The sequence below is a fragment of the Parabacteroides sp. AF39-10AC genome, assembly GCF_003635405.1.
In the GTDB taxonomy this organism is placed as follows: Bacteria; Bacteroidota; Bacteroidia; order Bacteroidales; family Tannerellaceae; genus Parabacteroides; species Parabacteroides distasonis.
In genome coordinates this window covers 1-57,671 of sequence record NZ_QTLP01000004.1, presented here as the reverse complement: position 1 = coordinate 57,671, position 57,671 = coordinate 1, and the positions used below count along the sequence as shown (strand labels likewise).

The 57,671-nt window shown below is 48.4% G+C and carries 50 protein-coding genes and 2 pseudogenes (1 of these 52 running past the window's edge); 33 read left to right on the top strand and 19 right to left on the bottom strand.

The genetic code is table 11. From position 1 onward, the window contains the following. Together lysA and DW033_RS04785 are read left to right on the top strand one after the other, a co-directional pair. On the top strand, positions 1 to 1,126 hold the 3' portion of the coding sequence (gene lysA / locus DW033_RS04790; protein WP_005864472.1) for a diaminopimelate decarboxylase. 35 nt of this gene lie to the left of the window's left edge; only the last 1,126 of its 1,161 coding nucleotides appear in the window; its start codon lies off the left edge, out of view; the stop codon is at positions 1,124 to 1,126. Between the two features lie 126 nt (positions 1,127 to 1,252). Continuing rightward, complete coding sequence (locus DW033_RS04785) at positions 1,253 to 2,416, top strand: glycosyltransferase (protein ID WP_048927595.1); 1,164 nt, start codon at positions 1,253 to 1,255, stop codon at positions 2,414 to 2,416. Here DW033_RS04785 and DW033_RS04780 read toward each other — a convergent pair. The 9 genes from DW033_RS04780 to DW033_RS04730 all read right to left on the bottom strand — a co-directional run bounded on the left by DW033_RS04780 (position 2,413) and on the right by DW033_RS04730 (position 11,434). Further along, positions 2,413 to 2,946: a very short patch repair endonuclease gene (locus tag DW033_RS04780; protein ID WP_008780092.1), complete on the bottom strand. Its 534-nt coding sequence runs from the start codon at positions 2,944 to 2,946 to the stop codon at positions 2,413 to 2,415. The two genes, DW033_RS04785 and DW033_RS04780, sit on opposite strands and share 4 nt — an antisense overlap. 42 nt (positions 2,947 to 2,988) lie before the next feature. After that, positions 2,989 to 4,233, bottom strand: coding sequence for an ABC transporter permease (locus DW033_RS04775; protein ID WP_122382502.1), 1,245 nt, complete (start codon positions 4,231 to 4,233; stop codon positions 2,989 to 2,991). Continuing rightward, entirely contained in the window at positions 4,234 to 5,433 is a 1,200-nt protein-coding gene (locus DW033_RS04770; RefSeq protein WP_005854538.1) for a pyridoxal phosphate-dependent aminotransferase, read from the bottom strand. Between the two features lie 51 nt (positions 5,434 to 5,484). Continuing rightward, the gene (locus tag DW033_RS04765; RefSeq protein WP_005864449.1) at positions 5,485 to 6,384 is read right to left on the bottom strand and encodes a YitT family protein; all 900 of its coding nucleotides are present in this window, start codon (positions 6,382 to 6,384) and stop codon (positions 5,485 to 5,487) included. A gap of 142 nt (positions 6,385 to 6,526) precedes the next feature. Beyond that, positions 6,527 to 6,919, bottom strand: a complete 393-nt coding sequence (locus DW033_RS04760; protein WP_005854532.1) for a hypothetical protein — start codon at positions 6,917 to 6,919, stop codon at positions 6,527 to 6,529. A 74-nt stretch (positions 6,920 to 6,993) separates the two neighbouring features. Beyond that, positions 6,994 to 7,377, bottom strand: a complete 384-nt coding sequence (locus tag DW033_RS04755) for a hypothetical protein (protein WP_005854530.1) — start codon at positions 7,375 to 7,377, stop codon at positions 6,994 to 6,996. A gap of 456 nt (positions 7,378 to 7,833) precedes the next feature. Then, positions 7,834 to 8,217: a hypothetical protein gene (locus DW033_RS04740; protein WP_008773491.1), complete on the bottom strand. Its 384-nt coding sequence runs from the start codon at positions 8,215 to 8,217 to the stop codon at positions 7,834 to 7,836. A 144-nt stretch (positions 8,218 to 8,361) separates the two neighbouring features. After that, complete coding sequence (locus DW033_RS04735; protein WP_121961227.1) at positions 8,362 to 9,537, bottom strand: MFS transporter; 1,176 nt, start codon at positions 9,535 to 9,537, stop codon at positions 8,362 to 8,364. Between the two features lie 13 nt (positions 9,538 to 9,550). After that, complete coding sequence (locus tag DW033_RS04730) at positions 9,551 to 11,434, bottom strand: ABC-F family ATP-binding cassette domain-containing protein (RefSeq protein WP_036631026.1); 1,884 nt, start codon at positions 11,432 to 11,434, stop codon at positions 9,551 to 9,553. Between the two features lie 99 nt (positions 11,435 to 11,533). Between DW033_RS04730 and ung the strand changes: the two genes are divergently transcribed. From ung to DW033_RS04715, 3 genes are read left to right on the top strand one after another with little or no spacing between them, the layout of a single operon-like run. Then, positions 11,534 to 12,196, top strand: coding sequence for a uracil-DNA glycosylase (gene ung / locus DW033_RS04725; protein WP_057326941.1), 663 nt, complete (start codon positions 11,534 to 11,536; stop codon positions 12,194 to 12,196). 27 nt (positions 12,197 to 12,223) lie between these two features. Beyond that, complete coding sequence (locus tag DW033_RS04720) at positions 12,224 to 12,937, top strand: DUF169 domain-containing protein (RefSeq protein ID WP_122368794.1); 714 nt, start codon at positions 12,224 to 12,226, stop codon at positions 12,935 to 12,937. Continuing rightward, positions 12,927 to 13,238, top strand: coding sequence for an MGMT family protein (locus DW033_RS04715; RefSeq protein ID WP_005864435.1), 312 nt, complete (start codon positions 12,927 to 12,929; stop codon positions 13,236 to 13,238). Before DW033_RS04720 ends, DW033_RS04715 begins: the two co-directional genes overlap by 11 nt. A gap of 52 nt (positions 13,239 to 13,290) precedes the next feature. Here DW033_RS04715 and DW033_RS04710 read toward each other — a convergent pair whose 3' ends face one another. The 5 genes from DW033_RS04710 to DW033_RS04690 form a co-directional block, all read right to left on the bottom strand. Beyond that, positions 13,291 to 14,349: an alpha/beta fold hydrolase gene (locus DW033_RS04710; RefSeq protein WP_005864433.1), complete on the bottom strand. Its 1,059-nt coding sequence runs from the start codon at positions 14,347 to 14,349 to the stop codon at positions 13,291 to 13,293. 11 nt (positions 14,350 to 14,360) lie between these two features. Then, entirely contained in the window at positions 14,361 to 15,512 is a 1,152-nt protein-coding gene (locus tag DW033_RS04705; protein ID WP_008780082.1) for a carboxymuconolactone decarboxylase family protein, read from the bottom strand. Between the two features lie 12 nt (positions 15,513 to 15,524). Then, complete coding sequence (locus DW033_RS04700) at positions 15,525 to 15,977, bottom strand: nuclear transport factor 2 family protein (protein WP_070104343.1); 453 nt, start codon at positions 15,975 to 15,977, stop codon at positions 15,525 to 15,527. 180 nt (positions 15,978 to 16,157) lie between these two features. Continuing rightward, positions 16,158 to 16,967, bottom strand: a complete 810-nt coding sequence (locus tag DW033_RS04695) for an AraC family transcriptional regulator (RefSeq protein ID WP_048927590.1) — start codon at positions 16,965 to 16,967, stop codon at positions 16,158 to 16,160. A gap of 36 nt (positions 16,968 to 17,003) precedes the next feature. Continuing rightward, entirely contained in the window at positions 17,004 to 18,038 is a 1,035-nt protein-coding gene (locus DW033_RS04690; protein ID WP_048927589.1) for an alpha/beta hydrolase, read from the bottom strand. Between the two features lie 180 nt (positions 18,039 to 18,218). Between DW033_RS04690 and DW033_RS04685 the strand changes: the two genes are divergently transcribed. The 6 genes from DW033_RS04685 (at position 18,219) to DW033_RS04660 (ending at position 24,156) form a co-directional block, all read left to right on the top strand. After that, on the top strand, positions 18,219 to 19,217 hold the full coding sequence (locus DW033_RS04685) for an aldo/keto reductase (protein WP_122382501.1): 999 nt from the start codon (positions 18,219 to 18,221) through the stop codon (positions 19,215 to 19,217). A 93-nt stretch (positions 19,218 to 19,310) separates the two neighbouring features. After that, the gene (gene msrB, locus DW033_RS04680) at positions 19,311 to 20,402 is read left to right on the top strand and encodes a peptide-methionine (R)-S-oxide reductase MsrB (RefSeq protein WP_048927587.1); all 1,092 of its coding nucleotides are present in this window, start codon (positions 19,311 to 19,313) and stop codon (positions 20,400 to 20,402) included. A 36-nt stretch (positions 20,403 to 20,438) separates the two neighbouring features. Further along, positions 20,439 to 21,248 (top strand): helix-turn-helix domain-containing protein, encoded by an 810-nt coding sequence (locus DW033_RS04675; RefSeq protein ID WP_122382500.1) that lies wholly within the window; start codon positions 20,439 to 20,441, stop codon positions 21,246 to 21,248. 110 nt (positions 21,249 to 21,358) lie between these two features. Continuing rightward, positions 21,359 to 22,381: a GyrI-like domain-containing protein gene (locus DW033_RS25295; RefSeq protein WP_370453715.1), complete on the top strand. Its 1,023-nt coding sequence runs from the start codon at positions 21,359 to 21,361 to the stop codon at positions 22,379 to 22,381. A 164-nt stretch (positions 22,382 to 22,545) separates the two neighbouring features. Continuing rightward, entirely contained in the window at positions 22,546 to 23,781 is a 1,236-nt protein-coding gene (locus DW033_RS04665) for a site-specific integrase (RefSeq protein ID WP_004308432.1), read from the top strand. Between the two features lie 12 nt (positions 23,782 to 23,793). Then, positions 23,794 to 24,156: a hypothetical protein gene (locus DW033_RS04660; RefSeq protein WP_004308431.1), complete on the top strand. Its 363-nt coding sequence runs from the start codon at positions 23,794 to 23,796 to the stop codon at positions 24,154 to 24,156. Between the two features lie 79 nt (positions 24,157 to 24,235). On the opposite strand, the gene DW033_RS04655 is transcribed toward DW033_RS04660, so the two are convergent. Further along, positions 24,236 to 24,541: a helix-turn-helix domain-containing protein gene (locus tag DW033_RS04655; RefSeq protein WP_048927460.1), complete on the bottom strand. Its 306-nt coding sequence runs from the start codon at positions 24,539 to 24,541 to the stop codon at positions 24,236 to 24,238. Between the two features lie 32 nt (positions 24,542 to 24,573). Further along, positions 24,574 to 24,867 (bottom strand): helix-turn-helix domain-containing protein, encoded by a 294-nt coding sequence (locus DW033_RS04650; RefSeq protein WP_008645715.1) that lies wholly within the window; start codon positions 24,865 to 24,867, stop codon positions 24,574 to 24,576. 210 nt (positions 24,868 to 25,077) lie between these two features. On the opposite strand from DW033_RS04650, the gene DW033_RS04640 reads away from it, so the two are divergent. The 22 genes and pseudogenes from DW033_RS04640 to DW033_RS04540 all read left to right on the top strand — a co-directional run bounded on the left by DW033_RS04640 (position 25,078) and on the right by DW033_RS04540 (position 53,494). After that, the gene (locus DW033_RS04640) at positions 25,078 to 25,437 is read left to right on the top strand and encodes a helix-turn-helix domain-containing protein (protein WP_005830221.1); all 360 of its coding nucleotides are present in this window, start codon (positions 25,078 to 25,080) and stop codon (positions 25,435 to 25,437) included. A gap of 3 nt (positions 25,438 to 25,440) precedes the next feature. Then, positions 25,441 to 25,791, top strand: a complete 351-nt coding sequence (locus DW033_RS04635; RefSeq protein WP_004308425.1) for a helix-turn-helix domain-containing protein — start codon at positions 25,441 to 25,443, stop codon at positions 25,789 to 25,791. A 20-nt stretch (positions 25,792 to 25,811) separates the two neighbouring features. Continuing rightward, entirely contained in the window at positions 25,812 to 27,401 is a 1,590-nt protein-coding gene (locus DW033_RS04630) for a DUF3945 domain-containing protein (RefSeq protein WP_025868223.1), read from the top strand. A gap of 59 nt (positions 27,402 to 27,460) precedes the next feature. Continuing rightward, positions 27,461 to 29,572, top strand: a complete 2,112-nt coding sequence (gene topB, locus DW033_RS04625) for a type IA DNA topoisomerase (RefSeq protein WP_122382499.1) — start codon at positions 27,461 to 27,463, stop codon at positions 29,570 to 29,572. Positions 29,573 to 29,671: 99 nt separating this feature from the next. Next, entirely contained in the window at positions 29,672 to 30,193 is a 522-nt protein-coding gene (locus tag DW033_RS04620; RefSeq protein ID WP_004308417.1) for a DUF1896 domain-containing protein, read from the top strand. Beyond that, positions 30,183 to 31,848, top strand: a pseudogene (locus DW033_RS25290) (N-6 DNA methylase); the annotation flags it as partial. The gene DW033_RS04620 and the pseudogene DW033_RS25290, both read left to right, overlap by 11 nt. A gap of 116 nt (positions 31,849 to 31,964) precedes the next feature. After that, positions 31,965 to 35,963 (top strand): annotated as a pseudogene (locus DW033_RS04615) (helicase-related protein); the annotation flags it as partial. A gap of 217 nt (positions 35,964 to 36,180) precedes the next feature. After that, positions 36,181 to 37,263 (top strand): AraC family transcriptional regulator, encoded by a 1,083-nt coding sequence (locus DW033_RS04610; protein ID WP_122382527.1) that lies wholly within the window; start codon positions 36,181 to 36,183, stop codon positions 37,261 to 37,263. 258 nt (positions 37,264 to 37,521) lie between these two features. Continuing rightward, positions 37,522 to 38,622 carry a DUF3575 domain-containing protein gene (locus DW033_RS04605; protein WP_122382497.1) on the top strand — a complete coding sequence of 367 codons (1,101 nt, stop codon included), beginning with the start codon at positions 37,522 to 37,524 and terminating at the stop codon, positions 38,620 to 38,622. A 16-nt stretch (positions 38,623 to 38,638) separates the two neighbouring features. Further along, the gene (locus tag DW033_RS04600; RefSeq protein WP_025868319.1) at positions 38,639 to 39,526 is read left to right on the top strand and encodes a FimB/Mfa2 family fimbrial subunit; all 888 of its coding nucleotides are present in this window, start codon (positions 38,639 to 38,641) and stop codon (positions 39,524 to 39,526) included. Between the two features lie 99 nt (positions 39,527 to 39,625). Further along, on the top strand, positions 39,626 to 40,513 hold the full coding sequence (locus tag DW033_RS04595; RefSeq protein WP_122382496.1) for a fimbrillin family protein: 888 nt from the start codon (positions 39,626 to 39,628) through the stop codon (positions 40,511 to 40,513). Positions 40,514 to 40,547: 34 nt separating this feature from the next. Next, positions 40,548 to 42,341, top strand: coding sequence for a fimbrillin family protein (locus DW033_RS04590; protein WP_122382495.1), 1,794 nt, complete (start codon positions 40,548 to 40,550; stop codon positions 42,339 to 42,341). 63 nt (positions 42,342 to 42,404) lie between these two features. After that, positions 42,405 to 44,084, top strand: coding sequence for a fimbrillin family protein (locus tag DW033_RS04585; protein WP_122382494.1), 1,680 nt, complete (start codon positions 42,405 to 42,407; stop codon positions 44,082 to 44,084). Between the two features lie 227 nt (positions 44,085 to 44,311). Continuing rightward, on the top strand, positions 44,312 to 44,809 hold the full coding sequence (locus tag DW033_RS04580; RefSeq protein WP_005827365.1) for a DUF2589 domain-containing protein: 498 nt from the start codon (positions 44,312 to 44,314) through the stop codon (positions 44,807 to 44,809). Between the two features lie 21 nt (positions 44,810 to 44,830). Beyond that, complete coding sequence (locus DW033_RS04575; RefSeq protein WP_122382493.1) at positions 44,831 to 45,517, top strand: DUF2589 domain-containing protein; 687 nt, start codon at positions 44,831 to 44,833, stop codon at positions 45,515 to 45,517. A 4-nt stretch (positions 45,518 to 45,521) separates the two neighbouring features. After that, positions 45,522 to 46,115 carry a hypothetical protein gene (locus DW033_RS04570; RefSeq protein WP_122382492.1) on the top strand — a complete coding sequence of 198 codons (594 nt, stop codon included), beginning with the start codon at positions 45,522 to 45,524 and terminating at the stop codon, positions 46,113 to 46,115. A gap of 179 nt (positions 46,116 to 46,294) precedes the next feature. After that, complete coding sequence (locus tag DW033_RS04565) at positions 46,295 to 48,640, top strand: ATP-binding protein (RefSeq protein WP_008616536.1); 2,346 nt, start codon at positions 46,295 to 46,297, stop codon at positions 48,638 to 48,640. Next, complete coding sequence (locus tag DW033_RS04560) at positions 48,621 to 49,928, top strand: sigma-54 dependent transcriptional regulator (RefSeq protein WP_122382491.1); 1,308 nt, start codon at positions 48,621 to 48,623, stop codon at positions 49,926 to 49,928. Before DW033_RS04565 ends, DW033_RS04560 begins: the two co-directional genes overlap by 20 nt. A 292-nt stretch (positions 49,929 to 50,220) precedes the next feature. Then, positions 50,221 to 50,634 (top strand): hypothetical protein, encoded by a 414-nt coding sequence (locus tag DW033_RS04555; RefSeq protein ID WP_004315319.1) that lies wholly within the window; start codon positions 50,221 to 50,223, stop codon positions 50,632 to 50,634. Between the two features lie 246 nt (positions 50,635 to 50,880). Next, the gene (locus DW033_RS04550; protein WP_004315320.1) at positions 50,881 to 51,492 is read left to right on the top strand and encodes an RteC domain-containing protein; all 612 of its coding nucleotides are present in this window, start codon (positions 50,881 to 50,883) and stop codon (positions 51,490 to 51,492) included. 128 nt (positions 51,493 to 51,620) lie between these two features. After that, the gene (locus DW033_RS04545; RefSeq protein WP_122382490.1) at positions 51,621 to 53,075 is read left to right on the top strand and encodes an ATP-binding protein; all 1,455 of its coding nucleotides are present in this window, start codon (positions 51,621 to 51,623) and stop codon (positions 53,073 to 53,075) included. 5 nt (positions 53,076 to 53,080) lie between these two features. Then, positions 53,081 to 53,494 carry a hypothetical protein gene (locus DW033_RS04540; RefSeq protein WP_120173078.1) on the top strand — a complete coding sequence of 138 codons (414 nt, stop codon included), beginning with the start codon at positions 53,081 to 53,083 and terminating at the stop codon, positions 53,492 to 53,494. 94 nt (positions 53,495 to 53,588) lie between these two features. Here DW033_RS04540 and mobC read toward each other — a convergent pair whose 3' ends face one another. The 3 genes from mobC to mobA are packed head-to-tail and all read right to left on the bottom strand — an operon-like array spanning position 53,589 to position 57,297. After that, positions 53,589 to 55,598: a conjugal transfer protein MobC gene (gene mobC / locus DW033_RS04535; protein ID WP_122382489.1), complete on the bottom strand. Its 2,010-nt coding sequence runs from the start codon at positions 55,596 to 55,598 to the stop codon at positions 53,589 to 53,591. Positions 55,599 to 55,639: 41 nt separating this feature from the next. Then, positions 55,640 to 56,890, bottom strand: coding sequence for a conjugal transfer protein MobB (gene mobB / locus DW033_RS04530; protein ID WP_053397345.1), 1,251 nt, complete (start codon positions 56,888 to 56,890; stop codon positions 55,640 to 55,642). Next, complete coding sequence (gene mobA, locus DW033_RS04525; RefSeq protein WP_053397344.1) at positions 56,869 to 57,297, bottom strand: conjugal transfer protein MobA; 429 nt, start codon at positions 57,295 to 57,297, stop codon at positions 56,869 to 56,871. Before mobA ends, mobB begins: the two co-directional genes overlap by 22 nt. Positions 57,298 to 57,671: the final 374 nt, after the last annotated feature.

Genomic DNA, 57,671 nt, shown 5'->3' with positions numbered 1-57,671 from the left:
GCAGCTTTCTACGCCTTTTTATTATTATGATGTCAAGCTATTGCAAGACACATTAGACGTAGTAAAAACCGAATCCGGGAAATATGGTTACCACGTGCATTATGCCGTGAAAGCTAATGCCAATCCCCGTATCCTTTCCATCATAGCGGCAAACGGCCTTGGCGCAGACTGCGTAAGTGGCGGCGAGGTACAGGCAGCTTTAGATGCCGGTTTTCCTGCCGATAAGATTGTCTTTGCTGGTGTTGGCAAAGCGGATTGGGAGATCAACCTAGGACTGGACAATGATATTTTCTGCTTTAACGTGGAATCTGCCGTTGAGCTGGAAATTATCAATGAGCTGGCGGCCACCAAGAATAAAGTAGCCTCTATCGCCCTTCGTATCAACCCGGAAGTGGATGCCCATACACATGCCAAGATCACGACGGGTATGAAGGAAAATAAATTCGGTATCAACCTTAGCCAATTAGGAGGCGTACTGGATAAATTAAAGGAGATGAAGAATGTGAAGTTGATCGGTATCCATAGCCATATCGGTTCACAGATCACGGATATGTCTAGCTTCCGCAATTTGGTAATTCGTTTCAACGAGATACAGGAAGAACTGGAAGCTCACGGGGTTACGGTGGAGAACCTGAACTTCGGAGGTGGATTAGGTATCGATTACTATCACCCGAATCATTTATCGATCCCGGCTTTCGATAACTATTTCGCGGCCATTCATAAACTGCTTCAAGTACGTCCGGGTCAACAGGTACATTTTGAGCCGGGACGTTCGATCGTCGCTCAATGCGGAACATTAATCTCTAAGGTATTATATGTCAAGGAAGGAGAGACGAAGAAATTCGCTATCCTTGACGCAGGTTTCACGGAATTGATCCGCCCGGCGATGTACGACGCTTATCACCGTATCGAGAACATCAGCAGCGATGAGGCAGTAGAGACTTACGATGTAGTGGGCCCGATCTGTGAGTCATCGGATGTATTCGGCAAGGATGTAGAGTTGAATAAGGCTCATCGTGGCGACTTGATCGCCCTTCGTTCCGCCGGCGCTTATGGCGAGGTCATGGCCTCCCAATACAACTGCCGTCATTTACCTAAAGCCTATTATTCCGATACGATAAAATAATGAGCCAATTGATCAATGTGCCAATGTAAATACCTTGAGTAGCTTATTGGCACATTGGCGTATTAATCATATTGGCTCATTAATGATATTGACACATTGGCATATTAATCACATTGGCACATTATTATGTTTCTACTCAATAATACAGAGCTTTTCCTATTGGGAATCTCCTTAATAGGGTTCGTTATCTTATCTCTTTATTATCTGATCGCTTATGCCCGCCCTTTACGTGCGTCAAGACGAACGGATGATACCTTAGAGGAAGGTAATAAACTCCCCGTATCCATCATCATATACGCTAAAAATGATTCTGAGAACCTCAAGAAACACCTTCCTGCGTTACTTACACAAGATTACCCTGAATATCAGGTAGTCGTTATCAACGATGGCTCGAGAGACGATACCGACGATACGCTAAAGTTCTTTCAAAATGAGTATAAACATTTGTATCATACTTACGTCCCCTCGGACGCTCGTTACCTAAGCCGCCGTAAACTGGCGTTTACCCTAGGCGTGAAAGCGGCCAAATACGATATTCTTCTATTCACGGAGGCGAATTGCCAACCGCTCAACGATCAATGGTTATCCGCCATGGTTGGTGGATACACACCCGAGACCAGTATTGTCTTGGGCTACTGCAAATACAGCAACTACAAGGGATTCTTTCATAAGTTGATCGCCTATGATAACTTATTGACGGGTTTACGTTATCTATCTTCCGCCCTCTCCCATCACCCATATACCGGAAACGGACGAAATTTATCTTATCGGAAAGACTTATTCTTCAAGCATAAAGGTTACTACCAATCCTTGAACTTGCATGCGGGAGACGATGACTTATTCATCAACGAAGCCTCGACCAAGGAGAATACGAAAGTAATTTATACCCCGGACAGCCTAACGGAAATGGATCAAATCGAACGTTTTGGAATCTGGAAAGAGATGAAGGTTTCCCGTGCTGCCACTCAACGGTATTACAAAGGAAGCGCCTTGACATTCTATCATCTCGAATCCACTTGTTTCTACCTTTTCCAAGCATCGGTTATCGCTACGGTAGTGATCGGATTACAGGGCAATTGGCTAATCTCCTTGATCGCCGTATTATTATATTTGACACGTTTTATAATCAAGGCAATCGTTTTCGGCAAATCGGCTCGAATGCTCCAACAAAACCCCACTACCGGTTGGTTATTCCTGTTGGAGTTTATTCAACCCATATTCAATGGATATGTCCGTATTTACCGGCTTTTCAGAAGTAGGAAGGATTATACGTTCCGGTTGGAGAATTAATAATGATGAGCACTCTCATAGGATATCTCTTCTTCCGCCACTTTGGGAAGTTCTTCCTCCTCTAATAGCGGGTAGGCTGGGGTAAACTTCGCATGATAGGTAGATTCCACATACGTCTTTTCCAATAAACGGACGACATTTTCTAAAGTAGCTTGCCGTTCTTTGGGTTTAAGCTGGCATTCCCAGATCACCATCGTATTCCAGCCCATCGCTCGTAATTCCTCACGTACACGGGCATCCCGGGCTTTATTCCGGTTTAGTTTCTCGGTCCACCACTCTACCCGGGTACGGGGAGGACGAAATTCAGGGCAACCCTCGTGCCCATGCCAGAAACAGCCGTTCACGAAGATAGCGGTCTTATATTTACGCAATACGATATCAGGGGTACCGGGAAGGCGCTTTACATTCACACGAAAGCGAAAGCCACAATGGAACAGGTATTTACGGACTATAATCTCGGGCTTTGTATTCTTACCCTTAATCATAGACATGATATAGCTACGCTTTTCTTTAGAGATAAGATCTGTCATATCAATCCGGCAAAACTAGAACGTATGCCAAAGATACGGCTTTTATTCAAAACGGATACTCTTGGCCGGATCAATCTTCGTAATCAAATAGGAAGGTCCTAACATCATCAACATGGAGGCGGCCAATGTCCCTATATTCAAAAGGAACAGTGAAAATAGGCTCAGATCGATAGGCACGGCATCCAAATAATAAATAGAAGGATCTAATTGGATAATGTGGAAATGAGATTGAAGCAAACAAAGAGAGATACCGATGATATTCCCCCACAACATTCCTTTGCCGATCAAGAAGAAAGAGACATACAAGAAGATCTTGCGAATACTGTTATTATTTTGTCCCAAGGCTTTTAGGATTCCGATCATATTGGTACGCTCTAAGATTATGATCAATAATCCGGAGATCATGGTAAACCCTGCGACGGAAAGCATCAGCGCCAAGATAACCACCACATTGATGTCCAGCACATCCAGCCAATTAAAGATCATCGGGTTCAACTCCTTGATCGAGCGGGCGTAGAACGTATTGCCATTTCGGTCTTGCCGTTCCGTCAGATCGAAATAAATATCCTCGGCCACTTGGTCCAAACGATCATAGTCATCCACTTGCAACTCCAGTCCGCTTACTTGATCTTTATCCCAACCGTTCAAGCGACGTATCTGCTTAATATCAGCGATTACGAACATCTTGTCATAATCAAGGAAACCCGTCTCATAAATCCCCGTGATCGTGAACTTACGGGCACGCACGTCATCTTGCACAAAATAAGTCAGGAAAGAATCCCCGACCTTTAGTCCTAGCAGATCAGACAAATACTTCGAAATAATAACATCCGTAGAGTTCTTATCCGGCTGGATCGTAAAAATCTCGCCCTCTTTTAAATTTTCCTTGAAGAAAGTCCAGTCATAATCCGTATCCACCCCTTTCAAGACAATACCTTGAAAATCTTGGTCAGTCTTCAAGATGCCTAGCTTCGTCGCAAATTTCTCGACATGGCGAATACCGGGGAATGCATCGAGCGCATTCAATAAAGTATCGCTAACCGCTATCGGCTGCGACTCATAGGAAGAATTACTATCGAAATTCGTGATCTGGATATGCGAGCCGAAACCGATCACCTTGTTCCGGACCTCTTTCTTAAAGCCTATCACGATCGCCACCGAAAGGATCATCACCGCCAATCCCAAAGCGATCCCGATCATGGCAATACGAACAGCGGGAGGAGTAACCTCACGATCCCCCTCCTTGCTGAAATGTATCTTTTTGGCGATAAATAGCTCTAAATTCATTTATAACATTCTTCCCGGATAAGCTTCCAGCGCCTTTGATAACACCGTCAAAGCTTTCGCCAAATCTTCCTTTTTCAAGACATAGGCCATACGAACCTCATTCTTACCAAGTCCCGGTGTCGTGTAAAAACCCGACGCCGGTGCCATCATGACCGTCTGACCCTCGTATTCAAACTCTTCCAGACACCAAGCGCAGAACTTATCGGCATCATCCACCGGAAGTTTAGCCACCGTATAGAAAGCGCCCATCGGTATGGGAGAATAAACGCCGGGAATACGGTTCAAGCCATCGATCAAGCATTTACGCCGTTCCACATACTCGTCATAAGTCTCACGGGCATACTCCTCGGAAGCATCCAAAGAGGCCTCGGCTGCGATCTGTCCGATCAAAGGCGGGCTTAAACGAGCTTGGCAGAACTTCATGACGGCACTACGCACTTCGGCATTTTTCGTAATCAACGCACCGATACGGATACCGCATTCCGAATAGCGTTTGGAGACAGAATCGATCAATACCACGTTCTGCTCGATACCTTCCAGATGACAAGCCGAGATATACGGGGAACCGGTATAGATAAACTCCCGGTATACCTCATCCGAGAAAAGATAAAGATCATATTTCTTTACGATATCCCGGATTTGATTCATCTCACGACGCGTATACAAATAACCCGTAGGATTGTTCGGGTTACAGATCAGGATCGCTTTGGTACGCTCATTGATCAACTCCTCGAATTTCTCTACTTTCGGAAGAGAAAATCCTTCCTCTATCGTAGTCGTCACTGTCCGGATCACGGCTCCTGCCGAGATAGCGAATGCCATATAATTAGCATAAGCAGGTTCCGGTACGATAATCTCATCACCCGGATTCAAGCAGCTCAAGAAGGCAAACAAAACAGCCTCCGAACCACCGGTAGTGATGATAATATCGTCAGCCGTAAGATTAATATCATACTTTTTATAATATCCAACCAACTTCTCGCGATAACTGCGATATCCCTGACTAGGGCTATATTCCAACACCGTACGATCGACATTACGGATCGCGTCGAGTGCCGCTCGCGGAGTGGGAAGGTCGGGCTGACCGATATTCAGGTGATACACATGAACTCCTCTCTGTTTGGCAGCATCGGCCAATGGAGCCAGCTTCCGGATCGGGGAAGCGGGCATTTCGACTCCTCTTTGTGAGATGTTGGGCATTACTATCTTATATTTATTCGTTTTGAGGGGCAAAGATAGTAAAATTATTAATCAAATACCCGGTCTTGGCGAATCTTTGCTAGCGTGCATCGTAGATACAAAAGCATTCGGATCGATCTCTTTTACCTCATCTTTCAAGCGGGGCATGTCCTTACGCTCGGCAATCGTAAAGATAATCTCGGTCTCATGTCCCTCGTACATGCCTTTACCATGGATAAATGTTCCTCTCATACCCATTTTATCGACAATCAAATCACGCATTTCCTTTGTCTTTCGGGAAACGATAAAGACAGCACGGTTCGGGTTCTCCGTCTGGAACATCTCCACGATTTTTCCATATACGAAAATAGTAAACCAAGAATACAAAGGTACCGCCCAATCCTTAAACACGATCAAGCCCAACAATACGACCGCGGAATCCAATACGATGATCATATTGCTGACCTTCAAGTTGGAGTCATTAGCGATCACACGTGCCAATACATCCGTACCGGCACTCGTACTTTGCGCCCGGAAAATACAAGTCACACCCAATCCTAAAATAGCTCCACCGTAAAAGGCGGCGATAAAGGCATCGTTCTCCACCAATGGATCGGTAAGGAAATAAGATAATGAGTCGGTAAATATAGAGATCAGCAAGAAAGTAACGATCGTCTTCGGGCCGGAAGACAATCCGATCTTTTTCATCGCCAAAATCATCAACGGGATATTGAAGCAAAGCGCCGTCGCACCCATCGGCAAACCATCCGGGAAGAACGGGAACAAATCTTTCGTCACATAGTGGATTACGATAGAGATACCATACACACCTCCCGGTACGATTTTGTAAGGCGCTAGGAAAAGCACGTAACTAAGTGCCTGCAAAAATGAACCTACCACGATTAAGGAGTAGTCCATTACATTTCTCTTCAAAGTAGCATTAGAAGGGACTAAAAGTTGTTGTGTTGTCATGACTCGAATTAAGCGTTATTTGTAAAACGCCGCAAACTTACACAATCTTCTCCGATTTATACGCAAGCCTTAAAAAAAAGTATCCCCACTATTTACCTTTTGACAGGAAATAGTGGGGGGACACACTCTTATATAGTATAAATTACTTACTTGCGTTATCCGCTAAGTACACTTCCGGGAACGTATTAACACCCAGCGTACGGTTGTTATTGTTCGTGATATTCAATAAAGTAACATACTTACGATATTGATCCGGGCTCAAAGCCTTCTTCATCAACTTCAAGTTACCGTAAACCGCCTGATACATCTTCTTGTCCTGCAATTTAGCGCTAGCTTTTACACTTGCGTTCTGCATCTCGATGAAATATTCGTTGATGTTAGCTACCTCGTCCAACTGACTCGGAGTCAATTGCAAATAGTTCGCTAACTTCTCTGTACTTACCACAAACGGTTCTCTACTCAAACTCGGTTTCTGAGCGAAGCTCATTGTCGCACACATCAATAAGGCTGCGACTGCCATTCCAAAACGTTTCATAATACCTAAAAACCTTAAATTGTTAAACCTAAACAAAAACCTTAAAAACACATAGCCCAATCACATTGGCTTAATTACTTCTCAGCCAAATAACTGTCCAAAAGCGGATTAGAAACCTTATCTTCCTGATTAGCGCGAGTCACATTAATCAACGCTACATATTTACGATATTGATCTTTAGTCAATGCACGTTTCATCAGTTTCAAATTACACAACAATGCGTTGCGAGTTTCTTCCGGTCTTGCGTTATTGCAAAGCGCTTCCGCAGACAGGGGTTGACCTAATTGATTCTCGAAGTAAGTATTAATCTCTGACACCTCAGCGATCTGGTTTGCGTCAAGCTGCAAATATCTGCTTAGCTTATCGAAACTCATACTCTTTGAATCACTAACCTTTTGAGCAAAGCTCATTGTCGCTACCATCATTAAAGCGACTACCATCATACCTAAACGTCTCATAATACCTAAAATTTAAACCTAAACTAAGACCTTAACTAATAAATGCGGCGTTTCCGCATCTTCTATCTTTCTCTTTTTGTTACTGCAAATATAACAGTATGTTTTATAACATTGTTCTTCAATACGGTTAATTTTTGCAAACAATTGACGTTATTGATATATATCAAGGCATATAGCAATCATTTTGTAATACATATTACGATAAACACTATCTATTTCATCATAGACACCGTTTATAAACAAGCAAAAGCCTAGATATATTCTTATACAAGCCTAGCTGTATTCTTATACGATACCATATCTATTCTATAATCTCCGTCGTGGATTATACAAACCACAGCGTGATCTATAAAAACCACGACATGATCTATACAGACCACGACGTGGTTTATAGAATAGATACAGTCACAAGATACTTTTTATGCAATAGCTTGATACTTTACATCTATCCTTTACTTATTTATCGGCTAGATAAACATCGGGGAAGGAAAGCCCGCTCGTCATCCGGTTATTATTGTTCGTTACGTTGATCAAAGCCACGTATTTCCGATATTGATCGGTGCTTAACGCCTTTTTCATCAACTTTAAGTTGCCAAATACGGCTTGCCGCATCCGTTTATCCCGCATTTTATGACTTCCCCTCAAGCCCTCGCTTTGCTTTTCCCTAAAATAATCGTTGATCATCGCTACCTCATTAATCTGGCTGGGACGTAATTCCAGATAGCTTACCAATTGGCCCACATTGACTACAAACGGTTCTTTATGTAAGCTCGATTCCTGCGCGAAACTCATTGTCACACTTACCAACAAGGCTGACATAGCCATTACTAAACGTTTCATACTACCTATTCCTTTCATTTGTTAAACCTTAAAAACCTATTTCTCTGTGATCTTTGATACAAATATAGGGTGAGGTTTCCCGCTAGAAAAGGAAGAATCGACGAAGTACGCCGTAGGTTTAGACGAAACCGGGAATCAAGCGGATCAAGAAATCAGCTTATTCCTCTCGTACGAGGCTTTTACCAAGCGGATATAGACGAATAAGGAAAGAAGGCAACAAACCGCCCCGACTCCGTAGGCGGTAGCCAGATTGGCACGGGTAGCGATAAAGCCGGCGGATAACATCCCGATCCCCATCCCGAAATCGAAAGAGGTCAAGTAGGTGGAGGTAGCCGTACCGCGCATATGGTGCGGAGCGACATTCACGAAAAGACATTGAAAAGCCGGTACGCTCACGCCAAAACCGATACCGATCGCCAAGGCGCAAGCGAAAAAGATAAACGATGTATGTACGGTAGCGAACACGGAAAACGAGATCGCTAAAGAGACCAAGGATACGATGGACACGACATGGATCTTGCCATGGTCCACCAACCGTCCGGAAATCAAACGGGCCGTCCCTACACCGATCGCCATAAATATAAAGAAGTAGCCGGGGTCCGGCACCTCGATCTCTTTACCATATAATACCACGAACGAGAGCAACATCCCATAAGGTATAGCGACCAGCAAATAGGCCAAGGCCGCAGGAAGCGCTTTCACCAAGATAAAACGATCCAACGAGAAGGCCGGACGAGGCACTTTCTCCCGTTTCGGATAACGGATCAGCCCGACGGAGCCGATCCCGACCAACGCGATCACCAAAGCGCCCCCTATGATCCAGAAGAAACCATGCCGATCGTACAGCCCGACCGCCACCAAAGGAGCCAAAGACATGGCGAGATTGATCGTCAATCCGTAAAAGCCCATGCCTTCTCCCCTTCGCTTGGAAGGGATTACGTCTATCGTAATCGTATTGCCGGAAACAGAGGTCAGTCCCATGAACCCGCCTTGGATGAAACGAACCGCCATGATCGTATAGACCGTCATGGCAAACCAATAACCGGCGAACAGACAGGCGAATATCGTGAAGGCGAATACATATAACGGTTTGCGGGAGAAACAATCTACCAGATACCCCGAGAACGGGCGCACGCACAGCAAGCCGATCGTATAGCTAGACAAGACCATCCCCACCTCGGACGTGCTGATGCCCAACTCTTCCACCAGATAGACCGGCATAGTAGGCATCAACATATAAAAGGCGAAATTCATCAAGAAGTAAGAGATACAACATTGGACGAAATTCCGGTTCCAAAGTACAGGTTTAGTCTCGCTCATTCCTCTTTATTACTTATGCCAGCTCGCTCAACTCCAGCCAGCGCATCGTTTTCTCGTCGATCTCTTCCATGACTTGGGTGATCCGTTGAGATTTAGCCATAAGCTCGTCCGTAGACAAAGTACCACTGCTCATAGCGGTCTCCAACTCCGCTTTCTCCGCCTCTAAAGCCGGTATCTCCTCCTCTAGGGCCTCGAACTCTTTCCGCTCCTTGAAAGTGAGTTTTTTCTTTTGCTCATTGACAGGACGAGACGGTTTCTCCGGAGCCGGGTTTTGTCTCGCTTGCAAAGCAGCCTCCGCCTCTTTTTCCAGTTGGTCTTGCACGTCTTTCCAATCCCGGTACTGCGTATAGTTGCCGGGGAAATCCTTGATATCGGCGTTACCCCGGAAAACCAGCAGGTGATCTACCACCTTATCCATAAAGTAACGGTCGTGGGAAACGACGATAGCGCACCCCTTGAAGTTACGAAGGTATTCCTCCAATACGTTCAAGGTCACGATATCCAGATCATTGGTCGGCTCATCGAGCACCAAGAAGTTCGGGCTACGCATCAATACCGTACATAAATACAAACGACGTTTCTCCCCACCGCTCAATTTATAAACGTAACTATGCTGTTTCTCCGGCGTGAACAGGAAATAGTTCAGGAACTGGGAGACACCCATCTTCTGTCCGTTACCCAAATCCACGTATTCGGCGATCGCCTGCACCACGTCGATCACTTTCATTTGCTCATCGAACTTCAAGCCATCTTGACTGTAATAACCGAAACGAACGGTCTCGCCGACATCGAAATGGCCGCTATCGGGAGCCACCTCCCCCATCAGCATCTTGATAAAGGTAGATTTGCCCGTACCGTTATTCCCGACAATACCCATCTTCTCGTAACGGGCGAAAATATAGTTGAAATCCTCCGTAATCTTCAAATCACCGAAACGTTTGCTTACATTCACCGCCTCGAAAATCTTCGAACCAATGTAAGAAGCCTTCACGTCCAAGTTCACCTTTCCGGTATCCCGTTGTTGCTTCGCTTTCTTTTCCAGCTCATAAAAGGCATCGATACGGTACTTCGCTTTCGTGCCCCGTGCCTGCGGCTGGCGGCGCATCCAATCCAGTTCCGTACGGAGAAGATTTTTCGCGCGCTCCACGTCGGCGTTCATCGCCTCGACACGCTCTTGGCGTTTCTCCAGATAATAACTATAATTACCTTTATACGAATAGATTTGCTTATTATCGATCTCTATGATCTCGCTACATACACGATCTAAGAAGTAACGATCGTGCGTCACCATCAAGATACTGATATTGGCCCGGTTCAGATAATCTTCCAGCCATTCGGTCATTTCCAGATCCAAATGGTTCGTCGGCTCATCCAAGATAATCAATTCCGGGTCCGTGATCAAGACATTCGCCAAGGCAACCCGTTTCAACTGTCCTCCGGACAATTCCCCGATCTTCTGATTGAAGTTATGAATCTTCAACTGCCCGAGGATTTGTTTCGCCTTTTGCTCATAATCCCACGCCTTGAAGCTATCCATACGGGTAAGGATGTCCTCCAGATTCGAATGATCCTCTTTCGCCATCGCCTCCTCGTACTCAGCAATCAACCGGACAGTCTCGTTCTTCGAGTGGAAGCAAGCCTGTAGCACGGTCAGTTCTTCCGGATAAGAAGGTGATTGCTCCAAATACCCGACCCGCAGGTCTTTCCGGAAAACCACCTCACCCGAGTCGTAATCCTCCTTACCACCGATAATATTCAATAAGGTAGTCTTACCCGTCCCGTTTTTAGCGATCAACCCGATCTTCTGTCCTTGCGCGACTCCGAACGTTATATCCTCGAAAAGAACCAAATCACCGAAGCTCTTGGTCAGCTTATCTATCTGAAGGTAACTTATCATGTTTTCTTATTTAAATTCAAATCGGAAGGCAAACTTACACAAAATCCTCGAATTTTAAGCTTTTCTCCGTACCTTTGGTGGAAGAATAAGAAAAACACCATGAATGTTAGAATAGATGAAAGTTGGAGAAAACGTCTGCAAGAAGAATTTGACAAGCCTTATTTCGAGCAATTGGTGACATTTGTCAAAAACGAATATAAGCAAGCGCACGTACTTCCTCCCGGGTCCCAGATATTCCATATATTTAACGCATGCCCGTTTGAGAAGGTAAAAGTCGTTATCTTGGGACAAGACCCCTATCCAAATCCGGGGCAATACTACGGGGTCTGCTTCTCGGTACCCGATGGCGTGGCGATTCCCGGCTCCTTGATGAATATATTCAAAGAGATCTACGATGATCTTGGGAAACCGATCCCTTCCTCCGGGAATTTGGATCGTTGGGTAAGCCAAGGCGTATTTCCGATGAATTCCGTCCTCACGGTCCGTGCCCACCAAACAGGTTCGCACCGGAACAGGGGATGGGAAACATTCACGGACGCCGTTATCAAGAAATTAAGCGACGAACGGGAAAATCTAGTATTCATGTTATGGGGTAGTTACGCAAAAGCCAAGATTTCCCTTATCGATACGAGCCAGCATTTGGTCCTAACGACCGTACATCCATCTCCCCGCTCCGCCGAATATGGTTTCTTCGGTTGTAAGCATTTCAGTAAGGCTAATGATTTCCTACGGGGTAAAGGCATCCCGGAAATCGATTGGTAAGTATAAATCAACCTAAATCAATCGCATATGGATATTCAAACTTTCATCAACAATTATTACGAGGCATTTTCTCTAAAGGCGGAATTGCCGATCGCTTTCTGGTATTCCGATTCTCTGCTTGGAGAATTAAAGCAGACACAAGGCTGTTTATTCAAGGCCCTTCCCGCTATCAGGCAAGGCGAGATTATCAGTATGAACGGAGATAGCGTTGGCTGCGGAGGTGGAAAGTTTTATACAGGATTCACCCCTATGCCAGAACATGTCCCCAATTTTGTCTCTTTAAAAGAGAGATATAAGCAAACTCCGGAAATGGTAGTCGAGGGTATAAAAGGCATGAACGTACAAAGGTCCTCCCTCCCATACCTCCATTTCGCAAGGATCGATCGATTAACCTCGTTTGAAAAAGTAGAGGGGCTTTTGTTCCTCGCAACCCCGGATATCTTGTCAGGGTTAATTACTTGGACCTTTTTCGACAACAATAATCCGGATGCCGTCTCCACACCATTTGGTTCCGGTTGCAGCTCCACCATCACGCTCACTGTCAACGAAAATAGACAAGGAGGTCACCGCACGTTCCTTGGTTTCTTCGATCCCTCGGTCCGACCATATGTGGAAAGCAACTTATTAAGTCTCACGATCCCGATGTCACGTTTCAAGACGATGTATCAGATAATGCGTAACTCCTCCCTATACGAAACACACGCATGGGCGAAAATAAAAACCAGAATCAATGAAGGCTGATTTTTATACGGAAGTTTATAACATCGTCAGAGAGATACCGGAAGGATGTGTGGTTACCTACGGGCAGCTAGCCAAGCTCGCCCGAAGGCCACAATGTTCCCGTATGGTAGGGCAGGCAATGTTCAACGTCCCGAAAGAACTGAACCTGCCTTGCCACCGGGTGGTAAACAGCCAAGGCAGATTAGCTCCCAACTGGGCGGAACAACGGGGATTATTGGAGAAAGAAGGCATTACCTTCAAGAAGAATGGCTGCGTTGACTTGAAGAAACATATTTGGGAGGATATATTACCGATTATCTAATCCGATAACAAAATGTAAAATCAGCAAGTTCTTAAAAGAACCATTCCCAATGCTATTTGCCAAGATCATTCTTTTCCAACCATTCGCCCAGCAGATCCGCTAGTTGGCCATTATTCAAATCCTGCATCAAGAAATGGGTATTACCATAAATACCGATCTTGGGCAACTCAACTAAGGTCGCGTTTCCCCCATGCCTATTTATGGCCTCCACGAATTTACGTCCCATTTGCAGACGTACACGCCAATTCTCGCCACCAAGATTCTCTGATGGAGTCTCCGGAATATAATCACCGAAATACATTACGATTGGAATCCGAGTAAGTCGCAAGAACTGTTCCATAGGAATAGCTACTCCAGTCGCCCCACCGGTAAGTCCGGCGATCGGATCGGGCACCTCCCCCTCGGGAAACACATAGCCACCCGGCTCATATGAAACGACAGCCTTGACATTCGGATTTTGTATAGCGGCCATCCATCCCGGGAAACCTCCCGCCGAATGTGTTACAAGGATATTGTCCCCTATTTTTTCCGTCAAGGCATTGATTGCCGGTACATCTTGTTTGTGATCACTGATATCGGGCGTCATCTCCCGGAAAAACTGCGATAGATAGGCTGAATCAGACGGAAACTGCACACCTTTGTTATATTCCGGCCAAATCCCGATACGCCAGATGTCAAACCAGAACATCTCATCGGCCAGCGGCTTGACCGTAGTCGTAGCAGATGTCCTTCCGGCACGGCCACGACCGGGAAGATCCATCACGTAACTGCTATATCCCCGGCGTAACATGAGAGTAGCGAAACCATCCCGCCCATCGGGTGTCATTTGCCAACATACCCCAGAGCCACCATAACCATGAACATAAACCAAAGGCAATTTTTTCGCATGGGCCGGAACTTGGAAATCCACGAAAGCATGATCCGCACGATAGCTCTGCCCGGTCTCGACTTGGGTAGCCCAACCGACAAACTTACTGTTGTCATACGTACCCGGACGCTGTATGGTTTGTCCTCCTACTGAGAAATGCCCTTGTTTAGCGATCACTAAATCCTGGGCATCTGCCATTCCAAACACGGGTATTAATAATGCTAATAATAAAATCTTCTTCATATTCTTCTGATTCATTTTTTATCCGTTAATTGTCCGAGCACATCACGTAATGGATCTGAACTCTTTTTCCCTAGGTTTATCTCTACGATATTTAGCAAAGCCGTAAGTTGCTCTGGCGTAATACCCAGATGCAAGCAAATTGACATATGGCCGTAAGCCATAGGTTCAACACCGCCAACGCCTGCCAATACAGACACGGTCGCCAATTCACGCTCCCTATATGTCAATAAGTCGCGCTCAAAAAGGTCCGCGAACAGATGTTCCTTGAGGAAACGTTCGATCGTCGGGGCAAATACCGCATATCCGGTTTTAGGGACAGAAGCAGACGTACCCGATATTTCCGCCAGAATATCCCGTCCCCGCTCATATCGACTCCCACCATCCTCGATAGCAGAGGCTTCACGACCCTCTACATCTTTAATTCCCATGCTTTTTCTCTCTTCAATGACTTGCATAAATGTCTGTATGGCTCTTAAGCTGCGAGGAAATCCACAATAAGCATAGGCATGTATTAGTACTTCGTTTACTTCATTAACGGTCATACCGGATTCAAGTCCTTTCACAAGCGCCTGTCTCAGATGCGCCAAGTCTCCCTTGCCCGTGTACGCCGCGATAGAGACAATGGCTTGTTCCCTGGCTTCCAATACCCGGTTTGCTTCGGCATACACATTCTCCGCTTGGCTTGTCGCTTCTTGATATTCCTTCTCTCCCACCGGACTGAGCCACACCGCCTCATTCGTTTGAGGATTGCAACTTACGGCAACGTGAGCAAACCAGCTATCCGGAGCCGCCCCATGCCAGTGAATCACGTCAGGCGCAATTTCCACGATATCCCCCGGATACAATCTTCTGGCCGGTTTCCCCTTTTCCTGATAGTAGCCTATGCCTGCTGACGCGACAAGTATCTGCCCCCCTTTATGATAATGCCAGTTATTCCGGCAACGAGGCTCAAAAGTGACATTAGACATTGGGACATTCAGCTCCCTATTAACCGTAATCGGAGCGATATACGCCTGACCAATGAAGTTCTTCGCGGACGCTTCCGGCAACTTAGTACCCAAGGGGTACGGTTGTCTGAAATTATCCATATTTTGCGCCATGGTGAAAACCGGGAACAAACATAGGCAGAAAAGCCGGATTAGAAAGTTCTGTCTCATATTCATATGTATTTATCATTATTCTCCTACCGTACGAGTAAATGCTAAGGTAGCAAGTTTCCATTGTCCGTCTTCCTTCACGTACGTCTCAGTCACGATGAAAGGGAACCTGACCTCCCTACCACCAACTACCGAATTAAGATGAATACGGCTATATACGATTCCGGCGCAACCGGCGAATTTAACATCTACATCATGTATCTCCGCATGCTTGTAATGTATGTTTCCCGTACGGATCACATCAAGCTCCGGCTGCTTACCCCACGAACCACCCATATGTACAAACATAGAGTTCTCGTGGAAGAGGGCGTCGAGCTTATCCACATCTTTTTCTGACATCCATTTCCATTTCGCATTAGACAAATCTATCATCTCCTGCTGCTTCGGAGTAAATGTCTTTTTTGTTTCCTGCGCATAGGCACCCATTCCCATCGATACCAACAACAATGTCGCGATAAATAATGATCTCATAATTTTTTGCATGGCTTTATTAATTTGATTATACATTATATATAAATAGTTTTCCATCATCTATTTATACCTATTCTTCGTTGCGAAGTTACGACCAAAGGAGTTTTGAGACAATACAAAAAAGTCGGTGTCAACTACAAATTTTACCGAAAAGGAAAGGAGTGAAGCTAGCTTACAAGGTCACTCCCTATAATCTGAGGACTTTATACCTAAATTATGCTGCACATAACGGCTGAAATAAGAGGGAGAAGAGAAACCAAACAAATCGGAAATATAAACGAAAGATAATGACTTATCACGCAAAAGCCGTGATATATCCAATATCGTATAACGGTTAATCCAATAATTTGCCGCATAGCCACTCACCTTTTTCGTCACTTCCGATAAATACTTCGGCGTCACGCATAATTCCGAGGCATAGTATGTAACGTCTCTATGCTGGCGATAAACCCCATCTTCCAGCATTTGCAGGAACTTACTCATAATGGAGGCATATTGGGCCGAGATCTTCTCCTCCCCATAAATATGTGAGTGAAAATCGAAGAAATCCAGAATCATTGTCTGGATCACATTAATCATTATGTCACGATAAAAATTATGGTTTTCATTGTTAAACCTATACTCTATATTCTCGAAATCTTTCTTACAGATATCCTGTTGCTTGCGATCCAGACGCATCACAGGATTCAGGAACAAAGATAACTGGCCTTTCATTCCATAATTATTCTGGGGAGTACAAAGCTCAATGAATTGGGGAGTGACATAAATGACTTTAACCTTAAAATCCGCAGATGGGGTGATCTTCTCAACCAGTTTTCCTTTACGCACAATCATACAATCCCCTTCACGTAACTCGAATGGATTTCCATTGAACTCGAATTTACATGCTCCACCCAAACACAAGGCATGAGACAGATACTCTTTATAAATATCTGTCCCAAGCCCATTCAGACTATCAGAGATAATAACACTATCTTTGCCATATTTCATGATACCCCCATTTTAGATCGTACAAATTTAATCAAATTACAATTTCATCCCGAAGAAATCTTTCATTTTATTTACCGCTAGATTCACATATTCCGGGACAAAATAAGTTTTGATATGCTCCGCTCCTGGAATAAGATACATCTCTTTATCTTTTGTTCCGGTAGCCTTTTCAAAAGCTTCGTCAGACATATATTTTGTATCGGCATCACTTCCGGCGATCAATAGCAAAGGCTGGTCGATCAAGTCGATATGATCCGTAGCATCCCAAGTCATAAGATCCAATAAACTGCTCATGGTATAGCGAAATGTCGAATTCGGATGAGCATGGGTTTTAAAGTAATACTCATAACCATCACGATATAGGGCAAACGGTAGTTTCGCCGCCTCCTCATCGGAGACATTCATCTCACCCGTGTATAGAACTTTGCCTTTGGCCTCTTCATTTCTAGCCTCAGCCGCTTGGGTTAAACGTTGTTGTATGGTATTTATCTGGGAATCCTGAAAACCATTACGACGTACACGCCCCGAATTAAACATGCTGAGTGTAGCGACCGCCTTTATCCGTTTATCACCCTGTGCAGCCCCAAGCGTGTAACCTCCACCGCCACAAATACCAAGCGCACCTATACGACTGGCATCTACACCCGGATATTGAGATATGAAATCCACCATACCATGAATATCTTCTATCCGGTTGGCCGGACGATCTGTATTCCGAGGCTCACCACCACTTGCTCCTTGATAACGCGCATCGGCAGCGATAGTTATATATCCAAGCTCTGCCAGCCGTTGCGCATAGAGACCCGCAACTTGTTCTTTCACGCCCCCATTAGGATGAGCAACAACAATAGCTACATACTCTTTTGAGGAATCATAATTCGCAGGAGTATAGATATTCGCCACTACCCCTATACCTCCAACCTCATACGAGACAGGATGTATATTTACTTTTCCAACCACATTTTCACTTACCGCATCGCGATATACCAATCCATACTGATTCTGATTTTGTGCGGAAGCACTTATTACCATGTTCATAATTAATAAAGCTACAATAATTTTACTCTTCATATTCTATTATTTTTTGACCGCTAAGATACATTTACCCAATCATACAGAATGAATACAGATTACGGATTGTATCACCATTTTTACAGAAAACCGAAATAATTGTATTTATATCCGCAATTGTTGTTACACCGGTGGAGATACTTCTTCCCAACTTTGCGCTCAGATAAAATATAAATAAATATGGAATACAGAGTTTTGGGATTAAGCGGACTTAGGGTCTCAACTATAGGATTGGGTTGCATGGGTATGAGCCATGCTTATGGCGCACCTGCCGACAGAAAAGAGATGACGGAATTATTTGCCCTCGCCGTTGATATGGGATATACCTTCTTCGATACGGCCGAAGTATATGGTACAAACACGAATCCTCATGACAATGAGGAGCTTTTAGGCGATGCCTTAAAGCCATTTCGTGATAAAATCGTGATCGCTACTAAGTTTGGACTCACTTTTGATAAGTCTAGCGAATGTGGCCCTTATCCCCTTATCCCGAATTCTAAACCGAAGTCGATTCGTTTAGCCGTGGAAGGCTCTTTAGCGAGACTTAAGACAGACCATCTTGACCTTTACTATCAGCATCGCATAGATCCCCAAGTAGAACCAGAAGAGGTAGCTGACACGATGGCCTACTTGATCAAGGAAGGCAAAGTATTACATTGGGGTATATCAGAGGCGGGCGAGGACTATATTCGCCGTGCGCATAAGGTCTGTCCTATAACCGCCATACAAAATCGTTATTCCATGATGGCACGTTGGCATGAAAACCTTTTCCCCTCTCTAGAGGAATTAAGCATTGGCTTCGTTGCTTTCTCGCCATTGGCAAACGGTTTACTTTCCGCTTGCTATGATGTCAAAAGCGTATTCAACCCTCAAAATGATTACCGGGCAACTATGCCGCAATTCAAAAAAGAAAGTTTCGAGAAGAACAAGCCTCTTCTAGATCTCATAAACCATCTGGCCGATGAGCATCATGCTACTCCCGCACAAATATCCCTAGCTTGGATGCTACAAAAAAAGCCGTGGATCGTTCCTATTCCCGGAACTCGTCATCTCTGCCGGCTAAAAGAGAATGCGGGGGCTGTGGATATAAAGATAAATCCCGCCGAGATCAATCAGATAGACACGGCTCTTGACCATATGGATATGAGCGAGGTATTCGGTGGGACAAAAATCAAATAATAGCCAAGCATATAATCCTCCGCATGAAGGCATACGACTTTTAGTTGAAACCATTTTCTTAATATTTTGGTTATATAATAATATATATATAAGATGAAACATGTAATTTTGACTATCGTTTTGCTATTGGCAAGCGGTTTAGTAATCGCACAAACAAAAATGAGTGATCAACTATCTAAAACAACTAAAATGAATGCACAAAGTAAAATCTATTTCGCCGGAGGATGTTTCTGGGGAACAGAACATTTCATGAAACAAATCAATGGTGTTACTAGTACCCAAGTGGGTTATGCCAACGGTAAAACAAGCATCAAAAATCCAACCTACGAACAGGTATGTAACGACAATACCGGATTTGCCGAGACAGTAGAAGTAAGCTACGATCCTCAACAAGCCGATTTAAAACTATTGTTAGAACTATACTTCAAGACCATAGACCCTACAAGTCTCAATCGGCAAGGTAATGACAGAGGATCGCAATACCGTACCGGCATTTATTACACCAACGCCGCCGATCTGCCTATCATCAAAGAGGCTATAGAGACATTGGCTAAAAAGTACTCCAAGCCCATCGTTGTCGAGGTGGAGCCATTAGTTAATTTCTATCCGGCAGAAGAATATCATCAAGATTACTTAGGCAAACATCCGGACGGTTATTGCCATATAAGTCCGGAACTATTCGATTTCGCACGTAAAGCAAATAAGGAGAAAACGACCGGCAAGCCCCTTTCTGAAAAGAAATTCCAGAAACAGGATGATACGACACTACGCTCCAAACTGACGGCCGAGCAATATGCGGTAACACAAGAAAATGCCACGGAAAGAGCATTTAAAAATGAATATTGGAACGAAAAGCGTGAAGGTATTTACGTAGATATCACCACAGGAGAGCCTTTGTTCATATCGACTGATAAGTTCGACTCCGGTTGTGGGTGGCCTAGCTTCTCAAAACCGATAGATAAAGACCTTGTTATGGAAAATACCGATAATTCTCATGACATGAAACGGATAGAGGTGCGCAGTAAAACAGGAGACGCACATCTGGGACACGTATTTAATGATGGTCCGACAGATAAGGGCGGATTACGATACTGCATCAACAGCGCATCCCTGAGATTTATTCCCAAAGCAAAAATGAAAGAAGAAGGTTATGGCGATTATATGTATCTTTTGGAAAAGAAATAAAACAAATCATAGGATCTACTATTTGAATAAAATCGTATGTATCGAGAATTTACCCCATGCGCCCTTTTAGCACCCTTCATCGATAAGTTTTGGGTGTTTAAAGGTTATGCGGAAATAGGAACACGCTTTAAGATTTTAGCGGACGGCTGCACGGATTTCATCTTTTCCATCGGGAATATGACAATTCCCGCGGATGAGCATCAAATGATCATGCAGCCTTATCGTTCCTTTTTTGTCGGTCCCATGAGGTCTTATTCCAATCTTACCGCTACGACAGATTCCCTACATATGCTAGGAGTTCGTTTCCAACCCTGTGGGCTGGCAGCTTTCACGAATGAGCCTTTGGGACAGTTTGCCGATCTTCGCATCCAGTCTTCAGATATTAACCTTTTATTCGATAATTCCTTTGCCGAGATGCTTTGCGAACAGCCGGACGATTCCGTCCGTATCCGCATTATCGAAGGCTATCTTATACGCCTTCTCACCCAATCCATTCAAGTAGACAGACAAATTATATACGCCACCTCATTTATAAAACAGTCCTGCGGACAGCTACCCGTACAAAACTTGATCGACAAGATTTGCATTTGCCAGCGGCATTTCCAACGTAAGTTCAAGGATGCCACCGGATATACTCCCAAAGAATTCAGCCGGATCATAAAATTCCAATATGCCATAGAAGTACTGAGGAACGCCCCACACACGGACTTAAGCAGCATCGCCTTAGATTGCGGCTACTATGACCATTCCCACTTTATCAAAGAATTCAAGCGTTTAGCGGGAGACGTTCCCTCTTACTTCCTGACTTTACCAAATCCTACGGATGAACCGCTTACTTATATTTGATTAAAAATAAAATCGCAAGAATCTATCACATAAAAAGTCGTTTTTTTACAACCAGAAAGAATAGTCATTCCGTATGTTTGCACTATTGAACTTTTACAAATAAGAATCTTATGAATTACACTTTTGAACTAAAAGAACTACAAGCTACACACATCGTGTATCTTCATCATCAAGGAGATATGAGCTTGATCCCAAGCTCTATCAGAAAGCTTATGCAATGGGCAGGGCCAAAAGGACTTATAAACGGTCCGGCAAATAAACTTATATCAGTTTACCAACACGAAGGAAAGGAGTTGAGTGTGGATATCGGTTTAACAGTGCCTCAAGAGGTAGAGGGAGAAAGTGAGATCTCAAAAGGATTATTATCCGGAGGACTTTACGCAATCGGGCATTTTGAGATAGGAACGGATGAAATACCCGCCGCATGGAGCTTGATGTACACGCTTACATCCAAACACCAATGCAAGCCTTGTGCGGGCAAATCATTCGAGATCTATCAAAGCATCCCCCTCGATCAACATCCACAAGATAAATGTATGATCGATTTATGTATACCCGTCCAGATGATAGACCTCAAGCTAATCGAGGAAAAAGCAATTTCCATATTAACGGAATGTGACACTGCTATGCTTGCGTCTGTTACGGAAGATGGTTATCCCCGTCCGGTTCCTATGGGAAAAATAAAAGCGGATGGTATTTCCCAAATATGGTTCTCTACAGGCACGTTCTCTGATAAGACGATACAATTCCAACTCAACCCGAAAGCCGGAGTTTGCTTTATGAAAGGAGGAGACAGTATCGTGTTAACAGGTAAGGTCGAGATCGTTTCCGATATGGAAATCAAGAAAGCCCTTTGGTCTGACTGGATGTTCGCTCATTTCCCTGGAGGAGTAATAGATCCGAGCTATTGTATATTGAAATTCACTTCCGAAGAAGCGACTTATTGGATCGATAATGAATTTGTCATTGCAAAGTTACTACAAAAAAGTGAAATGCGGAAGAATATGGTAATGGATTTGATTTACAGGGGTTTCATTAACGCTGCCAATTATTCTGAGAGCCATTACAATCCACGCCGAAGCCAAATCAAGACGGAGCTACGTTACTTGTTCGTAACCACGCCCAATAGGTGACGAAATGGACACGAATAACGAAACAAGGCCTTAAAGATTAGTGAGTTACTGACAACTCACGCAAAAAATCCGGTAACAAAAAAAGATTGCGCCGTTCTTCCGCGATTTGCGTATCAGAGGAGGGCTCTTCACCAACTAATTTTGAACAAAAAAAATTAAGGACGATGAAGAGTACATTTTCAGTTATTTACTACCTCAAACGTCAGGTAGTGAAAAAAGACGGGACGGTTCCCGTCATGGGACGCATCACGGTGGACGGCAGCCAGACGCAATTCAGTTGCAAACTGACCATCGATCCCAAGTTGTGGGACACCAAAGGGGGACGTGTCACGGGCAGAAGCACGGCGGCACTCGAAACGAACCGCATGCTTGACAAGATGCGGGTGCGCATCAACAAGCACTATCAGGAAATCATGGAGCGTGACAACTTCGTCACGGCAGAGAAGGTGAAGAACGCCTTTCTCGGACTGGAACACCGCTATCACACGCTGATGCAGGTGTTCCAGCAACACAACGAGGACTATGCCAAGCAGGTGGAAGCAGGCATGAAAGCCAAAGGCACACTCTTGAAGTACAAGACCGTTTACAAGCACCTGCAAGAGTTTCTCAACATCCGTTACCACGTGAAGGACATCGCGTTGAAAGAGCTTACCCCCGCTTTCATTTCCGACTTCGAGATGTTTCTGCGCACGGACAAACACTGCTGCACCAATACCGTGTGGCTGTATGTATGCCCACTTCGGACGATGGTGTTCATCGCCATCAACAACGAATGGCTCACACGCGACCCGTTCAGGGAGTATGAAATCAAGAAGGAGGAAACGACACGCAGTTTCCTGACCAAAGACGAAATCCGCCTGCTGATGGAAGGTAAACTGAAGAACGCCAAACAGGAACTATACCGCGACCTCTACCTGTTCTGCGCCTTCACGGGCTTGTCATTCGCCGATATGCGCAATTTGACGGAAGAGAACATCCGCACCTACTTCGATGAACACGAGTGGATAAACATCAACCGCCAGAAGACGGGCGTGGTGTCTAACATCCGCCTGCTTGACATTGCGAAACAAATCATCGACAAATACCGCGGGCTGTGCGAAAACGGCAGGATTTTCCCTGTTCCCCACTACAACACGTGCCTCGCCGGGATCCGTGCCGTCGCCAAGCGTTGCGGCATCACCAAGCATATCACGTGGCATCAGAGCCGCCATACGGCAGCCACGACGGTGTTCCTCTCCAACGGTGTACCCATCGAAACAGTCAGTTCCATGCTGGGACACAAGAGTATAAAGACAACGCAGATATACGCGAAGATAACCAAAGAGAAGCTCAACCAAGACATGGAGAACCTTGCCGCAAGATTGAACCAAATCGAGGAATTTGCAGGATGTACCATCTAAAACAGAGACGCAATGAAACGTGACATAATCATTATAGAGGACAAGACGGTCAGCGTAACCGGTAACGAGGTATGGATGACCGCCGGGGAAATCGCCGAAGAGTTCCATGCCACCGTCCCGGCAGTGAACGCCGCCATCAAAGCCGTCCGCAAGTCGGACGTGCTGAACGACTACGAGGTATGCCGCTACATACAGCTTGAAAACGGCCTGTACGCGGATGTTTACTCGCTTGAAATCATCATTCCAGTAGCCTTCCGGCTGAACACCTACTATACACACGTGTTCCGCATGTGGCTGGTGGAGAAGGCACTCTCAAAGGAAAAGAGGCAGGCATACGTGATGTTCATACAGAACGGGAAAACCGGATATTGCTGAACACGCATACAGACAACGAAAAAGGAAACGGACAACACCATCGGGTGCTGTCCGTTTCCTTTTTTTTCATGCAACCGCCTTATTCCAGCGGCTTGAGGTAATTCGCCTCCAACAGTTCACGCAGTCCCGATTCGGGATAAAGCACCTTACCTGCCAGAAGGATAAAGGGCAGCATCCTGTTGTTGCGATACTCCTGCAAGGTGCGGCGGCTTACCCGGAGCATTTCCGCCACCTCCTTGTCCGTCAAGTAATGTTCCCCGTCCAGTGGCGGACGGTAACTTTCCAAAAATGCGGAGAGCCATTTGGAGCCTTTGAGCATATTCTGTATCGCGGTGGCAACCGGCTCGTCCTCCATTGAGAAAACCTCGTTGTTCTCGTTCATCATAACATCGGATTAAGTGGTTAATAAAAACAGAGTCATTTTCCATCGGGATAGATCGTGCCGATAAGCGGAATAAGCCGCCTGACCTCCTCCGGCCTGTAATAGAACCTGCGGTTCATCTGCGAGTAGCCGATAAGCCGCCTGTCACGCAATGACTGCAACGTGCGCGGGCTGATTCTCAACTGCCCGCAGACCTCCTCGCCCGTGAGCCACCTTTCCAGCCGCCCGCCGTCGCTTTTGCGCCTGAGGGCGGCGACTTTCTCCGAGAGGGCGTTGAATGACGCCAGCATCATCTCGAAGGTCTTTTTCTCGATAGATACGATTTCCATATACCAAAACATTTAATGATTTACCGCAAAGGTAACGCAGCCGCCTTGAATGCGTGCCGTTTTCCGCTATACGGCAGCTTGTTGCGCCGGTTGTCCGGGTTACGGAGTCACTTTCAAAGAAAATCTTACGTGAGTCACGTAATGAGTTGTTAAAGCCCCTTTTGTTTATTGCCGAATTTTGCCGCAGAGAAACAAAAGAAAGGACAAAATATGAAAGTGATAACGATTGAAAGTTCCGCCTTCACCGCCCTGACGGAACAGATAGCCGAGATAGCGGTCTATGTGCGTGCCGTTTCCGGTGAGAGGAAGGGAGAGTCTTCCGACATGCTGCTCACCACCCGCGAGGCGGCGCACCTGCTGAACGTGAGTACCCGTACCCTCCAACGTATGCGCAGCGAACAGCGCATCGGCTATATCGTGCTGCGCGGCAAATGCCGCTACCGCCGGTCGGAAATAGACCGCCTGCTCGCAGATTGCACCGTGGCAGAAGATGCAGCGACACTGACGGAACTGAAACGCAACCACACGCTGCGCACGGGCGGCGGCAAACCCAAAGGAAGGAGGACATAAGATATGGAACTGCTTACACGAAACAATTTTGAGGACTGGATGCAGAAGCTGATGGAACGGCTCGACCGTCAGGACGAGCTGCTGCTCTCCCTGCGACCGTCCGGCAAAGCCCCAAACCCGATGGAAAGTATCAGGATGTTCGACAACCAAGACCTCTGCATGCTGCTCCAGATAAGCAAGCGTACCCTGCAGCGCTACCGCAGCATCGGTGCATTGCCGTACAAGACGCTCGGCAAAAAGACCTATTACAGCGAGGAGGACGTACTGACATTCCTCTCCGAACACGTAAAGGATTTCCGCAAGGAAGATATAGCCTTCTACAAGGCGCGTATCCATAATTTCTTTAATAAATAACCCATTAAAACATTTTTCAAATGGCAAAGAAAACAACAGAAAAAGACGTGCTGATAGTCCGCGACGAGAAGACGGGCGAGATTAGCGTGGTAGCCGGGCTTAACGCCGACGGCTCACCCAAGCGTACCCCCGCAAAGGCGGAGAACGCGCAGAGTTTCCTGCAATTCGACAGGCACGGAGACGTGCTGGACAACTTCTTTAAAAACTTCTTCCGGCAGTGCAAGGAACCCAGCCGCTTCGGTTTCTACCGTGTCGCGGCGGACCAAGCCGACAAGCTGCTGGAAGTTATCAAGGACTTGCTGAAAGACCCCGAGGGCAACAAGGAGATGCTTGCGCCCCACAAGGTGGACACCTCCGGCTACGAAAAGAAAGTACAGGAGGAGCAGTCCGCCGAAAAGCAGGAACAACCGGGACAGAAACAAGATGACGAACCTAAAAAACAGGAAGAAATGGAACAGAAAAACGAACAGAATCAGGAAAACCCGCAGCAGGCGCAGAGCAACCGGGGCTACCAACCCATCGACGAGAGCAAGATCAACTGGAAGGAGTTGGAGGAGAAATGGGGCGTGAAGCGCGACGACCTTGAAAAGTCGGGCGACCTTGACAGGATGCTCAACTACGGCAAGTCCGACTTGGTGAGGGTGTCGCCCAATTTCGGCGGAGAAGCTTTCGAGCTGGATGCCCGCCTCTCCTTCAAGAAGGACGGCGAGGGCAACGTCAGCCTTGTGCCGCACTTCATCCGCAAGGAGCAGAAACTCGACGAGTACAAGGAACACAAGTTCTCCGACGACGACCGGAAGAACCTGCGCGAAACGGGCAACCTCGGCAGGGTTGTGGACCTCGTGGACAGGGAAACGGGCGAGATCATCCCCTCGTTCGTCAGCATCGACCGCAAGACGAACGAAATCACGGATGTCCCGGCAAACAAGGTGCGCATACCGGAGCGCATCGGCAAGACGGAAATCACCAAGCAGGAGCAGGACATGCTGCGTGCCGGGCTGCCTGTGCGCGACAAACTCATCGAACGCAAGGACGGCAGGAAGTTCGTCACCACCCTGCAAGTGAACGTGGAGCAGCGCGGCGTGGAGTTCGTGCCGGGAACCGGCAGGTCGCCACGTGCCGCACAAGCACAGGAAGCCAAGAACAACCCCGCACAGGGACAGGCGCAGGGTACGGAAAATACAGCCAACACGAACAAGGAGCAACGCCGCAACACGTGGACGAACGCCGACGGCAGCATCCGCCCCATCAGCAAATGGAGCGGCGTGGACTTCACCGAGCAGCAGAAAGCCGACTACGTGGCTGGCAAAGCCGTGAAACTGGAGAACGTGACCGACAAGCAGGGCTTCCACGCCACGATGTACATCAGGTTCAACCCGGAGAAGGGACGCCCGTACCGCTACGACACCAACCCCGACAACGCGCAGAAGATCGCGCCTTCCAACGAGAGCCGCACGCAGGTGGCGGTGAACAGCGAGGGCAAGACCAACGAGGCTACCAAGAACCTGAAGGAGCCGTTGCGGAAGGGACAGACCGCCCCGAAGGACACCGCACAGCAACAGCAGCAGGAGAAGCCGCAAAAGAAAAACAATAAGGGCATGAAGATGTAATCCGGTGTCCGCCACTAAATCCGAAGTAACATTTGTAAAATTCAAAACGACAGAAAAATATGAAGACAATCATTGCAGAAAAGCCGTCTGTGGCACGTGAGATCGCCCGTATCGTGGGCGCGACAAAGAGAGAGGAAGGATATTTCGAGGGAGGCGGCTACGCCGTGACATGGGCATTCGGGCACCTCGTCCAGCTTGCCATGCCCGACGGTTACGGCATACGCGGCTTTGTCCGTGACAACCTGCCCGTCATCCCCGACTCCTTCACGCTCATACCCCGTCAGGTAAAGGCTGAGAAGGGCTACAAACCCGACAGCGGCGTAGTGGCACAAATAAAAACCATAACCCGCCTGTTCAATGACAGTGAGCAAATCATCGTGGCGACCGATGCCGGTCGCGAGGGCGAACTTATCTTCCGATACCTCTACCATTACATAGGATGCGCCACCCCTTTCGTGCGCCTCTGGATAAGCTCGCTTACCGACAAGGCCATCCGCGATGGACTGCGCAACCTCGAAGCGGGGAGCAAGTATGACAACCTCTACCTCGCCGCCAAAGCGCGGAGCGAATCCGACTGGCTCGTGGGCATCAATGGCACGCAGGCTCTCTCCATCGCCGCCGGACACGGCACGTATTCCGTCGGGCGGGTGCAGACACCCACGTTGGCGATGGTGTGCGCACGCTATTGGGAGAACCGCCGCTTTACCCCCGAAGCCTTCTGGCAGCTCCATATCGCAACGGACGGCTGCGATGAAGGAACGGTGAAGTTTTCCTCTTCCGAAAAATGGAAAGAGAAAGAGTCCGCGACGGAACTGTATAATAAGGTGAAGTCGGCAGGCACAGCCACCGTCACGAAAGCCGAACGCAAGGAGAAGACGGAGGAAACACCGCTCCTGTACGACCTGACCACGCTCCAGAAGGAAGCCAACGCCAAGCATGGCTTCACGGCGGAACAGACGCTTGAAATCGCGCAGAAGCTCTACGAGAAGAAGCTCATCACCTATCCGCGAACCGGAAGCCGCTACATTCCCGAAGACGTGTTCGCGGAAATCCCCAAGCTGCTTGCCTTCATCGGCAGCCTGCCCGAATGGAAGGGCAAGTTGCAGCCGAAAGCCGTGCCGACACGCCGCAGCCTGGACGGCGGCAAGGTGACAGACCACCATGCCCTGCTCGTCACGGGCGAGAAGCCGCTGTTCCTCTCCAAAGAGGACAGCACCGTCTATAACATGATAGCCGGGCGCATGCTTGAGGCTTTCTCCGAAAAATGCGTCAAGGACACTGCCACCGTCACGGCAGAGTGTGCCGGAGTGGAGTTCGTGGCAAAAGGCAGCATCATCAGGCAAGCCGGATGGCGTGCCGTCTATGGCAAGGAGAATGGAGAAGAGAACAACAGCCAAGAGGAAACCGCCGCCATTCCCTGTTGGCAGGAAGGCGACACGCTGGCACTGAAAGCCGCCTCCATCACGGAGGGAAAGACCAAACCCAAGCCGCTGCATACCGAAGCCACCCTGCTGTCCGCGATGGAAACGACTGGCAAGGAGATAGAGGACGACGCATTGCGGCAGGCTATGAAGGATTGCGGCATCGGCACGCCCGCCACCCGTGCGTCCATCATCGAAACGCTTTTCAAGCGCGGCTATATGGAACGCTGCAAGAAGTCGCTTGTCCCCACCGAAAAAGGGCTTGCCCTCTACTCGGTCGTGAAGGCGATGCGTATTGCCGATGTCGCCATGACGGGCGAATGGGAAAAGGAATTGGCACGCATCGAGCGTGGGGAACTGCCCGCCGATGACTTCCGCAGGAAGATTGAGGCATATACACGGGAAATTACCTCCGAACTGCTGTCGTGCGACAAGCTGTTCGCCCGCAGGGATTCCGGCTGCAAGTGTCCCAAGTGCGGAGCGGGGACGATGCAGTTTTACGGCAAGGTCGTCCGCTGCGACAACGCGGAGTGCGGTCTGCCCGTGTTCCGCCTGAAAGCAAACCGCACCCTCTCTGATGATGAAATCAAAAACCTGCTCACCGACGGACACACGAAACTGCTCAAAGGATTCAAGAGCAAGCAGGGCAAGAGTTTTGATGCCGTAGTCGCCTTTGACGGGGACTATAACACGGTTTTCGTGTTCCCAGAAAGGAAAAGTAAAGCGACCTCTGCGAAAAGAAGAAAATAAATGTTTAACTTTGCCACTGGTTCAGAGTAATGAATTGTTCTTCGATACCGGATTACACTCATACTTTGGATTTAGTGGTGGCACTCGGAGGGATACCGGGTGCCTTTTTCTTCTCGTTTTCCAACGATTATCCCTATCATCATTATCAATCCACTAAATTCCAAAGAAATGAACAACAAGAAGAAAAACGAGGGTCGGACCGACTTTTCCTATTACGGTCTGTACCTGCTGGACTACCTCACCACGAACAAGTTCGAACAGGCAGCCGATGAAGCCTTCATCCGAGAAAGAACCGACCGTGCCGCCGAAGCGTATGAACGGGCAAGGCTCGAAGGCTATCCTGCCGACGGGGCGCAGGAACTGGCGATGAAGGTGCTGACGGAGGGCCTTCGCTACTCCAGGCACGCCATCCTGCGCGAAGTCGTGGAGAACGAATTTGCGGGTGAAGTACCGGGAGAAAAATGTGAAGCCTTTACCCAGAAGCTGCTACCGCTTGTCGGAAACGTATTCTCCATCTATGACCTCTCGGACGACAATTTCGCCCTGTCGCCCGAATATGACCTGCTCTACACGGAGCTGACGGGAGCCGTCATCCTCTATATCGAAGAGTATGGCGTTTAACCGCAAACAGAGGCTGCGGGACAACATCGAGGCGATACGGACGGCATTCCTCCTTGACAGGGAACAGCGCACACCCACCGCACGCGAACGGCTCTTGTTAGAGCGTTATTGCGGTTTCGGGGGACTGAAGAGCATACTCAACCCTGCAAGGGAACTGACGGATGCCGTCCACTGGGCGAAGTCCGACCTCGAACTGTTTGCCCCTACCGTGGAACTGCACAGGTTGCTGCGGGAGAACACAAAAGACGAGACGGAGTACAAACGGTATATGGATGCCATGAAGCAGTCCGTGCTGACCGCCTTCTATACCCCGCCGGAGATAACCGGGACCATCGCGGACGTGCTGCATGAACACGGCATCCGTCCCGACCGGGTGCTGGAGCCGTCGGCAGGTGTCGGTGCATTCGTGGACGCCGTCCTGGAGAACAGACCGGACGCGGACATCATGGCTTTTGAGAAAGACCTGATGACGGGCAAGATACTGAAGCACCTGCATCCCGGACAGAAAGTAAGGGTACAGGGCTTCGAGAAGATAGAAAAGCCGTTCATGAACCATTTTGATTTGGCTGTCTCCAATATACCGTTTGGCGATGTGGCGGTGTTCGACCCGGAATTTTCGGGCAGCAAGGATCCTGCAAGGCACTCGGCGGCACGGACGATACACAATTACTTTTTCCTGAAAAGCCTTGACGCGGTGCGTGAAGGCGGAATCGTGGCGTTCATCACCTCGCAGGGGGTACTGGATGCCCCGACCAACGCGCCCATACGCGAGTATATGATGAACCATACCAATCTGGTGGGCGTAGCCCGCCTGCCGAACAACCTCTTTACGGATAACGCGGGAACGGAGGTGGGCAGCGACCTGATTATCCTGCAAAAGAACAGCGGAAAGAATGGTGAACTGTATTACAACGAAAAACTCTTCGTGCAGACCGAACAGACCCCTATCGGCACTTCCGTAAATGGGTATGTATGGAGCATCGGCTCGCTTTCACACACGGATTTGATCAGAAGTACCGACCCGTACGGGAAACCAGCCTATAAACTCCTGCACCGTGGGGACATCGCACAACTGGCGGAAGACTTGCGGGAGCATCTGAAAATAGAACTGCAACAACTTGACAGGAAACTGTATGAGAAACACAGCCTGCATCCGACAAAGGAGGAAAGCACGGCTGCGGAAGTGCAACCTGCTCCGAAAACAGAAAAGGTATCACCTTCTGTAATAGCCCCCGTTTCTGTAATTGAGCCTGTCAAGGGAGTGGAGAAGCCGCAGGCACAGCCCATAGAGGAAAAGCCGGAGATTGAGCCGCGCCAACCCAACCATTCGTCAGCCGTGCAGCTTACCCTGCTCGACCTTTGGGGTATGCCCATAGAGGAACCGGCAAAAAAGAAAAAGGCAGCGAAAAAGGAAAGCAAGCCGAAGCCTATGCCGTCCACGCCTAAACCGCAGGTCAAAGTTACTCCACCCGTTGAAGCCGCCAAGCCGGTAAACGGTAATAAGGAAGAAAAGCCGGAAAATGCCGAAAAGCCAAACGACCCGGACGACATTTACGCCACTCTGGATTGGGAAACCAATCCTCCCATCAACGGCTTCTATGAGACAATGATGAGTCTGACAGCGGAACGGCGCAAGGCCCTACGGCTTGAGGCAGAACGGCACAGGCAGGAACAACTGAAAAAGATGGGTATCAAAGACACGTTGAACCCTGCTTTTGCGCCTTCTTCGGACAATATGGATAAAAAGCCGGAACAAACGGAAGAAATAAAGCAACCTGAAACACCGGCAGAAGTTGTGCCTACTTCCGAAACGGTTGCCACTTCCCTGTTCCCGGAATTTGAAACGGAAAAGCCGAAAAAAGAAGCCCTCGACCTTACGCCGCGTCCCTATCACCGCACGCCGGAAATGCACCTGCGTGAAGGGTCGCTGGTGGCAAACAGGGCACGCGACATCGGTTATCTGAAGGACATTACTCCCTACGGTGCAACCTTCCAGCCGCTTGGACTAACCGGTTATCAGAAAGAGAAAGCGTTGCTGTATGTATCGCTCCGTGACGCATACGAGCGGTTGTACCGCTATGAATCGAACAGACGTGAGGAAAATGTACCTTGGCGTGAACACCTGAACACCTGTTACGACGAGTTTGTCATGCGTTATGGCAACCTCAACGCCAAACAGAACGTGAAACTGGTGATGATGGACGCCGGAGGGCGCGACATCCTTTCGCTGGAACGTGCGGAGGACGGCAAGTTCGTCAAAGCGGACATCTTCGACCGTCCCGTTTCCTTCTCGGTGGAGAACCATGCCAACGTCGGTTCTCCGGAAGAAGCCTTGTCTGCATCGCTCAACAAGTATGGTACGGTCAATCTCAACTATATGCGGGGGATAACAGACAGTACGGAAGAGGAGCTTCTCAATGCCCTCAAGGGGCGTATCTTCTACAATCCGCTCGTAACCGGTTACGAGATTAAAGACCGCTTCATCGCGGGAAACGTGATAGAGAAGGCGGAGCGTATAGAGGCATGGATGGAAAATAATCTGGAAAGCGAAAGATTGCCGGAAGTGAAACAGGCTTTGGAGGCTTTGAAGGAAGCCGAGCCGCAGCGTATCGCCTTTGAAGACCTCGACTTCAACTTCGGTGAACGCTGGATTCCCACGGGCGTGTATGCCGCCTACATGAGCCATCTTTTCGACACGGACGTGAAAATCGCCTATTCCGCCAGCATGGACGAGTTTTCCGTGGCGTGCGGCTACCGCACCATGAAGATCACGGACGAGTTTCTGGTAAAGGGCTATTACCGGAACTATGACGGTATGCACCTGTTGAAACACGCTTTGCACAACACCTGTCCCGACATGATGAAAAGTATTGGCAAAGATGAGAACGGCAACGACATCAAGGTGCGTGACAGCGAGGGCATACAGCTCGCCAACGCCAAGATTGACGAAATCCGCAACGGGTTCTCGGAATGGTTGGAAGAGCAGTCGCCGCAGTTCAAGGAACGGCTCGTGACAATGTATAACCGCAAGTTCAACTGTTTCGTGCGCCCGAAGTATGACGGTTCGCACCAGACGTTTCCCGACCTCAATCTGAAAGGATTGGCAAGCCGGGGTATTCAAAGCGTTTATCCGTCGCAGAAGGATTGCGTCTGGATGATAAAACAGAATGGCGGCGGAATATGCGACCATGAAGTCGGAACAGGTAAAACACTGATAATGTGTATTGCAGCGCATGAAATGAAGCGTCTGAACTTGGCGCACAAGCCGATGATTATTGGTCTGAAAGCCAATGTCGCGGAGATTGCCGCCACTTATCAAGCTGCCTATCCGAATGCCCGCATCCTCTACGCTTCGGAAAAGGATTTCTCGACCGCCAACCGTGTGCGTTTCTTCAACAACATCAAAAACAATGACTATGATTGCGTCATCATGTCGCATGACCAGTTCGGCAAGATACCGCAGTCACCGGAGTTGCAGCAACGCATCCTGCAAGCGGAGCTTGACACGGTGGAGGAAAACCTCGAAGTCTTACGGCAGCAAGGCAAGAACGTGTCGCGGGCGATGCTGAAAGGATTGGAGAAGCGCAAGCACAACCTTGTGGCGAAGTTAGAGAAAGTGGAACACGCCATCAAGTCGCGCACAGATGACGTGGTGGACTTCAAACAGATGGGCATCGACCACATTTTCATAGACGAGAGCCACCAATTCAAGAACTTGACTTTCAACACCCGGCATGACCGTGTGGCGGGGTTGGGAAACTCGGAGGGGAGCCAGAAAGCCCTGAATATGCTTTTTGCCATACGAACTATACAGGAGCGTACGGGCAAAGACTTAGGGGCTACGTTCCTGTCCGGCACGACTATTTCCAACAGTCTGACGGAATTGTACCTGCTCTTTAAGTACCTGCGCCCGAAGGAACTGGAACGGCAGGACATCCGCTGTTTCGACGCATGGGCGGCTATCTTCGCCAAGAAGACGACCGACTTCGAGTTCAACGTGACAAACAACGTGGTGCAGAAGGAGCGTTTTCGCTATTTCATCAAGGTGCCGGAGCTTGCCGCCTTCTACAACGAGATTACCGACTACCGCACGGCGGAGGATGTAGGTGTGGACAGACCAAACAAGAATGAGATACTGCACCACATACCGCCCACACCGGAGCAGGAGGACTTCATACAGAAGCTGATGCAGTTTGCCAAAACCGGCGATGCCACTCTGCTTGGCAGGTTACCCCTGTCGGAAACGGAGGAAAAGGCGAAGATGCTCATCGCCACCGACTACGCGAGAAAGATGGCTCTTGATATGCGCATGATAGACCCGAACTACGAGGACCATCCCGACAACAAGGCAAACCATTGTGCCAAGATGATTGCAGAGTATTACCACAAGTACGAGGCGCACAAGGGTACGCAGTTCGTGTTCTCCGACTTGGGGACATACCAGCCGGGGGAAGGATGGAACGTGTACAGCGAGATAAAACACAAGTTGGTGGAGGATTACGGCATACCGGCAAGTGAGGTGCGCTTCATTCAGGAGTGTAAGACGGATAAGGCTCGTAAGGCGGTGATAGATGCCATGAACGCCGGGACGGTGCGCGTGCTGTTCGGCTCCACAAGTATGCTCGGAACGGGCGTGAATGCGCAGAAAAGATGCGTCGCCATCCATCACCTTGATACACCGTGGCGACCGTCCGACCTGCAACAGCGTGACGGACGGGGTGTTAGAGCCGGGAACGAGATTGCCAAGCATTTTGCCGAGAACAACGTGGATATCATCATCTACGCGGTGGAAAAGTCGCTGGACAGCTACAAGTTCAATCTGCTGCACTGTAAGCAGACGTTCATATCGCAGCTCAAAAGTGGAGCGATGGGCGCACGTACCATCGACGAGGGAGCAATGGACGAAAAATCGGGTATGAACTTCTCGGAGTATATGGCGTTGCTCTCCGGCAATACCGACCTTTTGGATAAGGCGAAATTAGAGAAGCGTATCGCCTCGCTCGAAGGGGAACGCAAGTCGTGGGGCAAGGGCAAGCGCGATTCGGAGTTCAAGCTGGAATCCAAGACGGGAGAACTGCGCAACAACACGGCTTTCATCGAAGCCATGACGGAAGACTGGAACCGTTTTCTTTCCGTTGTGCAGACTGATAAGGAAGGCAGCCGCCTTAATCTTGTCAAGGTGGACGGCGTGGATTCAACGGATGAGAAGGTCATCGGTAAGCGTTTGCAGGAAATCGCCAAGAACGCCATGACTGGTGGACTGTACAAGGCTGTCGGGGAACTTTACGGCTTTCCGATAAAGGTGGTCAGCGAGAGGACACTCAAAGAAGGTCTGGAGTTCACTGACAACCGCTTCGTGGTGGAGGGTAACTACAAGTACACCTACAACAACGGGCATCTGGCGATGGCAGACCCGATTGCTGCCGCACGAAACTTTCTGAACGCATTGGAGAGGATTCCGACCATCATCGACCAGTACAAGTCTAAGAACGAAGTGCTGGAAAAGGAGATTCCGCAGTTGCAGGAGATAGCGGGCAAGGTGTGGAAGAAGGAGGACGAGCTGAAACAGCTGAAGTCCGAACTCGCCGCACTGGACCGCAAGATACAGCTTGAGCTGGCTCCGGCTCAGGAAAACACAGAAGAGAACCGGCAAGGCAACGAGAAAAAACAGACGGAACAACAGCCGGAAAGCCCGCACGTGGACTTTGTACGCAGTCATTTAATTATAGGGAGACCCGGTTTATCGGAATCCAAAGGTGTAAAACTTTAATATCGAAGTCTTGACAGAAAAAGCCAGTGGTTGAATTTTTCACCACTGGCTTTAATTCTAATAATTTTTCAATCTAATATGACCGAATCTATAACGTTAAATCATAGATTATGTGTCTATTTGTGAAGAAAAAGACGTAACTTTGTATCAAAATCAAATAAGCATAACAATGGAGCCATCTATATACAGTTTTTCACTTTATACCGCACTGCCGTTGATGTTATTCTTCGGCTTTTATTTTTTGTTTGCAAAGACTCCTGAAAAGAAAATTTTCAAGAATTATCTCCGCTCCCGACAGATTATGGGTATAGCTATGCTGCTGCTTTCGGCAAATTATTCGGTACATTTCTTCTTTGGTATCCGATTCAAAAATGCGGATTCTGCCATATTGATGAACATGTCCACATACTTCCTGTGCTATTCTCTGTTCAGTTCGGCATTGATAATGTTGCTTGATCGTTTTTACATTACCAAACGGCGTGTGTGGACACATATCATTTTATGGATTATATTTTCAACTCTTTCCGGAGTTGTGTTGTTCCTGTTGCCAAGCGGAATCATGCAAAAATTCTCTTTATTTGCTTTAGCTGCATGGTTAGTCGTTTTTGGAGTCGTTTTAGCTCGCAGAGTCATAATTGCATATCGTAGAGCCATTCGGATTTTCAATGAAACTCAGGCGGATGATATAGGCGCATATATCAAATGGCTTTCCATATTCACTTATTGGGCACTTATCTTCGGTGTCGGATGCGGATTGCTGACATTTCTGCCAGACAAATATGTTTTTATCTGGATTTTGTCGTCAATACCGTTCTACAGCTATCTTTTCTACAGCTATCAGAACTACCTGCTGTTCTATGAACAGGTAGAAAATGCGTTTGAGCAGGATATACAATCTGAAGAAGAACTTCTGACAAATTCGGAAACTGAACATGAAATAGTTTCTGAGAAAGAAGTTCCTAGGTCCTATACAGAATTTATAGAGAGGGTTGACAACTGGATAAAGACAGACGGCTATGTCCAGCAGGGACTTACCATAAAAGAACTGTCCGAAATACTTCATACGAACCGTACCTATCTTTCCGCTTATATCAAGACTACGTATAAAATGACATTCCGCGAATGGATAACCAGTCTCCGGTTGGAGTATGCGAAAAACATACTGAAGGAGCATCCGGAAATCAATATACAGAAGCTGGCTGAGTCTTCCGGTTTTCTTTCCCGCAGTAACTTTATCAAATTATTTACCGAGAAGGAAGGATGTACGCCTGCCAAGTGGAAAAAAGCAAATCTGAAGTGATTTGCGTGGTAAAAATCCGATGAAAAAGCTCTCAGAAACCCATTTTCCAAAAGTGCTCATACTACAAAAAGTGCTAATTCGACAACTCAAAAAGTGCCGATTTGACAAAATAAGTGCTCAGACGACAATGTGAAAAGTGCTCAAACGACAATTTTTATAAAACGCTGTGTTTTAGCAAAAAAAGTTTTTGTAATATTTTGGGCGCTGAATGGCATTTATTACCTTTGGAGATGACAAAGATAATGAATTCAAGTTTATATGAGCAGAAAAATCACTTTTCTTACCCTGTTTCTGTGGCTGATGACGCTAACTTTTCCTGTCATTGCGCAGCAGAAAGCAGACACGACCTACACCTTCCGGTTCGTTACGCAGAAGGACATGTTCTACGTGCCTTGGAATGGCAATGACACGGAACTTGCCCGCCTGTTGGAATGTATCGAAAACAACAAAGCAACAATTCTTGACGGCAAACTGCCGCTATTGGTTGACGGATATTGCAATTCGCAGAGCAGTGAAGTCAAGAACCTTGCAACAGCGAAGATTCGTGCCAACCGTGTGAAATCAGAACTGATTACACGAGCGAAAATCAAGGAAGAAAACTTCATTACCCGCAATCATGTGACAGAGGGTGATTTTGTCACCGTGCGCCTGACGGTACCGGTAAAGGAAACAGCCGTGACGGATGCGGAAGCAGAAGCACGACGCAAGGCGGAAGCCGAACGCTTAGAAACCGAGAAGCGTGCCGAGCAGGAACGGCTTGCCGAAGAGCAGCGCAAGGCGGAAGAAGCCCGACTTGCCGCTGAAAAGGCAGAAGCCGAGAAAACCGCTCAACAAAATACACTTGCCGACACGCTGTCGGAAACCAAAATCACAACTGATTATCATCTCTCCCTGCGTGCCAACCTGCTGCGCTGGGCTACCTTGACACCAGATTTAGGACTTGAATGGCGCATCTGCCCATCGTGGGGCATTGCCGTAAACGGCTCGTGGACTTCATGGACGTGGAGCGACAAGGACCACCGCTATGCACTCTGGGAAGTGGCTCCGGAAGTGCGTTACTATATGGGTGAGAAGAAAGCCTGGTATCTGGGCGCGATGTTCAAGGCCGGACAGTTCAACTACAAGCTCTCCGAAACAGGCAAGCAGGGCGACCTGATGGGTGGCGGCATCACCGCCGGCTATCAGCTGCGGCTGAACAAGGCATTAGATCTTGATTTCAACCTCGGTTTGGGCTACCTGAATGCCGATTTCGAAAAATATGAAGTCATCGACGGTGTACGTGTACGCCGCGGCAACGAGACAAAAGATTGGTGTGGTCCCATCAATGCCGGTGTGACATTGGTATGGAAGTTATTCTAACACGGAGGAATAGAATATGAAAGCAAGACAATATATAAATATGATGGGAATGGCAGCCGCCGTGCTGCTCTCTTCCTGCGTGAAGGACACGCTTTATGACACGCCGCATCCCGACTACGGGAAGATTGCGGTGACAGCCGACTGGTCGGCCCGCGGTGAGGGTATCGACATACCTGCCACATGGACGGTCACCATGGGTGACTATACGGGTACGGAGACTTCCGCCACCCATACCCCCGACCATCTGTTTGCTCCGGGCAGCTACACCCTTGCGGTGTGGAACCCGGCTGAAGGAATCACGGTGAACGGCACCACAGCCACCATTGCCGCAGCCACGGGAACCCGGGCAGGCACGGATACCTTTGTGAACAATGCCCCGGGATGGTTCTTCACCTATACGGAACAGGTGACCATCGAGAAAGACAAGGACTATCCGCTGACCGCCGCAATGAAGCAGCAGGTACGCGAACTGACGCTTGTCGTCGAACCTACTGGTGATGCCGCCGGACGCATCACGGAGATTGTTGCCCATCTGACGGGTGCAGCCGGAACACTCGACTTCGCTACCGATACCTACGGAGCCGCTTCGAACGTCGTGCTGCCCTTCACCAAGATTACCGAAGGTGACGATGCCGGCAAGTGGAAAGCCACGGTGCGGCTGCTGGGTGTGACCGGTACGGAACAACTGCTGAAGGGTGAAATCCGCTATGCTGACGGCAACCCGACCCCCACCACGCTGAAAAGCGACCTTACGGAAGCCCTCAAGGAGTTCAACACCGGAAAGGGCGAATCGCTGACCCTCAGCGGAACGCTGGTTGAGACTCCCGAAGGCATGGAAGTGGACGGAGCCGAAATCAACGGCTGGGAAGAAGTGAAAGGTGATGATGTAAATGCCGATTTGTAAATAATTAGCAAACCGAACGCAGAAGCAAAGCTTGCTTTGATTTTGCTAAGGTGCAGCAATTATTGAAATGGAATTTAACTAATATAATAACAGAATATAATGAAGACAAGATTTTTTGCACTTGCGATGCTCGCCCTCGCACTGGTAGCCTGCAACAACGACAACGAGAACCTGAATGGTGACCCCGTGGCCGCCCAGTTTACCGCCAACATCGCCCCCGCCACCCGCGCCAGCGGAACCACCTGGACTGGCGGCGACCGTATCGGCATCACCGACATCGGCAACGATTCCCAGTACGGCAACGTGCCTTTCATCCTGAAAAACGGGAAATTTGAGGCAGAAGGAAAGGTTATCTATATCGAAGATACAAAGACCCATACTTTCCGCGCCTACTATCCGTACAACGCGGCGGGAGGCATCCTCGCTGCCACGACCGATGCCACGGCGCAGCAGAACCAGCCTGCCATCGACTTCCTCTTTGCTTCAGGAGCCACGGGAGACAAAAACAACCCGGTAGTAAGCTTCACCGACAAAACCGCCAAAGGCGGTGAAGACAACTCCTTCCACCACCGCATGAGCCAGATAACCCTTACCTTCGAGGCGGGCGACGGCGTGGATTTCAGCGTGGTCAAGCCTGAACGTTACACGCTGGGCGGATTGTTACTCACCGGTACGTTCAACACGGCCGACGGTATTGCCACCGCAGACAACGGGGCACAGACCGGAGAACTGGCCATGAATCTGGCAGACGGCAATCTCACGTCATCAATCATCCTCTTCCCGCAGACAGTTGCATCCCTGCCGTTGGTTGTGAATTACAAAGGTCAGGAATATCATGCCACACTCACCGTGCCCGAAGGCGCACTGCTGGCGGGCAACAACTATACCTATACCGTCAAGGTACGCAACAAAGTCCTTGAAGTCAGCGAAGCCACCATTGCAAAGTGGAACGATATAGACGGTGGAGATGTGGGTGCTGACCTGTAGGATTTTAATAATTAATCGATTAGAATGAAGAATTATGAGACATAGATTATTTATCCCCGCAGCCACCGCACTGCTGTTCGCCCTCGCCGCCTGCACGCAGGACGAACTTGCTGGCGATAACCGTCTGCCCGAAGGTGAATACCCCGTCGTCATCCGTGCCACCGGATTGTCCGTAGAAGCAACGCCGCTGGCAGCCCCTTCCACCCGTGCCTCTGTGGACGGCGACTGGCAGGGCGTCACTTCCGTGGCACTCAAGATGGGCGATGCGGTAAAGGAATACACCGTAACGGCTTCTACCGATTTCAAGAGTGCCACACTTTCACGCGAGAACGACCCGTACTACTGGACCAGCCGCGACCCGATTACCGTATCGGCATGGTGGCCCTTCGACAATGCTGACATCACACAGATGCCTGCCGTGAAGGTGGCAGAAGACCAGAGCAAACTGGCTGACTTCCAGAACAGCGATTTCATCTCTGCTGAGAACCGGAAGGTGGAATTTAACAACCCGACACTTGAATTTACCCACCGCACGGCACGCGTGACAATCGAACTGAAGCCCGGCACGGGATTCACGAGCGTCGCCGGTGCCACGGTGAGCCTCGTGAGCCTGTCCGCCGATAACGGCAACCCGACCGCCATCAAGACCTACAACGCAAGCGGCAACACCTACGAGGCACTGACCGCCCCGCAGACCGTTGCGGCAGGCAAGCCGTTCGTCAAGGTGGAACTCGGGGGCGGCACCTTCTACTTCCGCCCGCAGAACGACGTCGTATTAGAGGCGGGCAACCGCTATTCTTACACCGTCAAGGTGAACGCCACTGGCTTGACATTAGAGGGTTGCACCATCGGTGATTGGGCTGACGGCGGCGGCGAGAGTGGTGCAGCCGAGTTGGGCTACATCTACGATAGCAACACCAAGACCTACACGGTCTATAACGCCGACGGCCTACTGGCATGGAACGAAGCCGCACAAAAAGACAGATCGATAAATTGCACCCTCACCGCCGACATCGACCTCACGGGCAAAGACTGGTCACCGATAGGCACAAACTTTTATAACTCATACACCGGCACCTTCGACGGCGGTGGCCATACCATCATGGGGCTGACCGTTACGACAAATGACCAATATGTGGGTCTGTTCGGCAGGCTCGGTAAAGCTGGCACGGTGAAGAACGTGGTGATGGATGGCATACAGATAACATGCAATCACAGGTTGGGCTATGCCGGCGGCGTGGCAGGATTTAGCTGGGGAGGCACCATTGAAAACTGCTCGGTGTCGGGCAGCGTCAGCGGCACGATATGCGCCGGCGGTGTGGTGGGTATTCAATGGGAGGCTTCCATCACCGGATGCAGCTCCTCCGCCACAGTGAAGGGAATGGTCCAGGTCGGCGGCGTGGCAGGTGAGACGAATTCGGGTGCCACCATGGCCGCTTGCTATGCCACAGGCAACGTGACCATAGAAATAGACCCCATAAATAATATCCTTGGCGGCGATCTGGTGGGATTCAACGCAGGAAGCAGCGTCCTTGCCTGCTATGCCACGGGCAACGTAACCAGTACGGGTAGTAGCACTGGCAATGTATATATCGGCGGCTTTTTGGGAGGAAACTACACCACCGTGACCGCCTGCTATTGGAAGAACAATCATGAACAAGGTATCGGCTACAATAAGGAAGGCATCGCCCCCGAAGCCACGAATGTGGACGGCACTAACGTTACCTGGGAGAATGCCGTTGATGCCATGAACACCGCCTTGCAGAAAGCAGGCTCAGATTGGCGTTACGAACTTAAAGGAGCATTGCCCACCTTGAGGAAGCAGTAAACCGTCGGGGGGAAAAGTTACGCCCGCAACGGAAAGAACCAGAGTAATAAAATAACAGATATTATGAGGATAAGATTTTTTGCACTTGCAGCGCTCGCCCTCTTATTGGGCGCCTGCACGCAGGACGAAGCGGGCTTCCTACCGGAAGGGGCGGAAGGCACCCCCATCGTCTTCACCGCCACGGGGCTGAATCCCGCCGCGACAGCCATCGCCGGCACCCGTGCCCCTGTGGATGGCAATTGGGAGGGTGTGCAGAGCGTGGCAGTGCTGATGGACGGTACGGTGAAGGCATACGACGTGACGCCCTCCACCGCCGACCCCACCAGCGCCACGCTGACCTCCACCGACCCGTACTACTGGACCAACCACAACGACATCACCGTCACAGCGTGGTGGCCCTACACCGCTGGCGAGACAACCCCACCTGCGGTAAAGGTAAAAGCCAACCAAAGTACCCAGAAAGACTTTGAGGGCAGCGACCTCATCGTAGCCGACGGGCAGACGGTGACCTACGGTAGCCCCACGCTTCGCTTCACCCACCGCACAGCGCGGGTGACCATCGTTCTGACGGACTACACCGAGGGGCTGGCATCCGTGCAGCTGAAGGGTCTCTCCACCGAAGGCGACAACCCGGATATAATCGTCCCGTATGACAAGGGTAGCAACACCTACACCGCCATCGTAGCCCCGCAAAGTGTGGCAGCTGGCACGGCATTCATTACCTGCACCTTCACTAACGGCAAGACCTTCGTTTATAAGATGAAGAATGCTACCGACTGGCAGGCGGGCGGTGAATATACCTACACCGTCTCCCTCGCTGCGGCAAAAGACCTGGGCTATACCATAGAGAGCGACGGCAGCTACACCGTGACCTCCGCCGATGGCCTGATGAATGTAGCCGAATTAGTGAACGGAGGTAAGACCGACATTAACATTACCCTCGACAAAAACATTGATCTGACGGGCAAAGGCTGGACGCCGATAGGCACAAACTTCGATAACTCATACAAAGGCACTTTCGACGGCGGCGGCCATACCATCACGGGGTTGACCGTTACGACAAATGACCAATTTGTGGGTCTGTTCGGCTATCTCAATAGAGCTGGTATGGTGAAGAACGTGGTGATGGAAGGCATACAGATAACAAGCAATCACATGTTTGGCTGTACTGGCGGCGTGGTAGGATATAGCTGGGGCACCATTGAAAACTGCTCGGTGTCGGGTAGCGTCAGCGGCACAGATTGTGTCGGCGGTGTGGTGGGTTCACAAAAGGCCGGTTCCATCATCGGATGCAGCTCCTCTGCCACTGTGAAGGGAAAGCACTATGTCGGCGGTGTGGCAGGAGAAAAATGGGGCACCATGACAGCTTGCTATGCCACAGGCAACGTGACCTTAGAAATAGCTTCCCAAAAGAATAACTTTGGCGGCGGTGTAGTGGGATTAAACGGAGGAAGCCGCGTCCTTGCCTGCTATGCCACGGGCAACGTAACCAGTACGGGTAGCAGTACCGGCAATGTGCATATCGGCGGCTTGTTTGGAGATAGCTACACCACCGTGACCGCCTGCTATTGGAAGAACAATCAGGAACGAGGCTATAAGACCGCCCCCGAATCCACGAAGGTGGACGGCACTTACGTTACCTGGCAGAAAGCCGTCGATGCCATGAACACCGCCTTGCAGAACGCAGGCTCAGAGTGGCGTTACGAACTTAATGGAGCATTGCCTACCTTGAGGAAGCAGTAAACCGTCGGGCGGAAAAAGTTCCGCCCGCAACGGAAAGAACCGAAGTATAACCCCAATAAAGAAAGGAGGACGTGATGGAACACACGGAGAATCCACCATATTGGTTTTGGCATCAAGGCATTGTCAATAATAATATAGTCTCCAGTGTAAATATGGAAGCTGTAAGCCGGACATTGTCAAGATTGGTGCTCATTAAAGACAACAAATCAAGTATTTAAATTAAAAACATGGGACTTTTTCACAGAGGCAAGAAAAATAATGACGATGAGCCGGACAGTGTTCAAACCAATTCATTCTCTGATATTATGAATGGTTTGCAGTACGCCGTAAACTGTGCACAAGATACATTACAGAATCATCAGATACAAAATCTGACCAGACTTTTTGAAGGAACAAATGCAAATAACGCAAATACGTTCCAATCAAAAAAAATCATGGTTGGAGACAAGACTATTGATATTCCACTTATAGCCTTGATATCCCATCATTATCTTGCAATGGATAATGTGCAGATAAAGTTCAAGGCGAAGGTCGGAAGCGTGGAATCACAGATTCCGGAAAACAACTTGCTGTTATCCAGTCCGCACAGAGCCAATCTCCAGATGCAGATGAGCAACATAAAACCAGATACAGATGATATCATGGAGGTTTGCGTCAATTTTAAAGTTCAGGAGACTCCGGAGAGTATTTCCCGAATCATTGACGATTTTGTAAAAAACATCTAACAATTTCAAAATTCAAATGTTATGGCAGAAGAAATAAAGAACCAAGGGCAACAAGAATATGCAGAAAATATAAGCGGGCAAGCGAAAGAGATTATTTCCGCTGCATTGGAAGAGACTAAAAATAACGGTACATCCCCTGTACTTGGAGATCCGAATGTGACTGACAATTTTAAGGGGCTTCCCATGCGGGAACTGATTGCAGCACCGCTTATTGCAGCAGCCGAAGCTCAACAGGAATTGGCAGCGACAGCATGGAATTTCTACCAGAAAATTGCTTTTGATGAAGACGGTAAAACAGCTCGTGTATTGGAATTCGATATTAAAAGACCGATACAGCAGGATGGAAAAATGACAACAATGTCACAAAGTGTCAAGGCTCCGTTTATAGGATTGGTGCCTATTCCTTCCCTGCTCATAGATCGCGTGGATGTCGATTTCCAGATGGAGGTTACCGATACATCAAACGTAAAAAGCACTACCAACGCAGAAGTAGAGGCAAAAGCTTCTGCAAAACATTGGTTTATAAATGCGGAAATCAGCGGCAAAGTCACGACCGCCCGCGAGAACACCCGCATGACCAACCAAACGGCAAAATACCAGATACATGTGACAGCCAGTCAGCAGCCGCAGACCGAAGGTCTGTCTAAACTGATGGATATAATGGCATCATGTATCGAGCCTATAACAAACGAAAGTAACAGTAAGTAAATATATGAATTTGATTCAAGCATTAAGATTGCCAAACAGTCAAGCAGTAATGACAAATATTGCACGGTTTCATTATCAAAATATTTATAATGTAGGTTTGACCCCTCCGATTGTCACGCAAAGTAATTTGACATTTCAAATAAAAGGATATACCCGTAACTATCGTTTTCTTAGATTAGACTATGCCTGTGTCATATATATTGCGGATATAATAGCAGTCGTTGCTTCAAATGGCATAGATACTTTAAGTTCAGGTTTTTCGGGGTGTTATATGGCCAGTTTTAGGCACAATGGCATTAGGTATGTTGCTCATATTCCAACGCCTAACAATAGTATTAAAACATCATGGAATCGGGCGGTTAAAAATCGAATAATAGATAATGTTGTTCTTTTTAAACCTACTGAAGGATTGGCGAGAATCCCAGGAACAATTGGTATTTGGGGAATTATAACATTTAACGATAGATGTTATCGGCTTGATGTAAATGAAAACGCTCCTCCAAGTCAAGCCATACGTGGCCAAAGAATTTTTAACTCAATCCCGAGAAATCCCATACTAACAGAAATTCCATCTATCGCCGGTGGTCAGATGCCTTAATAATTATAACAATTGTAAATAAGGGAAGAATGGTTGTTTCATTGAGGAGTAGAATTCTATTCGGATATATAATTCTGGTGGCGGTCATAGGCAGCATGGCCGCCATTCTCATCCATGAACCTGCGAAGTTCCACGACCTATATGCGTATTTTAAATAACGGTATTTACACAAACAGCAAATGAGCGAACAATTCGTTACCACTACCAAGCATTTCCGCAAGCTGCTTGCCGCAGGCTATCTGTTGATAGTCCTGCTGGTGGGCGGCATCATCTGCACGTGGCTCGGCGAATGGCGCGACTTGGAGTTGCTGGAACGGGAGAACCGTGAAATCAACCGCTTCCGCAAGGAAACACACGATGCGTATGTGGGTGTGGTGGAGTTGTCTCTTTTGGGCGAGTCGGTGCTGGAATGGGACGATAAGGATGTGGCGGCATACCGGCGGCAACGGATGACGGTGGATAGTATGCTTTGCCGCTTCAAGAGCCATTACGAATCGGTGCGCATAGACAGCGTGCGCCACTTGCTGGAGGACAAGGAAAAGCGGCTGTGCGCCATCATGGAGGCTCTGGAACAACAGGCGGACATCAACCGCCGGATAGCCAAGCAGGTGCCGGTGATAGTGCAAACGAGCAGGCAGGAAGAGCCGAAGAAACAGAGGAGGAAAGGTTTTCTCGGGTTGTTCGGCAAGAAACAGGAAGCACCTCCGACGACGACCACCACGATGCTCTACACACTGAACCGTGATATGATAGCGCAACAACGTGCCCAAAGCCATCGTCTGTCGGAATATGCCGACAGCCTTGCCAGCCGCAATGCGGAACTGAACCGCCAACTGCAAACCCTTATCCAGCAGATGGACCACAAGGTGCAGGCTGACTTGCAGGAACGTGAGGCGGAAATATCCGCTATGCGTGAAAAGTCGTTCTTGCAGGTAGGTATCATAACGGGTGTCATGCTGCTGTTGCTCATTATTTCATACATCATCATTCACCGCTATGCCACCCGCATCAAGCAGTACAAACGTAAGACAACAGATTTAATCGGGCAACTGCAAAAGTCAGTAAAACAAAACGAATCGTTGATAGCCTCACGCAAGAAAGCGATGCACACCATCACCCACGAGCTACGCACACCACTGACTGCCATACATGGATATGCGGAACTGATGCAGGACAACGAAGAAGAAAAGATAAGCGGTTATGCGGACAATATCCTGCAAGCCTCCAAGAGAATGACCGACATGCTCAACTCCCTGCTTGACTTCTTCCGCTTGGACAGCGGCAAGGAACAGGCGAATGTCCGTCCGTTTCGTTTGGAAAACATCGCGGAGCTGTTGCAAACGGAGTTTACGCAACAAGCAGAAGCAAAAGATCTTAAACTTACCATCGAGTGCCCGGAGGGTATTATCCTGAATGGCGACAAGGAGCGCATCATACAGATATGCGACAACCTGCTGGGCAATGCCGTCAAGTTCACGAATGCCGGAAGCGTTTCACTTGTCATAAGCTATGACGGCAATAGGCTGACCCTTGTAGTAGAGGACACCGGAACCGGCATGAGTGCGGAAGAACAACAGCGAGTGTTCGGAGCGTTCGAGCGGCTTTCCAACGCCGCCACGCAAGACGGTTTCGGATTGGGGTTAAGCATTGTGAAACAGATAGTCGGGATGCTTGGCGGCACTATACGCTTGGAAAGCGAAAAAGGAGAAGGCAGTCGTTTTACTGTGGAGTTGCCAATGAACACTGCCGATATTGGTATTGAAGAACAGACAGCCGCAGAAAGTCTGGCTCATATAGAAAGACCTTATTCTGTCATCGTATTGGACGACAATCCGATGGTATTATCCATGACAAAGGAAATGTATGCTGGTATAGGTGTGCATTGCGACACGTTCACCACTATTGGCGATGCAATGGAAGCCATGCGGCAGCACACATACGACCTCATGATAACCGATATGAAAATGCCGGAGATTAACGGCTATGAGGTGTTGGAGTTGTTACGCTCGTCAAGTGTCAGCAACTCGAAAGAGATTCCCATTGTCGTGGCGACCGCCTCCGGCAGTTGCAGCGAAGAGGAGCTGTTGGAAAATGGATTTACCGCCTGCCTGTTCAAGCCATTTTCCATTTCCGAACTGGTTGCTGTATCAGACAAATGCCTTTTGACAAGTACGGACAAGGATGAACTTCCCGACTTGTCCTCTCTGCTTGCATATGGTGACAAACGGGCGATGCTCGACCGTTTGATAACCGAAACAGAAAAGGATATGCAGGCTGTCCGGGAAATCATGGAGAGGAATGACCGCAAGGCGTTGGACGAATGGATGCACCGTCAGCGAAGTTCATGGGCTGTTATCCGTGCTGACAAACCCTTGTGGAACCTGTATGAACTGCTGCATCAAGAATCTGAATGTTCCGAAATGGAATTGCGGAAATGCGTGGATGCCATGCTTCGTATGGGAACAGTTATCATAGAACTTGCGCAAAAGGAAAGGAGGTTGTCGGATGAAAGTATTTGTGATTGAGGACAACCCCGTCTATAACGATTATGTCTGCAACCTGCTGAAGAAAGACAGCTTCGATACTATGTCGGCATATAATCTTGCCACTGCCAAGAAACTATTGGCAAAGTCAGAGGTGGATGATATTGTCGTTGCCGACCTACGCCTCCCCGACGGTGAAAGCATAGAGTTGTTACGGTGGATGCGTGCCAACGACAAACAGCAGGTGTTTATCGTTATGACCAATTACGGGGAGGTGCATACGGCAGTGGAAAGTATGAAGCTCGGCTCAAAGGATTACATACAGAAACAGTTGTTGGAGGATAAACTGATACCGCTTATCCGCACCCTGCAAAAAGAACATGAAAAGCGACTACAATGGAACATTCCGATATTCGTCCGGCAGGGCGAAGCCTATCAGAAAATCAAGAAACGTGTGCGCCTTGTAGCCACCACCCGGATGAGCGTGCTGATACTGGGCGAGAACGGTACGGGCAAGGAACATATCGCACAACATATACACCAACAAAGCAAACTTGCCGATAAACCTTTTGTGGCAGTGGACTGCGGAGCCTTGTCCCCGTCATTGATACAATCCGCCTTCTTCGGACACGTCAAGGGTGCGTTTACTGGTGCCGAAGCAAACAAGACGGGGTATTTTCTGGAAGCGGATGGCGGCACGCTGTTCCTTGACGAAGTGGGCAACCTAACAATGGAGATGCAACAGATGCTGCTCCGCGCCATACAGGAACGCCGTTACCGTCCCGTCGGTGCAAAGGAGGACAAAACAGCCAACGTGAGGATAGTGGCTGCAACCAACGAGGATTTGCAGAAAGCCGTAACGGAAAAGCGGTTCCGGCAGGATTTGCTCTATCGCTTGCAGGAGTATGTGATAACCATGCCGCCCTTGCGCGACTGCCCGGAAGACATCATGCCATTGGCTGAGTTCTTCCGTGAAATGGCAAACCGTAAGTTGGAACGTGAAGTAAAAGGGTTTGCCGCATCTGCCCGTAATGCCCTGCTCGCCCATGCGTGGCCGGGCAACGTGCGCGAGTTGAAACAGAAGATACAGACGGCAGTCCTGCAATCAGAAGGCGATATGATAACCGAAGCCGATTTGGAACTTGACAATGAACCGTCCGCTACTTCCGCTTGTTTTACATTGAAGAGCGGGGATGAAGAAAGAGGACGTATCCTGCGTGCTTTGAAACAAGCAGCCGGTAACAAGAAAATGGCTGCAAAGATACTGGGTATCGGCAGGACAACGCTGTATAATAAATTGGTAGAGTATGGATTGAATGAAGAAAACTGACCGGAGTATGGCTGTAAATGGCAATAATTGATTAACTTTGCAATTGTATTTCAGAAAATAGCAGGCGATCGGGTAACTTTTCGCCGATGATATAGACATAAGACCGCAAGGCGTTTCGAGCGAAAATCTGGTAAATTGAAACTACGGAGACGATTGCGTGATGCTTATGCTATGCTTACGCATAGCGTGCATTCACGTACTCTCCGTAAAGGCTTTACCAGAGCCATCGCTTGAAAGTAGTGTGAATTGCACGCTACTTTTTTGCCTCGCCAAAAAGGAAAGAAAATACGTTATGGCGAAAATACAATTACTTGCCGTTATCTCAATAGATGGCTGTCCGATGAAACTGCATCCCCGGAAGCGGTTGCTTCAAACCGAAGATTACGGTATGGATGAAATACGTGCCAATGCCCTGTATAAGCTGACATCCGACTATTCGGTATCCGTGCTTCAAGAATGGAGGGAGGAAGGTGGAAGCATTTGCCATTTGTTGGAAGTAACTGCCGGGAATACCGAATATGCCAACGGACTGTTACGGATGAACGTGATAGATGAAATCATACTATACGTTGTTCCAACCATCGACGGAAACGGAGCGCATTTTTTCAAGTCAGCACTACCTATGAATGACTGGCGGCTTATGGAGAACAAAACTTATAGGGACGGAGTAATCCGGCTTACCTATCATAAAGAGCCACGGGCATAAAATGTTCAGATTATGAACATCTTGGCGGGATTTCCGTGCTCAGAAAGTGAACACATGTTCAGAATCTGAACACATTTCACAAGGGATGCAATCAAGGATAAAATTATTTTTGAATTTTATCTTTCTGAAAAACAATGTAGTACAATTTTCTCACAATCTTTTCTCGTGTTTAGGGCTATGATTTGCACCATATATCAGTGTGCGCACACTGATAAACAAGTGTAAACCCTCAAAACAGAAAAGATAATGAACCATCTCATACTGGCGGAAACACAGTTTTTCGCCATGATAAACGGAAAAGACAACGGTAGCACGGAAACGGCATACGGCGGATTCGTGCAGGAAGTAATAAACCTGTGCTACGGCGGCAATGATGCCAAGCATATTATTGTGGCGTTGGCTTTTGCCGAAATCGAATTACAGCACCATCCACAGAACTTGTCGGTATCGGAGGAGAATGTCGTCACTGTGTATATCCGCAAGGCGTTATCCTTCATCCGAAAGATGCAGAAGATAGTATCCGCTTCTGCAATTACCTCCGTGCCACCACTAACATCCACATCCGAAACCAAAGCCACAGTCCCAGCCCTGCAATGGACCGGTAATGCCGTCGAGTTGGTAGAGCTAATCTATGCCCTCTACGCCACCGGCTGCATCAATGGCGGCAAGGCTTCGCTGAAAGAGCTTGCCCCTGTCCTCTATTCCTTTTTCGGTGTGGAGTCCAAAGACTGCTACCGCTTCTATACGGACATCAAACGCAGGAAAAGCGACAGTCGCACCTACTTCCTTGAAAAGATGCAGGACAAACTGAACGCGAAGATGCGACATGACGATGAATTGGAGCGGATGAGGAGATAAACGAATGCCAAACAAAGGATAAGCGGCCGGATTATACGGTTTCTTATCCTTCTTCATTTACAATCACTCTATTATCTGCCGGAAAGCCGATTAAAATCATTAACTTTGCAAGTATTAATCAATGACGGATGAAAATAGATAACCTCGAAATATTGAACGGACTGATTGCCGGAGCCGAAGGCGGGACAGTTGAGTTCAAAGAAACTACCGGGCAGTTGGAGCGTGGAATGGAAACTCTTTGTGCCTTCCTGAACGGTACGGGCGGCACGGTGCTGTTCGGTGTAACCGACAAGGGAAAGATTATCGGTCAGGAAGTGAGCGACAAGACGAAGCGCGATATTGCGGAAACCATCAGACGAATCGAGCCGTTTGCGACCATTGATATATCCTATACAGACATTCCGGGAACGAACAAAAGTGTTATAGCTTTATCAGCGGAAGAACAACGATATATGCGCCCGTTCACCTATAAGGGGAGGGCTTATCAACGGATAGAGAGCGTTACATCTGCCATGCCGCAGGGTATATACAACCTGTTGGTTATGCAGCGAGGCGGAACCTATGCTTGGGATTCCATGCAAAATCCCAGCTTGAAAATATCCGACCTTGACGAAACGGCAATCTTGGGCGCAGTACGTGGAGAAATCAGAGGCGGACGTTTGCCGGAAGGTTCTATGCAGGAGGATGTCCGAACCATCCTTGAAAAATTTGACTTGTTGAATGATGGAAAGCTGAACAATGCTTCCGTTGTCCTATTCGGACGAAACTTCTACCATTATCCCCAATGTCTGCTCCGTTTAGCCCGGTTCAAAGGAACGACAAAAGATGAATTTTTAGATAATCAGCGTGTGACAGGCAATATATTCAACTTGCTGGATGCTGCAATGGCATTTTTCTTCAAGCATTTGTCCCTTTCCGGTAAAATTGAAGGTTTGTACAGAGAAGAGGAACTGAATGTGCCATATAAGGCATTGAGAGAATGTTGCATAAATGCTTTTGCACATCGTGTTTACCATCGCCCCGGCAGTTCAGTCGGGATTGCTATCTATGATGACCGCGTGGAGATTGAAAACAGCGGAACATTTCCGCCTGATATTACCATTGAGAAACTGTTGGGTGGCCACAATTCCGAACCACAAAATCTGATAGTAGCCAATGTGCTGTACAAAAGTGCAGTATTGGAGAGTTGGGGACGTGGCATAGCCCTTATGGTAAACGAATGTCGCCGTGTCGGTATTCCGGATCCGGAGTTTCATACCGACGGCAATGCTGTATGGATTGTGTTTCATTATACAAGAACTACAGTAGGACAAGACCCCACAGCAACCCCACAGCAACCCTATAGTAACCCCACAGTAACCCCACAGTTAGGAAAACTGTTGTCTGCTATTGGGAACAACACTCTCTCTGCTAAAGAAATCATGGAGAAAACGGGAATGAAAGATAAAAGGAATTTCTTAAAGAACTATATCCATCCGGCAATAAATTCCGGTTTGGTCCTTTCACTTTATCCCATAGGCTCCAAGAGTCCGCAACAGAAATACTATCTTACTGATAAAGGTAAAGGTTTCCTGCAACAATAACGGGTATGGCTAAAAAGAAGAAACATAAGAATGATGTAAAAACTGATTTACCGATAATCATGGATTATGGTATCGGCAGTATATCCGTTTATGACCCGGCAGACATGATGCCATACAACGAGCCGCCAATTAGCGAACAAATCCGCTTCAAGAAACTCGGCAAAGAGATGAAATCCGAGTTCAAGTGGCTGGTATCTTCCGTAGTGATTGAGTATTGGCAAGAAAACCGACAGATACCTTTCGGTGAAGAAATGTCGAAACTCAGAACCAGACTGTTGAGAATGTTTGCCGAAGAATACAGCATACTGCTTAAAGACGATACAGAACTGAAAAATTATTTGCTGATGCTTGCCATTACCACCATCAACAAGCATCTCAAATCTGAGAATAAAAAGAGGGTGTCAAAACTCTCTTTTTAACAAAATTACCCTTGCTACAGATATCTGTGACAGGGGTAATTTTCATATTTTGGGTGTTTTGACACATCCCCTTTTTCATATATAAAGGAATCTGTTATTTCTGCTGCAACAGGTGTTTCAAGTTTTCATCATTTGCGATACGTTCCAGTTCCTCTTGAACAATCTGCTTCACTTCCTCCTTGATGCGCCTGTAATTCGCCTGAACCGTTTCCTTCATGCGGTCGTTGCCGTCCCCGTCCGTAAAGTCGGTAATGACGGGGATTTTCTTGTAGGCTTTCTCCTCGCGCTTCACCTTCTCGGCATCCACGACAATCTCGCAATGGAAAATCTTCTGCTCGATACGCTCGTTGAAGTTGTCGGATACCGAACCGACAAACATACCCTGCGTCAAGCCGGAAATCTTGCTCGGCGGGATGAGTGAATCCATCTGCGTGTTGATGGAGGTGGAAACATCCTGCCGGTTGATGGAAATGGACTGCCGTTTCTGCAACACCTTACCGAAGCGTTCGGAAAGCGTCTTGGCGGTTTCACCCACCACCTGACCGGAAAAGATATTGCCGACGGTGTTCATCACGACCTTCGCTTCTTTATCACCGTAGTCGCGCACCAACTGGCTGAAATCCTGAAAGCCCAGACACACGGCAACCTTGTTGCTTCGCGCGGTGGCGATAAGGTTGTCCAACCCCTTGAAATAAATCGTGGGCAGCTCGTCGATGATGACCGACGACTTCAGCATCCCTTTCTTGTTGATGAGTTTCACGATACGGGAGTTATACAGACCGAGAGCGGCCCCGTAGATATTCTGACGGTCGGGATTGTTGCCCACACAGAGTATTTTCGGTTCTTCGGGATTGTTGATGTCCAGCGTGAACTCGCTGTCCGACATCACCCAATAGAGCTGCGGGGAAATCATCCTTGACAAAGGGATTTTCGCGCTTGCTATCTGCCCCATCAACTGCTCCGCAGCCCCTCCGAGCCATGCGTCCATGAACGGAGAAAGATAGTTTTCCAATTCCGGGTAAGAGGTCAGTATCGGGAAAATATCCTCATAGCGGCGGTTCAGGAACTCAATCGCATGGGGGAATGTACAATACTTGCCGTTCTGGAAAATTTTGAGATACCAGATAATAGCCGCGAAAAGGATGATGGGCGATTCTACGAAAAAGTCGCCCTGCTTTTGCACCCAACTTTTATTTAAGTTGAGCATAATGGTGTACGCACTCTCATAAGCGTCCGTAATATCCTCCATGAAGTCCGGGTGAATGGGATTGCAACGGTGCGAACGTCGCGGGTCATCGAAGTTTATCACATAAAACTTCGGTTTCACCTTGTAGCCCTCCGGGTGGTTCAGCAGATGGTTGTATGCTATCGTGGACAAGTCGCTGAATTTGAAGTCGTACACATACATCGAGAAGCCCTTTTCTATCTGCTGCTTGATGAAATTATTTACCACTGCATAGGATTTACCGCTGCCCGGCGTACCCAACACGATGGAAGCCCTAAAAGGATTCACGACATTGATCCAGCCATTGTTCCAACGCTTTTTGTAGTAAAACCGTGTCGGAAGATTGACCGAATACTCGCTTTCGATAAGCCTTGTTTCCTGCATGAAACTCTCGTTTTCGTTATTGAACACATCGTCCATAAGGTTGTGCTTCAACAGACGGCTCATCCACAGACCGCCCATCAGCAGGCAGACATAACCTGCGCCGACGGTCAGAATATACAGTCCCGTCACCGCCTCTATCGGGAGCGGCAAAGCCAGTATCCACCAGTTGAGGAAGAACAGCACGAAGCCCACGGCAAGGACCGCCCAGATTTTCCCCCACGTGATTTTCTCGCCCTTCACGCCCTTTGTCCCCAGACAGGACAGGGCAAGCAGGAGGACGGCAAATAGTTTCGTGTAGAGGATGGAACGGAACAGCCCCGCCGTGCGGTTGAAGTTCATCAGTATCCTGTCCACCACACCGATGTCCACACCCCAGAGCCGTATGGCTTCATAACAGAACCAGTACACGTTCATGACCACTAAAATAATACTCACGGCACGCAGAAAATCCATGATTTTCGCCAATGCCCTCAAATCGTCTTCTTGTTGTGACATACCTTGAAATTGTTTTGATTGTTGATACTTTGTCTGACTGATTACATTCCCAAGCCCTTGCGCTTCTTCTTTTTCTTCCTGCGCTGCATCGCCCGGATGAAGGCTTCCTCCTCGGCGTCCACTGCCGGGCCTTCGGGAGAAAACAAGCCCATGCCGTCCAAGTCCCTTCCGTATTCGGAAGTGGACGGAGCTTGCGTTTCCTCCTGACCCTCCGTGGTAATGGAAAGCGGAACCGGCGGCTGTCCGGCGTATGGCAGCGTGAAGTGTTCCTGCAAGGCGTTGGCGGACAGTTCCCTGCCCATGCGTGAGCCGTTCAACACGCATCCTGTTCGGTGGTCGATGAACGTGGCCCCGTAGATGCGTCCTTCCTCCGTATAGCGCAGCACGGTGTCAATACCTTTCTCCTTGAGCGTGGCTATGAACCTCTCCTTGTCATACGTACTTTGCAGCACGGAAAGGACGGTGCATTTTGTCATGTCGGCAAGTTTCATGTCCTTAATCTCCTGCTTGGAACGGGCAAACTTTCTCTGTACGGCATCAAAGCCGACGGACTTCCCGAACAGCGAGGACTTGAAAGGATTGCCGACCTTGTTGCCTTTGCCGTCCGTGACGGAATAGACCAGCCCATTATATTCCCGTCCGCGCACGTTACCCCGCGCTTCCTCCACCGTCATATTATATAAGGAAAGGAGGGCGCGGTATTCGCCCATCGTCTGGAAACGGTAACGGCGGTTCAGTTCCTTTACCACATTCCCCGCCTGCTTCTTCACATCGCCAGCCGAAACATCCACCTTATGCCGCTGCATATCAGGACGGCGGTTTTTCCGTTCCGCGTCATGCAGCCCGTACTTCCGTTCCAGCTCACGGGTTATCTGCTTGCTGCGGTAGAAGTTATTGCGCGTGTCGATGCTTTTGCCGTTCTCGTCCACCCGTACCGTGACGATGTGCAGGTGGTGGCGGTCAATGTCCTCATGCTTGTACACCATGTAAGGCTGGTTCCCGAAGCCCATCTTCTCCAGATACTCCCGCGCGATGTCCTGAAGCTCCGTGTCCGTCAGCACGTCGTCGGGATGCGGATTGAGAGAGATATGCACCACAGGCTTCTCCACCCTTGACCACACGGGCATGAAGGAGAGAAAGTCCTCCATCGCCCGGTGGATGTCCACCGTTCCCGTGCCGTCATTGTAGATGCGGTTGGTGGTGAGCAGCCGTCCTTCCTCCTTGTTGATCTTCTCCCCGTTGTAGGCAAGTGCGCCGTACAACGAGTTTCCTACACTGATTTTTGCGACCATTTTTCCTGCATCTCTTTAGACAGTTCCACAATCCGGCGGCTCAGTTTCACGAGTTCGACGGTCTGTTGCTCCAGTTTGTAGAGCAACGCCATCGCCTTTTTCTCGGAAAAATGCAGCCTCAGTTCCTTCACGACTTGGTTGTAGTTCGTGCCTATTGCGCGGAATTGCGCATGAAAATCAGATAGCTTGGTGTAGTAATCCACCAGCGTTTTATCCACTTTCAGCACCTTGAACGGTTGCCCGAAGAAGTGCGCCTTCAGGAAAACCGACTTGGCGTAAACGCCCGACTTCTCGAACATGGAGAGGAAACGGTTGTGTTCCTCCTCGCTGAAACGGACGGTGTATCTGAACACTGCCGGGTCGAGTTTGGGATTTCTCCCGCCTTTGTTTCTTCTTTTTTCATTCATATTACTTTGGATTTAGCGGTTTGACGGCATAAGTCGCCGCTTCATGGTACAGACACCGTAGGTTTGAGAGGCTTCCCGACTTCGGAGGGTAAGCCCGCCCCCTGCAAGGGCAAGGCGTTTTCGTGGCTGCTCAAAATGTTTTGAGCGGCTGAAAACATACCTTGCTATGTTCAGGTGAACATAAAAATCCGTCGAGGACGGATTGGGGATGATTCCTTTCAAACTCCGGGCTGCGCTACCTGCGGCGTACCCTGCCGTTCGGGTGCAAAGTTACGCCCTTAAGGCGATGTCCGACAGAGGCTTGACCCGGACAATCAGTGCCAACCGGCGCAACGTGCTGCCACTTGCCGGAGAAGTGATACAAGTTCCAAAAT

What these genes read in the sequence shown, in the direction of transcription:
- DW033_RS04550 (WP_004315320.1), top strand. Translation starts at nt 50,881, where the DNA reads ATGAACCATCTCATACTGGCGGAAACACAGTTTTTCGCCATGATAAAC.
- DW033_RS04635 (WP_004308425.1), top strand. Translation starts at nt 25,441, where the DNA reads ATGGAACTGCTTACACGAAACAATTTTGAGGACTGGATGCAGAAGCTG.
- DW033_RS04690 (WP_048927589.1), bottom strand. Translation starts at nt 18,038, where the DNA reads ATGAAGAGTAAAATTATTGTAGCTTTATTAATTATGAACATGGTAATA.
- DW033_RS04575 (WP_122382493.1), top strand. Translation starts at nt 44,831, where the DNA reads ATGGCAGAAGAAATAAAGAACCAAGGGCAACAAGAATATGCAGAAAAT.
- ung (WP_057326941.1), top strand. Translation starts at nt 11,534, where the DNA reads ATGAATGTTAGAATAGATGAAAGTTGGAGAAAACGTCTGCAAGAAGAA.
- mobC (WP_122382489.1), bottom strand. Translation starts at nt 55,598, where the DNA reads ATGTCACAACAAGAAGACGATTTGAGGGCATTGGCGAAAATCATGGAT.
- DW033_RS04740 (WP_008773491.1), bottom strand. Translation starts at nt 8,217, where the DNA reads ATGAAACGTTTAGTAATGGCTATGTCAGCCTTGTTGGTAAGTGTGACA.
- DW033_RS04640 (WP_005830221.1), top strand. Translation starts at nt 25,078, where the DNA reads ATGAAAGTGATAACGATTGAAAGTTCCGCCTTCACCGCCCTGACGGAA.
- DW033_RS04540 (WP_120173078.1), top strand. Translation starts at nt 53,081, where the DNA reads ATGGCTAAAAAGAAGAAACATAAGAATGATGTAAAAACTGATTTACCG.
- DW033_RS04755 (WP_005854530.1), bottom strand. Translation starts at nt 7,377, where the DNA reads ATGAGACGTTTAGGTATGATGGTAGTCGCTTTAATGATGGTAGCGACA.
- DW033_RS04665 (WP_004308432.1), top strand. Translation starts at nt 22,546, where the DNA reads ATGAAGAGTACATTTTCAGTTATTTACTACCTCAAACGTCAGGTAGTG.
- DW033_RS04735 (WP_121961227.1), bottom strand. Translation starts at nt 9,537, where the DNA reads ATGAGCGAGACTAAACCTGTACTTTGGAACCGGAATTTCGTCCAATGT.
- DW033_RS04720 (WP_122368794.1), top strand. Translation starts at nt 12,224, where the DNA reads ATGGATATTCAAACTTTCATCAACAATTATTACGAGGCATTTTCTCTA.
- DW033_RS04595 (WP_122382496.1), top strand. Translation starts at nt 39,626, where the DNA reads ATGAAGACAAGATTTTTTGCACTTGCGATGCTCGCCCTCGCACTGGTA.
- DW033_RS04650 (WP_008645715.1), bottom strand. Translation starts at nt 24,867, where the DNA reads ATGGAAATCGTATCTATCGAGAAAAAGACCTTCGAGATGATGCTGGCG.
- mobB (WP_053397345.1), bottom strand. Translation starts at nt 56,890, where the DNA reads ATGGTCGCAAAAATCAGTGTAGGAAACTCGTTGTACGGCGCACTTGCC.
- DW033_RS04560 (WP_122382491.1), top strand. Translation starts at nt 48,621, where the DNA reads ATGAAAGTATTTGTGATTGAGGACAACCCCGTCTATAACGATTATGTC.
- DW033_RS04555 (WP_004315319.1), top strand. Translation starts at nt 50,221, where the DNA reads ATGGCGAAAATACAATTACTTGCCGTTATCTCAATAGATGGCTGTCCG.
- DW033_RS04695 (WP_048927590.1), bottom strand. Translation starts at nt 16,967, where the DNA reads ATGAAATATGGCAAAGATAGTGTTATTATCTCTGATAGTCTGAATGGG.
- DW033_RS04705 (WP_008780082.1), bottom strand. Translation starts at nt 15,512, where the DNA reads ATGAATATGAGACAGAACTTTCTAATCCGGCTTTTCTGCCTATGTTTG.
- DW033_RS04715 (WP_005864435.1), top strand. Translation starts at nt 12,927, where the DNA reads ATGAAGGCTGATTTTTATACGGAAGTTTATAACATCGTCAGAGAGATA.
- mobA (WP_053397344.1), bottom strand. Translation starts at nt 57,297, where the DNA reads ATGAATGAAAAAAGAAGAAACAAAGGCGGGAGAAATCCCAAACTCGAC.
- DW033_RS04630 (WP_025868223.1), top strand. Translation starts at nt 25,812, where the DNA reads ATGGCAAAGAAAACAACAGAAAAAGACGTGCTGATAGTCCGCGACGAG.
- topB (WP_122382499.1), top strand. Translation starts at nt 27,461, where the DNA reads ATGAAGACAATCATTGCAGAAAAGCCGTCTGTGGCACGTGAGATCGCC.
- DW033_RS04710 (WP_005864433.1), bottom strand. Translation starts at nt 14,349, where the DNA reads ATGAAGAAGATTTTATTATTAGCATTATTAATACCCGTGTTTGGAATG.
- DW033_RS04660 (WP_004308431.1), top strand. Translation starts at nt 23,794, where the DNA reads ATGAAACGTGACATAATCATTATAGAGGACAAGACGGTCAGCGTAACC.
- DW033_RS04675 (WP_122382500.1), top strand. Translation starts at nt 20,439, where the DNA reads ATGTATCGAGAATTTACCCCATGCGCCCTTTTAGCACCCTTCATCGAT.
- DW033_RS04610 (WP_122382527.1), top strand. Translation starts at nt 36,181, where the DNA reads ATGTTATTCTTCGGCTTTTATTTTTTGTTTGCAAAGACTCCTGAAAAG.
- DW033_RS04600 (WP_025868319.1), top strand. Translation starts at nt 38,639, where the DNA reads ATGAAAGCAAGACAATATATAAATATGATGGGAATGGCAGCCGCCGTG.
- msrB (WP_048927587.1), top strand. Translation starts at nt 19,311, where the DNA reads ATGAAACATGTAATTTTGACTATCGTTTTGCTATTGGCAAGCGGTTTA.
- DW033_RS04785 (WP_048927595.1), top strand. Translation starts at nt 1,253, where the DNA reads ATGTTTCTACTCAATAATACAGAGCTTTTCCTATTGGGAATCTCCTTA.
- DW033_RS04765 (WP_005864449.1), bottom strand. Translation starts at nt 6,384, where the DNA reads ATGACAACACAACAACTTTTAGTCCCTTCTAATGCTACTTTGAAGAGA.
- DW033_RS04590 (WP_122382495.1), top strand. Translation starts at nt 40,548, where the DNA reads ATGAGACATAGATTATTTATCCCCGCAGCCACCGCACTGCTGTTCGCC.
- DW033_RS04775 (WP_122382502.1), bottom strand. Translation starts at nt 4,233, where the DNA reads ATGAATTTAGAGCTATTTATCGCCAAAAAGATACATTTCAGCAAGGAG.
- DW033_RS25295 (WP_370453715.1), top strand. Translation starts at nt 21,359, where the DNA reads ATGAATTACACTTTTGAACTAAAAGAACTACAAGCTACACACATCGTG.
- DW033_RS04655 (WP_048927460.1), bottom strand. Translation starts at nt 24,541, where the DNA reads ATGATGAACGAGAACAACGAGGTTTTCTCAATGGAGGACGAGCCGGTT.
- DW033_RS04770 (WP_005854538.1), bottom strand. Translation starts at nt 5,433, where the DNA reads ATGCCCAACATCTCACAAAGAGGAGTCGAAATGCCCGCTTCCCCGATC.
- DW033_RS04545 (WP_122382490.1), top strand. Translation starts at nt 51,621, where the DNA reads ATGAAAATAGATAACCTCGAAATATTGAACGGACTGATTGCCGGAGCC.
- DW033_RS04685 (WP_122382501.1), top strand. Translation starts at nt 18,219, where the DNA reads ATGGAATACAGAGTTTTGGGATTAAGCGGACTTAGGGTCTCAACTATA.
- DW033_RS04580 (WP_005827365.1), top strand. Translation starts at nt 44,312, where the DNA reads ATGGGACTTTTTCACAGAGGCAAGAAAAATAATGACGATGAGCCGGAC.
- DW033_RS04570 (WP_122382492.1), top strand. Translation starts at nt 45,522, where the DNA reads ATGAATTTGATTCAAGCATTAAGATTGCCAAACAGTCAAGCAGTAATG.
- DW033_RS04605 (WP_122382497.1), top strand. Translation starts at nt 37,522, where the DNA reads ATGAGCAGAAAAATCACTTTTCTTACCCTGTTTCTGTGGCTGATGACG.
- DW033_RS04760 (WP_005854532.1), bottom strand. Translation starts at nt 6,919, where the DNA reads ATGAAACGTTTTGGAATGGCAGTCGCAGCCTTATTGATGTGTGCGACA.
- DW033_RS04565 (WP_008616536.1), top strand. Translation starts at nt 46,295, where the DNA reads ATGAGCGAACAATTCGTTACCACTACCAAGCATTTCCGCAAGCTGCTT.
- DW033_RS04700 (WP_070104343.1), bottom strand. Translation starts at nt 15,977, where the DNA reads ATGAGATCATTATTTATCGCGACATTGTTGTTGGTATCGATGGGAATG.
- DW033_RS04585 (WP_122382494.1), top strand. Translation starts at nt 42,405, where the DNA reads ATGAGGATAAGATTTTTTGCACTTGCAGCGCTCGCCCTCTTATTGGGC.
- DW033_RS04730 (WP_036631026.1), bottom strand. Translation starts at nt 11,434, where the DNA reads ATGATAAGTTACCTTCAGATAGATAAGCTGACCAAGAGCTTCGGTGAT.
- DW033_RS04780 (WP_008780092.1), bottom strand. Translation starts at nt 2,946, where the DNA reads ATGACAGATCTTATCTCTAAAGAAAAGCGTAGCTATATCATGTCTATG.